At 70.7% G+C, this 56,904-nt stretch carries 50 protein-coding genes and 1 pseudogene (1 of these 51 cut by a window edge); 29 read left to right on the forward strand and 22 right to left on the reverse strand.

Going from position 1 to position 56,904, the window contains the following annotated elements:
* The 3 genes from PGH47_RS08945 to PGH47_RS08955 form a co-directional block, all read left to right on the forward strand.
* Nucleotides 1-824, forward strand: the 3' portion of a protein-coding gene (locus PGH47_RS08945) for a tetratricopeptide repeat protein (RefSeq protein ID WP_271662968.1). Its footprint begins 730 nt before the window's first position; the window shows 824 of its 1,554 coding nt (coding positions 731-1,554); its start codon lies beyond the left edge, outside the window; it ends in the stop codon at nucleotides 822-824.
* A complete protein-coding gene (locus tag PGH47_RS08950; RefSeq protein WP_271662969.1) occupies nucleotides 821-2,497 on the forward strand; it encodes a nickel transporter in 1,677 nt (558 codons plus the stop codon). Before PGH47_RS08945 ends, PGH47_RS08950 begins: the two co-directional genes overlap by 4 nt.
* Nucleotides 2,498-2,560: 63 nt before the next feature.
* Entirely contained in the window at nucleotides 2,561-4,174 is a 1,614-nt protein-coding gene (locus tag PGH47_RS08955) for a serine/threonine-protein kinase (RefSeq protein ID WP_271662970.1), read from the forward strand.
* 21 nt (nucleotides 4,175-4,195) lie between these two features.
* On the opposite strand, the gene PGH47_RS08960 is transcribed toward PGH47_RS08955, so the two are convergent.
* Nucleotides 4,196-5,005, reverse strand: a complete 810-nt coding sequence (locus tag PGH47_RS08960; protein WP_271662971.1) for an SGNH/GDSL hydrolase family protein — start codon at nucleotides 5,003-5,005, stop codon at nucleotides 4,196-4,198.
* A gap of 312 nt (nucleotides 5,006-5,317) precedes the next feature.
* Here PGH47_RS08960 and PGH47_RS08965 point away from each other — a divergent pair, with 312 nt between their 5' ends.
* The 7 genes from PGH47_RS08965 (at nucleotide 5,318) to PGH47_RS08995 (ending at nucleotide 15,069) form a co-directional block, all read left to right on the forward strand.
* Nucleotides 5,318-6,526, forward strand: a complete 1,209-nt coding sequence (locus tag PGH47_RS08965; protein WP_271662972.1) for a S8 family peptidase — start codon at nucleotides 5,318-5,320, stop codon at nucleotides 6,524-6,526.
* Nucleotides 6,527-6,701: 175 nt separating this feature from the next.
* The gene (locus PGH47_RS08970) at nucleotides 6,702-7,139 is read left to right on the forward strand and encodes a hypothetical protein (RefSeq protein WP_271662973.1); all 438 of its coding nucleotides are present in this window, start codon (nucleotides 6,702-6,704) and stop codon (nucleotides 7,137-7,139) included.
* A gap of 1 nt (nucleotide 7,140) precedes the next feature.
* Nucleotides 7,141-8,238 carry a GNAT family N-acetyltransferase gene (locus PGH47_RS08975; RefSeq protein WP_271662974.1) on the forward strand — a complete coding sequence of 366 codons (1,098 nt, stop codon included), beginning with the start codon at nucleotides 7,141-7,143 and terminating at the stop codon, nucleotides 8,236-8,238.
* Between the two features lie 373 nt (nucleotides 8,239-8,611).
* Nucleotides 8,612-9,457, forward strand: a complete 846-nt coding sequence (locus PGH47_RS08980; RefSeq protein WP_271662975.1) for a glycosyltransferase family 2 protein — start codon at nucleotides 8,612-8,614, stop codon at nucleotides 9,455-9,457.
* Nucleotides 9,454-10,458, forward strand: coding sequence for a glycosyltransferase (locus PGH47_RS08985; protein WP_093745456.1), 1,005 nt, complete (start codon nucleotides 9,454-9,456; stop codon nucleotides 10,456-10,458). Before PGH47_RS08980 ends, PGH47_RS08985 begins: the two co-directional genes overlap by 4 nt.
* Nucleotides 10,455-11,255, forward strand: a complete 801-nt coding sequence (locus tag PGH47_RS08990) for a polysaccharide deacetylase family protein (protein ID WP_271662976.1) — start codon at nucleotides 10,455-10,457, stop codon at nucleotides 11,253-11,255. Before PGH47_RS08985 ends, PGH47_RS08990 begins: the two co-directional genes overlap by 4 nt.
* Complete coding sequence (locus PGH47_RS08995) at nucleotides 11,248-15,069, forward strand: lipopolysaccharide biosynthesis protein (protein ID WP_271662977.1); 3,822 nt, start codon at nucleotides 11,248-11,250, stop codon at nucleotides 15,067-15,069. Before PGH47_RS08990 ends, PGH47_RS08995 begins: the two co-directional genes overlap by 8 nt.
* A 21-nt stretch (nucleotides 15,070-15,090) precedes the next feature.
* Here PGH47_RS08995 and PGH47_RS09000 read toward each other — a convergent pair whose 3' ends face one another.
* Nucleotides 15,091-16,503 (reverse strand): GH39 family glycosyl hydrolase, encoded by a 1,413-nt coding sequence (locus tag PGH47_RS09000; RefSeq protein WP_271662978.1) that lies wholly within the window; start codon nucleotides 16,501-16,503, stop codon nucleotides 15,091-15,093.
* A gap of 221 nt (nucleotides 16,504-16,724) precedes the next feature.
* On the opposite strand from PGH47_RS09000, the gene PGH47_RS09005 reads away from it, so the two are divergent.
* On the forward strand, nucleotides 16,725-17,819 hold the full coding sequence (locus tag PGH47_RS09005) for a DUF5925 domain-containing protein (RefSeq protein ID WP_214335113.1): 1,095 nt from the start codon (nucleotides 16,725-16,727) through the stop codon (nucleotides 17,817-17,819).
* Between the two features lie 15 nt (nucleotides 17,820-17,834).
* Nucleotides 17,835-18,608 (forward strand): DUF72 domain-containing protein, encoded by a 774-nt coding sequence (locus PGH47_RS09010; protein WP_271662979.1) that lies wholly within the window; start codon nucleotides 17,835-17,837, stop codon nucleotides 18,606-18,608.
* An 8-nt stretch (nucleotides 18,609-18,616) separates the two neighbouring features.
* Here the strand turns inward: PGH47_RS09010 and PGH47_RS09015 are convergent, their stop codons facing one another.
* On the reverse strand, nucleotides 18,617-18,985 hold the full coding sequence (locus PGH47_RS09015; protein ID WP_125527481.1) for a GntR family transcriptional regulator: 369 nt from the start codon (nucleotides 18,983-18,985) through the stop codon (nucleotides 18,617-18,619).
* Between the two features lie 72 nt (nucleotides 18,986-19,057).
* Between PGH47_RS09015 and PGH47_RS09020 the strand changes: the two genes are divergently transcribed.
* Nucleotides 19,058-19,987, forward strand: coding sequence for a GNAT family N-acetyltransferase (locus PGH47_RS09020; RefSeq protein ID WP_125527480.1), 930 nt, complete (start codon nucleotides 19,058-19,060; stop codon nucleotides 19,985-19,987).
* On the forward strand, nucleotides 19,968-20,471 hold the full coding sequence (locus tag PGH47_RS09025) for a DUF402 domain-containing protein (RefSeq protein ID WP_271662980.1): 504 nt from the start codon (nucleotides 19,968-19,970) through the stop codon (nucleotides 20,469-20,471). Before PGH47_RS09020 ends, PGH47_RS09025 begins: the two co-directional genes overlap by 20 nt.
* 167 nt (nucleotides 20,472-20,638) lie before the next feature.
* Here PGH47_RS09025 and PGH47_RS09030 read toward each other — a convergent pair whose 3' ends face one another.
* Nucleotides 20,639-21,262 (reverse strand): class I SAM-dependent methyltransferase, encoded by a 624-nt coding sequence (locus PGH47_RS09030; RefSeq protein ID WP_271662981.1) that lies wholly within the window; start codon nucleotides 21,260-21,262, stop codon nucleotides 20,639-20,641.
* Between the two features lie 141 nt (nucleotides 21,263-21,403).
* Here PGH47_RS09030 and PGH47_RS09035 point away from each other — a divergent pair, with 141 nt between their 5' ends.
* Nucleotides 21,404-21,544, forward strand: coding sequence for a hypothetical protein (locus PGH47_RS09035; RefSeq protein WP_271662982.1), 141 nt, complete (start codon nucleotides 21,404-21,406; stop codon nucleotides 21,542-21,544).
* Nucleotides 21,545-21,571: 27 nt separating this feature from the next.
* On the opposite strand, the gene PGH47_RS09040 is transcribed toward PGH47_RS09035, so the two are convergent.
* A complete protein-coding gene (locus PGH47_RS09040) occupies nucleotides 21,572-22,021 on the reverse strand; it encodes a GNAT family N-acetyltransferase (RefSeq protein WP_271662983.1) in 450 nt (149 codons plus the stop codon).
* Nucleotides 22,022-22,278: 257 nt separating this feature from the next.
* On the opposite strand from PGH47_RS09040, the gene PGH47_RS09045 reads away from it, so the two are divergent.
* Entirely contained in the window at nucleotides 22,279-23,106 is an 828-nt protein-coding gene (locus PGH47_RS09045; RefSeq protein ID WP_271662984.1) for a DUF4436 family protein, read from the forward strand.
* A gap of 614 nt (nucleotides 23,107-23,720) precedes the next feature.
* Nucleotides 23,721-24,458, forward strand: a complete 738-nt coding sequence (locus tag PGH47_RS09050) for a hypothetical protein (RefSeq protein WP_271662985.1) — start codon at nucleotides 23,721-23,723, stop codon at nucleotides 24,456-24,458.
* Nucleotides 24,459-24,508: 50 nt separating this feature from the next.
* Here PGH47_RS09050 and PGH47_RS09055 read toward each other — a convergent pair whose 3' ends face one another.
* Complete coding sequence (locus PGH47_RS09055; RefSeq protein ID WP_271662986.1) at nucleotides 24,509-24,838, reverse strand: hypothetical protein; 330 nt, start codon at nucleotides 24,836-24,838, stop codon at nucleotides 24,509-24,511.
* Between the two features lie 254 nt (nucleotides 24,839-25,092).
* On the opposite strand from PGH47_RS09055, the gene PGH47_RS09060 reads away from it, so the two are divergent.
* The 4 genes from PGH47_RS09060 (at nucleotide 25,093) to PGH47_RS09075 (ending at nucleotide 28,285) form a co-directional block, all read left to right on the forward strand.
* On the forward strand, nucleotides 25,093-25,329 hold the full coding sequence (locus tag PGH47_RS09060) for a hypothetical protein (RefSeq protein WP_271662987.1): 237 nt from the start codon (nucleotides 25,093-25,095) through the stop codon (nucleotides 25,327-25,329).
* A 142-nt stretch (nucleotides 25,330-25,471) separates the two neighbouring features.
* Complete coding sequence (locus tag PGH47_RS09065; RefSeq protein ID WP_271662988.1) at nucleotides 25,472-25,945, forward strand: hypothetical protein; 474 nt, start codon at nucleotides 25,472-25,474, stop codon at nucleotides 25,943-25,945.
* Nucleotides 25,942-26,553, forward strand: a complete 612-nt coding sequence (locus PGH47_RS09070; protein WP_271662989.1) for a hypothetical protein — start codon at nucleotides 25,942-25,944, stop codon at nucleotides 26,551-26,553. Before PGH47_RS09065 ends, PGH47_RS09070 begins: the two co-directional genes overlap by 4 nt.
* A 673-nt stretch (nucleotides 26,554-27,226) precedes the next feature.
* A complete protein-coding gene (locus PGH47_RS09075) occupies nucleotides 27,227-28,285 on the forward strand; it encodes a lytic polysaccharide monooxygenase auxiliary activity family 9 protein (protein ID WP_271662990.1) in 1,059 nt (352 codons plus the stop codon).
* Between the two features lie 79 nt (nucleotides 28,286-28,364).
* Here PGH47_RS09075 and PGH47_RS09080 read toward each other — a convergent pair whose 3' ends face one another.
* Complete coding sequence (locus PGH47_RS09080; RefSeq protein WP_271662991.1) at nucleotides 28,365-29,237, reverse strand: esterase/lipase family protein; 873 nt, start codon at nucleotides 29,235-29,237, stop codon at nucleotides 28,365-28,367.
* Nucleotides 29,238-29,410: 173 nt separating this feature from the next.
* A complete protein-coding gene (locus PGH47_RS09085) occupies nucleotides 29,411-29,857 on the reverse strand; it encodes a MarR family winged helix-turn-helix transcriptional regulator (RefSeq protein WP_271662992.1) in 447 nt (148 codons plus the stop codon).
* A 130-nt stretch (nucleotides 29,858-29,987) separates the two neighbouring features.
* Here PGH47_RS09085 and PGH47_RS09090 point away from each other — a divergent pair, with 130 nt between their 5' ends.
* A complete protein-coding gene (locus PGH47_RS09090) occupies nucleotides 29,988-30,362 on the forward strand; it encodes a cupin domain-containing protein (RefSeq protein ID WP_271662993.1) in 375 nt (124 codons plus the stop codon).
* A 16-nt stretch (nucleotides 30,363-30,378) separates the two neighbouring features.
* Here PGH47_RS09090 and PGH47_RS09095 read toward each other — a convergent pair whose 3' ends face one another.
* Nucleotides 30,379-31,347, reverse strand: coding sequence for a DNA polymerase Y family protein (locus tag PGH47_RS09095; RefSeq protein WP_271662994.1), 969 nt, complete (start codon nucleotides 31,345-31,347; stop codon nucleotides 30,379-30,381).
* Nucleotides 31,344-34,790 carry a DNA polymerase III subunit alpha gene (locus PGH47_RS09100; protein ID WP_271662995.1) on the reverse strand — a complete coding sequence of 1,149 codons (3,447 nt, stop codon included), beginning with the start codon at nucleotides 34,788-34,790 and terminating at the stop codon, nucleotides 31,344-31,346. The genes PGH47_RS09095 and PGH47_RS09100 overlap by 4 nt, the downstream gene beginning before the upstream one ends.
* Before the next feature lie 164 nt (nucleotides 34,791-34,954).
* Between PGH47_RS09100 and PGH47_RS09105 the strand changes: the two genes are divergently transcribed.
* Nucleotides 34,955-36,034, forward strand: a complete 1,080-nt coding sequence (locus PGH47_RS09105) for an ABC transporter permease (protein ID WP_271662996.1) — start codon at nucleotides 34,955-34,957, stop codon at nucleotides 36,032-36,034.
* 368 nt (nucleotides 36,035-36,402) lie between these two features.
* On the opposite strand, the gene PGH47_RS09110 is transcribed toward PGH47_RS09105, so the two are convergent.
* From PGH47_RS09110 to PGH47_RS09125, 4 genes are all read right to left on the reverse strand, one after another.
* Nucleotides 36,403-37,485: a S1 family peptidase gene (locus PGH47_RS09110; RefSeq protein ID WP_271662997.1), complete on the reverse strand. Its 1,083-nt coding sequence runs from the start codon at nucleotides 37,483-37,485 to the stop codon at nucleotides 36,403-36,405.
* A gap of 278 nt (nucleotides 37,486-37,763) precedes the next feature.
* A complete protein-coding gene (locus PGH47_RS09115; RefSeq protein WP_271662998.1) occupies nucleotides 37,764-38,663 on the reverse strand; it encodes a slipin family protein in 900 nt (299 codons plus the stop codon).
* A gap of 165 nt (nucleotides 38,664-38,828) precedes the next feature.
* Complete coding sequence (locus tag PGH47_RS09120; RefSeq protein ID WP_271662999.1) at nucleotides 38,829-39,734, reverse strand: S1 family peptidase; 906 nt, start codon at nucleotides 39,732-39,734, stop codon at nucleotides 38,829-38,831.
* A 408-nt stretch (nucleotides 39,735-40,142) separates the two neighbouring features.
* A complete protein-coding gene (locus PGH47_RS09125; protein WP_271663000.1) occupies nucleotides 40,143-41,429 on the reverse strand; it encodes a DUF5685 family protein in 1,287 nt (428 codons plus the stop codon).
* Nucleotides 41,430-41,751: 322 nt separating this feature from the next.
* Between PGH47_RS09125 and PGH47_RS09130 the strand changes: the two genes are divergently transcribed.
* The gene (locus tag PGH47_RS09130) at nucleotides 41,752-42,189 is read left to right on the forward strand and encodes a cell division protein SepF (RefSeq protein ID WP_030954768.1); all 438 of its coding nucleotides are present in this window, start codon (nucleotides 41,752-41,754) and stop codon (nucleotides 42,187-42,189) included.
* A 35-nt stretch (nucleotides 42,190-42,224) separates the two neighbouring features.
* Here PGH47_RS09130 and PGH47_RS09135 read toward each other — a convergent pair whose 3' ends face one another.
* Both PGH47_RS09135 and PGH47_RS09140 read right to left on the reverse strand, forming a co-directional pair.
* Nucleotides 42,225-43,415 (reverse strand): acyl-CoA dehydrogenase family protein, encoded by a 1,191-nt coding sequence (locus PGH47_RS09135; protein WP_271663001.1) that lies wholly within the window; start codon nucleotides 43,413-43,415, stop codon nucleotides 42,225-42,227.
* 123 nt (nucleotides 43,416-43,538) lie between these two features.
* Entirely contained in the window at nucleotides 43,539-45,140 is a 1,602-nt protein-coding gene (locus tag PGH47_RS09140) for an MFS transporter (protein ID WP_271663002.1), read from the reverse strand.
* Nucleotides 45,141-45,574: 434 nt separating this feature from the next.
* Between PGH47_RS09140 and PGH47_RS09145 the strand changes: the two genes are divergently transcribed.
* Nucleotides 45,575-46,603, forward strand: coding sequence for a phosphatase PAP2 family protein (locus tag PGH47_RS09145; protein WP_271663003.1), 1,029 nt, complete (start codon nucleotides 45,575-45,577; stop codon nucleotides 46,601-46,603).
* Nucleotides 46,604-46,693: 90 nt separating this feature from the next.
* Here PGH47_RS09145 and PGH47_RS09150 read toward each other — a convergent pair whose 3' ends face one another.
* Nucleotides 46,694-46,909, reverse strand: a complete 216-nt coding sequence (locus PGH47_RS09150) for an I78 family peptidase inhibitor (protein ID WP_030967768.1) — start codon at nucleotides 46,907-46,909, stop codon at nucleotides 46,694-46,696.
* A 459-nt stretch (nucleotides 46,910-47,368) separates the two neighbouring features.
* Here PGH47_RS09150 and ctaD point away from each other — a divergent pair.
* Nucleotides 47,369-48,943 (forward strand): annotated as a pseudogene (ctaD, locus tag PGH47_RS09155) (aa3-type cytochrome oxidase subunit I); the annotation flags it as partial.
* Here ctaD and PGH47_RS09160 read toward each other — a convergent pair.
* From PGH47_RS09160 to PGH47_RS09175, 4 genes are all read right to left on the reverse strand, one after another.
* A complete protein-coding gene (locus PGH47_RS09160) occupies nucleotides 48,942-49,982 on the reverse strand; it encodes a helix-turn-helix transcriptional regulator (protein WP_333937995.1) in 1,041 nt (346 codons plus the stop codon). The pseudogene ctaD and the gene PGH47_RS09160 overlap by 2 nt on opposite strands.
* Nucleotides 49,983-49,989: 7 nt before the next feature.
* Nucleotides 49,990-50,436 carry a hypothetical protein gene (locus tag PGH47_RS43105; protein WP_333937996.1) on the reverse strand — a complete coding sequence of 149 codons (447 nt, stop codon included), beginning with the start codon at nucleotides 50,434-50,436 and terminating at the stop codon, nucleotides 49,990-49,992.
* Between the two features lie 73 nt (nucleotides 50,437-50,509).
* Nucleotides 50,510-51,805 carry an ABC transporter substrate-binding protein gene (locus tag PGH47_RS09170; RefSeq protein ID WP_271663005.1) on the reverse strand — a complete coding sequence of 432 codons (1,296 nt, stop codon included), beginning with the start codon at nucleotides 51,803-51,805 and terminating at the stop codon, nucleotides 50,510-50,512.
* The gene (locus PGH47_RS09175; RefSeq protein ID WP_271663006.1) at nucleotides 51,780-52,331 is read right to left on the reverse strand and encodes a hypothetical protein; all 552 of its coding nucleotides are present in this window, start codon (nucleotides 52,329-52,331) and stop codon (nucleotides 51,780-51,782) included. Before PGH47_RS09175 ends, PGH47_RS09170 begins: the two co-directional genes overlap by 26 nt.
* Before the next feature lie 156 nt (nucleotides 52,332-52,487).
* Here PGH47_RS09175 and PGH47_RS09180 point away from each other — a divergent pair, with 156 nt between their 5' ends.
* Genes PGH47_RS09180 through PGH47_RS09190 form a run of 3 tightly spaced genes read left to right on the forward strand, consistent with a single transcriptional unit; the run spans nucleotide 52,488 to nucleotide 56,334 of the window.
* On the forward strand, nucleotides 52,488-52,964 hold the full coding sequence (locus PGH47_RS09180) for a hypothetical protein (RefSeq protein WP_271663007.1): 477 nt from the start codon (nucleotides 52,488-52,490) through the stop codon (nucleotides 52,962-52,964).
* On the forward strand, nucleotides 52,964-55,660 hold the full coding sequence (locus PGH47_RS09185) for an ABC transporter permease subunit (RefSeq protein ID WP_271663008.1): 2,697 nt from the start codon (nucleotides 52,964-52,966) through the stop codon (nucleotides 55,658-55,660). Before PGH47_RS09180 ends, PGH47_RS09185 begins: the two co-directional genes overlap by 1 nt.
* The gene (locus PGH47_RS09190; protein ID WP_271663009.1) at nucleotides 55,657-56,334 is read left to right on the forward strand and encodes an ATP-binding cassette domain-containing protein; all 678 of its coding nucleotides are present in this window, start codon (nucleotides 55,657-55,659) and stop codon (nucleotides 56,332-56,334) included. Before PGH47_RS09185 ends, PGH47_RS09190 begins: the two co-directional genes overlap by 4 nt.
* Here PGH47_RS09190 and PGH47_RS09195 read toward each other — a convergent pair.
* A complete protein-coding gene (locus PGH47_RS09195) occupies nucleotides 56,267-56,827 on the reverse strand; it encodes a transglycosylase family protein (protein ID WP_271663010.1) in 561 nt (186 codons plus the stop codon). The genes PGH47_RS09190 and PGH47_RS09195 overlap by 68 nt on opposite strands.
* Nucleotides 56,828-56,904: the final 77 nt, after the last annotated feature.

Raw genomic sequence — 56,904 nt, forward strand, 5'->3', positions numbered from 1 at the left:
AGGCCGCCGACACCGCCGACGACCGCCGCCCCGGCATCCCGGTCTTCACCCGCTACGCGTACGTGCGCGAGCTGCGCGGTGACGTCCGCACGGCCGAGCGCGTACTGCGACAGGCACTCTCCTCCGCGATCTCCCCCGGCGACCTCGCGTACGTCGCGACCCAGCTCGGCCAACTCGCCTGGAACCAGGGCGACTACGACACCGCGCTCACGCACTACGCCCGAGCCCTCGCCGCCGACGAGAACTACCTCCCCGCCCTGGAGGGCCGCGCCCGCGCCCAGGCCGCCAGCGGCGACCGGGCCGGCGCGCTCAAGGGCCTCAAGGACGTCGTCGCCCGCTACCCCCTCCCCGGCCCGCTGGTGGAACTCGGCGAGCTGTACGAGTCGGCCGGCGACAAGGTGAAGGCGGACGACCAGTACGCCCTCGTCGACGCCTGGACGGCCCTCGCCCGCGCCAACGGCGTCAACGCCGACCTCGACACCGCCCTCGCGGCGGCCGACCACGGCGACAGGAAGTCGGCGCTGCGCGCCGCACGGGCAGAGTGGGACCGTCGGCGGACCGTGCACACCGCGGACGCCCTCGCCTGGGCGCTGCACGTCAACGGCAAGGACGAAGAGGCCCTCCCGTACGCCCGCAAGGCCACGGCCACCGGCTACCGCAATGCCGTGTTCCTCTACCACCGAGGCGTCATCGAGCACGCCACGGGCAATGCGAAGGACGCCCGCGAGCACCTGTCGGCCGCGCTGAAGCTGAACCCCGGCTTCTCCCCGCTGGGCGCCCGTCAGGCCCGTACGGCACTCAAGGACCTGGAGGCGGCCAAGTGACTCCCCGTCGTCTGTTCGCCTCCGGCGCCGCCGCTCTCACGGCGGCCTGCGCGCTCGCGCTGTTCGCCTCCCCTCCCGCGAGCGCGCACCCCCTCGGCAACTTCACCGTCAACCGCTACGACGGCCTGGTCGTCGCCCCCGGCGAACTGCGCGTCCACCACGTCGAGGACCTCGCCGAGATCCCGGCGACACAGGCGAAGCCCGACATCGAGAAGGTGGGCATAACGGCGTGGGCCCGGCAGCGCTGCGAGAGTGCCGCGCGGGGCAGCGAGGTCACGGTCGACGGGCGTACGGTCGAACTGACGCTGAAGAGCAGCCGGGCGCGCGTGCGCCCCGGCCAGGCGGGCCTCGACACGCTCCGGGTGGAGTGCCGGCTCTCGGCACCGGTCTCCGAGGGCGCGACCGTCGACCTCGGTTTCCGCAGCGCGGGAGTGGACTCCGGCCCGGGCTGGCGGGAGGTCACGGCGCGCGGCGACCGTATGACGCTCACCGCGTCGGACGTACCGAAGACCTCGGTCTCCGGCGAACTGACCAAATATCCGGAGGAGTTGCTCTCCTCCCCGGCGGACACCACGACCGCCTCGCTGCGCGTGCGCCCCGGCGGTCCAGCGCTCGCCGAGTCCGAGCAGGACGCCCCCGCCGCCTCGGTCCTGCCGCGCGGTGCCGACCGCTGGACGCGGGCCCTGGACGACCTGGTCTCCCGGCACGAACTCACCTTCGGCTTCGGCGCGCTCGCCCTGGTGATCGCGGTCTTCCTGGGCGCGATGCACGCGCTCGCACCCGGCCACGGCAAGACCATCATGGCCGCGGTCGCGACGGCCCGCGGCGGCCGGGCACGCCTGAAGGACGTCATGCCGCTCGCCGCCTCGGTGACGGTCACCCACACCCTGGGCGTGGTCACCCTCGGCCTGCTGATCACGGCCGGTTCGGCCGCGGCGCCCTCGGTCATCACCTGGCTGGGCATGGCGAGCGGCGCCCTCGTGCTCGCGGCCGGCGCGACCCTCGTACGCCGCGCCTGGCACATCCGAAAACACGGATACGGGCACGGACACGGGCACTCCCACGACCATCCGCACGACCACGGCGACCACTCCCACGAGCACACCCACGAGACCGACCACGCCCACAACCACGACCGAGAACCGGTCCTGGTCGCCGCCCACACGCATTCCCCCACCGAAACCCCCACAGCAGCCCAAACCCTCACCCACACGCACGCCCCCGCACATCCGCATCCCCACCCGCACCCGCACCCCCACAACCCCACCCCCAAGCGCGGTCTGCTCACCCACACCCACGGCGGTTTCACCCACACCCACTCCACCGCCCCCACCCTCCGCGGCACGATCCTGCTCGGCTTCGCCGGTGGGCTGGTCCCCAGTCCTTCCGCGGTCGTCGTGCTCGTCGGCGCGGCGGCGCTCGGCAAGGCGTGGTTCGGGCTGCTGCTCGTCGTGGCGTACGGCGTCGGGCTCGCCCTGACCCTGACGGCGGCCGGGTTCGCCGTCGTGAAGCTGGGTACCGGTGTCACCCGGGTACTGGACAGGCGCCCGCGCTGGACCGCGCACCCGGTCACGACGTTCCTGCGCAGGACGGCCCCGCTGGCGTCCGCGCTCCTCGTCGTGCTGCTCGGGGCCGGATTGGTGTTCAAGGGGGCGGCATCAGTACTCGGCTGAGCTACTTTTGGGAAGAAGTCGCACGGAGTGGAGATTTCGCACGGATGCGAATGGGGGACGCCCGTGTCCGAAGAACACGGCAGTGAACGGGTGATCGCGGGCCGCTACCGCCTCCTGTCCCCGCTCGGTGAGGGCGGCATGGGCACCGTGTGGCGGGCCCGCGACGAGGTGCTGCACCGCGAGGTGGCCGTCAAGGAGGTGCGGGCGCCGGCCGGTCTTGCGACGTCGGAGGTCGAGCGGATGTACGCCCGGCTGGAGCGCGAGGCGTGGGCGGCGGCGCGGGTCGCCAACCGCAATGTCGTCACGGTGTACGACGTGGCCACGCAGGACGGCCGGCCCTGGATCGTGATGGAGCTGGTCCGCGGCATCTCGCTCGCCGAGCTGCTCGACGCCGAGGGCCCGTTGAGTCCGCAGCGGGCCGCGCACATCGGTGCCGAGGTGCTGTCCGCGCTGCGGGCCGCGCACGACGCCGGGGTGCTGCACCGGGACGTGAAACCGGCCAACGTGCTGATGTCGAACGACGGCCGGGTCGTGCTGACCGACTTCGGTATCGCGATGGTCGAGGGCAGCTCGGCGCTGACGATGACCGGCGAGGTCATCGGCTCCCCCGAGTTCCTCGCCCCGGAGCGGGCGCTGGGTCGCACGCCGGGCCCGGAGTCGGACCTGTGGTCCCTCGGGGTGCTGCTGTACGCGGCGGTGGAGGGCAACTCCCCGTTCCGTCAGAACACCCCGCTGAACACCCTGCGCGCGATCGTCGACGACGAGCTGCCCCCGCCGCACCGGGCCGGTCCGCTGGCCCCCGTCATCGAGGGGCTGCTGCGCAAGGACCCGGCCGAGCGGCTGTCGGCCGGGCAGGCGGAGCAGGATCTGCGGATCGTCGGCGCGGGAGGCACGCCGAGCGCGGGTACCGTACGGGCGACCCCGTACGCCCCGACCGTCGCGGCGTTCCCGGCGCCGTCGCAGACCGCCCCGACGGCCCCGGTACCCGCGCCCGGACCGACCCGGCCCGTGACTCCCGGCCCGGCGACGGCCCCCGTCCGGCCCGACCGCAACCGGCGTGCCGCGCTCACCCTGATCGCGGGCATCGCCGTCCTCGCGCTGGCCGTGGCGGGGCTGACGTACGCCCTCCTCAACCGTGGGGGCGGCGACGGGAACGCGGGCGACGACGGCACCACGAGCCAGGCGGGCGGCGGGACCTCGCAGAAGGAGACCGAGGACGAGGGCGGCTCGAGCGAGGAGGAGAGTCCGTCGCCGAGTCCGAGCGAGAGCCGTACCAGCGCGCCGGCGCCGCAGACGGTGCAGGTGGCGCTGACGGGCGCGAACCTGGAGTACTCGGGGGCGTGTCCGCCGCCGAGCGGTGAGGCTCCCGCCTTCACGGCTTCGTTCACGGTGGGGCGGCTCCCGGCCGAGGTCACCTATCGCTGGGTGTCCGAGGACGGCAAGGTGATGGACCAGGGCTGGAAGACCCTGTCGTTCCCGGAGGGCGGCGGGCGGACGAAGCAGGACCGGGCGTTCGTGACGACGTACGACGACGGGACCTTCGAGAATCAGATCAGCGTCGAGGTCCGCGACCCGGTGAAGACGAAGTCCAACTCGGTGCCTTTCTCGGTGACATGTGAGACGGAGACCCCGACGGGCGGGGTCTCGCAGACGCCGAGCGGGTCACCGGAGTCGTAGGGAACCGGCTCGGCGGGGGTCTCAGGCCGCGCTGTTCAGAACCGGGAGATAGCCACCCGACTGGCCCGCGGCCGTCGGGTGGTACGACTCGGGGATGTTGAGCCAGTTCACGGAGTGCATCCACGAGCTGCCGGAGCAGAGTTCGTGCCCGGTGAAGGTGGTCCGTACGTCACCGAAGGCGAACCCGTGGTTCAGGGCACGCTTCTCGGTGGCCGCGTCGATGTAGTCGGCGGCTCCGTTGAGCGCCTTGCGCTTGGTCTCGGACAGGCCGAGGCACCCGGTCGCGCCCAGCTTGTAGAAGCGCGGGTAGCCCAGCACGACCACATGGGCGGTGGGGGCCTTGGCCCGGATGGCCGAGTACACGGTGTCGAGCCGGCCGGGCAGCGTGGAGTCGACGAACGCCTTTGCGGTGTTGATGCGCGAGACGCAGGCGCTGTCGGACTGGAGCACACAGGTCGTCATGATGTCCGCGAAACCGGCGTCGTTGCCGCCGATCGAGATGGACACCAGTGCGGTGGCGGAGGTGAGCGGACCGAGTTGACTTGCGGTCACATCACCCGTTTGAGCGCCCGAGCAGGCAGTGAAGTCGAACGACGAGGGTGAGTTGGCGGCGGCCCACAGGTAGGGGTACGCCTTCGTGCTGCGCTTGCAGTCGCCGCTGGAGCTGATGTAGCTGCCCGAGCCGAGGCCCGAGGAGTAGGAGTCGCCGAGGGCCACGTACCCGCCGATCGCGGCGGAATCGGCGGCCTGCGCGGTGGCTGCCCCGGTGAGGGCGGTGCCGACGGCGAGGAGGAGTGAGGCGACGTATACGGAAAGTCGGGAACGTCTCATGGAACCTCCCTATAGCAGGATCTCTGCCATAACCGTCGTACCAACTACGCGTGTTGACGGGAAGTGTCCATGCCAAGACTTTTCCGGGCATCGCGGCCCTCAACCCATGAGTAGCTTATGAGTTTGATTTCGCGTTCATGACAAGCCTGTTGACAGGTCGTCAACTCTCTTGTTCGTCACCCGCGGACCACAGATCCTTTACCTCGGCTTGGAACGGGAACGCGACGTTCCGGGCTGTGCGTGCGCCCCCGCACGCACCCCCCACATGTGCGCCCACCACATGCGCACCGCCTGGAGGAGGACTCCCTCGCAATGGCACAACTGCGTAGCAAGAACTTCCGGTTCGCCGCGATAACCAGCCTGGCGACCGCCGCCCTCGTCGGCGGACTCACCGCCCTCCCCGCCCAGGCCGCTCCGGCCGAGGGCAAGGTCCTGGCCGCCGGCTCCCCCACTGCCGTCAAGGACAGCTACATCGTCACGCTCAGGAAGAGCGTGGGCCTCAAGGCCTCCTCGGCCGCCGGCAAGGACCTGGTCGCGGAGTACGGCGGCACGGTGAAGAAGACGTTCACCAAGGCGTTGAACGGCTATTCCGCCACCCTCTCCGCGACCGAGGCCAGACGGCTCGCCGCCGACCCGGCCGTCGCCTCCGTCGAGCAGAACCAGCGCGTCCGGCTGGCCGACACCACGCAGACCAGCGCCCCCTGGGGCCTGGACCGCATCGACCAGGCCGCGCTTCCGCTCTCCGGCACCTACACCTACCCGGACAGCGCGGGCAGCGGCGTGACGGCGTACGTCATCGACACCGGTGTGCGCATCACCCACCAGCAGATCAGCGGTCGGGCCTCCTACGGCTACGACGCCGTCGACGGCGACACCACCGCCTCCGACGGCAACGGCCACGGCACCCATGTGGCCACCACGATCGCGGGCAGCACCTACGGCGTCGCCAAGAAGGCGAAGATCGTGGCGGTGCGCGTGCTCGACAACTCGGGCTCCGGCACCACCGCGGGCGTGATCGCGGGCATCGACTGGGTGACCAACAACCACTCCGGTCCCTCGGTCGCCAACCTGTCGCTCGGCGGCGGCGCCTCCACCACGCTGGACACGGCCGTGCGCAACTCCATCGCCAGCGGCGTGACCTACGCCGTCGCGGCCGGCAACAGCAGTGCCAGCGCCTCCTCGTACTCCCCGGCCCGGGTCACCGAGGCGATCACCGTCGGCGCCACCACCAGCTCGGACGCTCGGGCCAGCTACTCGAACTACGGCTCGGTCCTGGACATCTTCGCCCCCGGCTCCTCGATCACGGCGGGCTGGTACACCAGCGACACAGCGACGAACACCATCTCCGGTACGTCGATGGCCACCCCGCACGTCGCGGGCGCGGCCGCGGTCTACCTGGCGAGCCACACCTCGGCCACCCCGGCCGCGGTGGCCTCCGCGCTCACCGGCGGCGCCACGGCCAACGTGGTCACGAGCCCCGGCAGCGGCTCCCCGAACCGGCTGCTGAAGCTCGTTCCGTGACACACCTGAGCACCACCTGAACCACCGGTCCCCGCAGGCCCCACTCCTGCGGGGACCGTTCGCGCGGGAGTGCGCCTCGAACACCCGTCAAGAGGTCGTTCGCATCTTGACGACCGCTGCGGCACTGAGCCACATTGAAGCCCGGCATCCGGCGCTTCGGGGGGCAAAGTCGCCAATGCAGACCTTACGTATCAAGGCACGTATCAAGACAGACTCGGCCGAGGACGCCGAGCGTGCGCGACCAGGTCCGGGGAGGGACCTGACGGCGCTGCTCGCGGGCGCCGCGACGGCCGTGGGGGTGATCGGCGCGGTCCTCGCGCTGGTCGACTCCGACTCGCCGCTGCGCGGACCCTTCACCCTGTTCTTCCTGCTCGCGGCACCGGCCGGGGCCATCGCCGCCGCGCTGCGCGGGCTGGAACCGTTCGGCCGGACCGTGGCCTCGGTTGCGGGCGCGGTCGTGGTCAACATGCTGGTGACCCAGGGCATGCTCGCCGTGCACCGGTGGTCGGTACGCGGCGGAATCGTGGCCGTGACCGCGATCAGCGCCCTGATTCTCCTGCTGGTTCTGCTGCGGCGGCTGAGCGGCCGTACGACCCGAAGGCGGACTGACTGACGTGGACATCAGCGTGTACCGTCCCGGGGAGCTCAGCTCCGCCGACCGGGCGGCGTGGACATCGATGCAGTCCAAGGCCCATCTCCAGGGCTCGCCCGAGCTCGCCAACCCCTTCCTGTCGCCCGAGTTCACGCTCGCCGTCGGCCGCTGCCGGCGCGGGGTGCGCATCGCGGTGGTGCGGGAGGGCGGCGAGCCGGCCGCGTTCTTCCCGTTCCAGCGGACCGCGTCCGGCGTGGGCCGGGCCATCGGGCTCGGCGTCTCGGACGCCCAGGGCGTGGTGCACCGGCCCGGGTTCACCTGGGAGACCCGGGAGCTGCTGAAGGCGTGCGGGCTCGCCGTATGGGAGTTCGACCATCTGGTTCAGGGCCAGGCGGCGTTCGCGGCGGAGGCCTCCGGCACGTTCCCGTCCCCGGTCATGGACGTCGACCAGGGGTACGAGGCGTATCTGGCCCAACTCCGGGAGCGGTCGCCGAAGTTCACGCGGACGACGCTCGCCAAGGAGCGCAAGCTCGGCCGGGACCACGACGGCGTGCGGTACGTGCACGACGAGCGGGACCCGGCGGCGCTGCGCACGCTGATGGCCTGGAAGTCGGCGCAGTACCGCAGGACCGGGCGCAGCGACCGCTTCGCGCACGCGTGGATCACGCTCCTGGTGGAGCAGCTGTTCCACACCCGCTCGGAGCCGTTCGCCGGGATCCTGTCGGTGCTGTACGCCGGCGGCAGGCCGATCGCCGCGCACTTCGGACTGCGTACCGAACGGGTGCTGGCCTGCTGGTTCCCGGCGTACGACCCGGTGTTCTCGAAGTATTCGCCGGGTCTGGTCCTGCATCTGCGCATGGCCGAGGCGGCCGCCGCCGACGGGATCGCGTATCTCGATCTCGGCCGGGGCCAGAAGGAGTACAAGGACTCCCTGAAGACACGCGAGCTGACGGTGTCGGAGGGGTGGGTGACCAGGCATCACCCGGTCGCGTTCGGACACCGGGCACGCCGTGCCCCGGTCCGGGCGCTGCGCAACACCGTGCAGACCCGGCCGGAGCTGTTCGAACCGGCGGACCGGCTCCTCAAACGTATGGGGAAGATCCGGTCCGGAAATAGCTAACTCCGGTCAAACCAACAAAAACGTGAGGGCTCGTTCCAGCTCTTGCCATACTGGCTCAATCGTCAATACCGTCGTATATCTCACTCGCATCGGACGGTCGGTCGCGGCTCTAGGGGAGGGCTCAAGGACCGCGACGGTCCCGGCGCGGGGCGCGGTAGGGGGGTGCTCGGTGAAGGTGTCCGCACTTGAGTCCGAGTCGTGCCGCGCGACCGGCTGCCGCTTTTCGGGTGGCCGGCCAGAAATGCCAGCTCACCACACGCGTACGGGGATTCGTTCTGCCGTGCCGTGAGTGAGAAACCCCCCTTTCGAACCGGACACACAGCCGGGCCGCCCAGGGGCGGGCGGTCCACCGGACGAGAGGGACACCTGACTCATGAGTTCTTTTCTGCGCCCGGCGGTCGCGGACCAAGATCCGTCACCGGTCGGCAAGTACCGGCCCATCTCCTCTCACCTGGCCATCGCGCCGCCGGTGAGCGTGGTGATCCCAGCCATGAACGAGGCGGAGAACCTGCCGTACGTCTTCAAGACCCTTCCGGACTGGATCCATGAAGTGGTCCTGGTGGACGGCAACTCCACCGACGACACCGTCGAAGTGGCCCGTGAGCTATGGCCCGAGGTGAAGGTCGTCCGGCAGCACGGCAGGGGCAAGGGGGATGCCCTGATCACCGGGTTCGCGGCGGCCACCGGCGACATCATCGTGATGGTGGACGCCGACGGCTCGGCGGACGGCCAGGAGATCGTCAGTTACGTCTCCGCCCTGGTCTCCGGCGCCGACTTCGCCAAGGGGTCCCGCTTCGCCAACGGCGGGGGCACCGACGACATGACACCGATCCGCAAGCTCGGCAACTGGGCCCTGTGCACGGCCGTCAACCGCAAGTTCGGCGCCCGCTACACCGATCTCTGCTACGGATACAACGCGTTCTGGCGGCACTGCCTGGACAAGATCGAACTCGACTGCACCGGCTTCGAGGTGGAGACCCTGATGAACATCCGGGTCGTCAAGGCGGGCCTGAAGGTGCAGGAGATACCCAGCCACGAGTACCTCCGCATCCACGGCACGAGCAATCTGCGGGCCGTGCGGGACGGGCTGCGGGTGCTCAAGGTGATCCTGAAGGAGCGCTCCAACCGGCGTGCCCTGCGCCGCCGCACCGCCGCGGCGCACTCCCCTGTGCTCGACTCGGTCCAGCCGGGTCACTCGGTCCGGGGAGAGGCGTCTTGAGCGGTCCCGACATCTCCGTCGTGATCTGCGTGTACACCGAGGACCGCTGGGAGGACATCCTCGCGGCGGTCTCCTCGGTACGGGCGCAGGCGTATCCGGCCCTGGAGACGCTGCTGGTCGTCGACCACAACGAGGCGCTCCTGGACCGGCTGACCAAGGAGTACAAGGAAGCGGCCGACGTACGGGTGCTCGCCAACGCGGGCCCCCGCGGTCTGTCCGCAGGACGCAACACCGGCATCGCCGCCTCCTACGGCGAGGTCGTCGCGTTCCTCGACGACGACGCCGTGGCCGAGCGCGACTGGCTGCGGTACTTCGCGGCGGGGTACGCCGACCCGCGCGTGATGGCCGTCGGTGGGCGCACCGAGCCGATCTGGGCGTCGGGGAGGCGGCCGGACTGGTTCCCGGAGGAGTTCGACTGGGTCGTCGGCTGCACCTACCGGGGCCTGCCGGACGGGCGGGTCGAGGTACGCAACGTCCTCGGCGGCAACGCCTCCTTCCGGCGCACCGCGTTCGACTTCGCGGGCGGCTTCGCCACCGGCATCGGGCGCGACGGCGACCGGCTGCCGCTGGGCTGCGAGGAGACGGAGCTGTGCATCCGGCTCACCCGGGCCAGGCCCGACACGGTGCTCCTGATCGACGACCGCGCGGTGATCCACCACCGGGTGCCCGAACCGCGCGAGCACTTCAGGTACTTCCGCACGCGTACCTACGCCGAGGGCCTGTCCAAGGCGCTCGTGGCCCGGAGTGTCGGCGCCGGCAAGGGCCTTGAGTCCGAGCGCCGGTACACCACCCGGGTCCTGCCGGCGGGGGTGGCTCGCGGGCTGCGGGACGCCGTACTGGCCCGGCGGGGCGGCGCGGGCCGGGCGGGCGCGATCGTCGCGGGGGTGCTGACGGCGGCCGGTGGGTACGTCGTGGGGAGTGTCCGGGTGCGCCGAGGGGGCGTCACGTACTCGGTGGCGGGCATCGAGGGGGAACCGCGCCGCGAGGGGGGAAGCAGATGACCGACGGGCGCGTGCCCATTCTCATGTACCACGCCGTCTCCACCTCGCCGAACGACGCCACCCGCGAACTGTCGGTGGCGCCGGAGGCGTTCGCGGAGCAGATGGCGCTGCTCGGCGACCTCGGCCTCACCCCCGTGCGGACGGCCGACCTGGCGGAGCGCTGGCGCTCCGGCAAACCGCTGCCCGAGCGGCCGGTGCTGATCACCTTCGACGACGGCTACGAGGGCGTGCACCGGCATGCGCTGCCCGTGCTCGCCGAGCACGGCTTCGCGGCCACGGTGTTCGTCTCCACGGGCTGGCTGAGGGGCCCGCACGACACCGGCGGCGGCCTGGACACCATGCTCGACTGGGACCAGGTGCGCGAACTCGCCGCCGCGGACGTCGAGATCGGCGGCCACAGCCACACCCATCCGCAGCTCGACCAGCTCCCGGACGACAGGCTGCGCTCCGAGCTGATCCTGTGCAAGGAGATCGTCTCGGACCTGCTCGGCACCGTCCCGGCCTCGTTCGCCTATCCGTACGGCTACTCCAGCCGCCGGGTGCGCGAGGCGGTGCGCGAGACCGGGTACGCCCAGGCGCTCGCCGTCAACAACGGGCTCGCGCGGCGCCGGCAGGGGCCGTACGCGCTCACCCGCCTCACCGTGCGCCGCGCCACCGGTATCGAGGAGTTCCGGCGGATGGTCGAGGGCCGTGCGATCGCCCGCACCTTCGCCAGGGACCGCGCCCTCACCAAGGGGTACGCAGTGGTCCGCAGAGCCCGACAGGTCCGCCGGAAGGCCATCCGTTCCCGTGTCTGACACGACGACCACGACCGAGCCCGCATCGACCGACGCGAAGGCGCCCGAGCAGTCGGGGCGCCGCCTTCGCCTGCCCGGCCTGGGCAGGTCCTCCGGGGGCAGCCAGCTGTTCCGCAACGCCTACGCCCTGATGATCAACACCGGCGTCTCCGCCGTGCTGGGGCTGGGTTTCTGGCTGGCCGCCGCCCGCTACTACTCCGAGTCCGCGGTCGGCCAGGGGTCCGCCGCGATCGCCGCGATGAAGTTCCTCGCGGGGCTCACCGCGGTGACCCTGACGGGTGCGCTGGCCCGCTTCATCCCGGTCGCGGGACGCCGGAGCGGCCGGCTGATCTTCCGTACGTACGCGGGCAGTTGTGTGATCGTGGCGCTGGCCGCGGGCGTCTTCCTGGTGACGCTGGACCTGTGGGGGCCGTCGTACCGGTTCCTGAACGGGCCGCTGAACGGGCTCTTCTTCGTCGTGGCCGTCGTCGCCTGGAACCTGCTCACGCTCCAGGACGGGGTGCTGACCGGGCTGCGCAGCGCGCTGTGGGTGCCGGTCGGCAACACCGTGTTCTCCGCGGTGAAGCTGGGTCTGCTGGTGGCGTTCGCGGTGGCGATCCCCACCGCCGGTGTCTTCGTCTCGTGGGTCGCGGCCATCGCGGTGTCGGTGCTGCCGCTGGGCTGGCTGGTGTTCCGGCGGCTGGTGCCACGCCATGCCGCGGCGACCGAGGAACACGCCCGTCAGCCGTCCCTGAAGGAGATCGGGCGGTTCCTGGCGGGCGACTACACCGGCTCGCTGTTCTCGCTGGCCGTGGTCTATCTCATCCCCGTGATCGTGGCCGCGCAGGTCTCCTCCGAGGACAACGCCTACTTCTACATCACGGCCACCATCGGCGGCACCGTCAATCTGCTCGCCATCAACATGGGCGCCTCCCTCACGGTCGAGGGCGCGCACGATCCGGGCCGGCTGGCGGCCAACACCCGTGCGGCGCTCAGGCGCATGGCACGGATCATGATTCCGGTCGCCGCGATCCTGTTCTTCGGGGCGCCCTGGATCCTGGGCGTGTTCGGCCCGGGCTACGCGGACGCGGCGACCCCGCTGCTGCGCTGGTTCGCGGTCGGCGGGCTGCTGCGGGTCGTCATGGAGACGTACTTCGCGGTGCTGCGCGCCCAGAGCCGGACCGCCGGACTGGCGTGGCTCCAGGGGCTGTTGTGCGCCCTGGTGCTCGGTCTGACGCTGGTGCTGCTGCCGCGCATGGGCCTGACCGGCGCCGGTGTCGCCGAGATCGCGTCCCTGTCGGTGATCGTCGCGATCGCCGCGCCCAGGCTGTACCGGACCGTGCGGGCCTCCCAGGGCGAGGTGCCCGAGGACGCCGCTCCCGACGGCGACCTCGCCGACCTGGGGGCGCGCGAGGCGTCGGAGGGGGCGCGCAAGCGCGGGCCCGCCTGGTCGCTGGACAACGACACCCTCGCGCTCGGCATCCACGTCGACTTCGACCACCTGGAACGCCGGCCCGACGTCCGCCCCGGCCCTGGGACGCCGCCCACGGGCACACCGCGGATCCGGCCCGAGCACCGGCCGACCTGGGCCCGCACCTCGGAGTTCGGTCTGCCGGTGCAGGAGCGCCGGGCGTCGGCCGAGCCGACCGAGGTGGACGCCCCGTTCGAGGACGAGTTCGACGCCGGCAAGGGCGAGGCGGCCGAACCGGAGGAACGCGAGGAGACGCTCGTACGGGAGGAGACCGCCGTACCGGAAGAGCCGCCCATGCACGAGAAGCCCGTGCCGCCGGCCGAGGTGCCCGCGCCGGGCGGGCGGGAGCGGCTGCTGCCGACCCGGCTCGGAGTGATCCTCGGCTGTCTGCTGACCGCCGCGCTGCTGCTGTACTGGGTGCCCGCGCTGCGGCTCGGCGAGAGCGACCTGGACGGCATGGGCGGGCTCGGGCTGATCTCGGTGCTGCCGTCGCCGACGCTGCTCGGGGCCGCGCTGCTGGCGGTGACGTTCGCGTCGCTGCTGTGGCTGGGCCGTGAGCACCGGGCGCTGCTGCTGATCACCCTGCTCGCGACGGTCGTGTCGCTGCACGCCCTGCCCGCCCTGATCGAGACCGAGCCGCGGTTCGCGACGGCCTGGCAGCACCTGGGCTTCCTCGACTACATCGACCGCACCGGGTCGGCCGTGCCCGACCTGGACGCGCGCTGGAGCTGGCCGGGCTTCTTCGCGGTGGCCGCGTTCGCCGCGAAGGCGTGCGGGGTCAGCGACCCGGCGGAGCTCATCCGCTGGTGGCCGCTGACCATGCAGCTGCTCTACCTGGTCCCGATGTTCCTGCTGGTGCGCCACATGAGGGCGAGCTGGCGGGCCAAGTGGACCGGCATCTGGGTGTTCGTGCTCGGCGGCTGGGTGGGCCAGGACTACTTCTCGCCGCAGGGCTTCACCTATCTGCTGTACCTGGTGTTCGCGGCGGTCCTGCTGGTCTGGTTCCGCGCGCCGAGGGTGATCTGGACGAAGCGGCGGCCCGGCGAGCTGGAGGTCGAGCCGACGGACCGGCGGCAACGGGCCGTGCTGCTGATGGTGGTCATCGGGCTGTTCGCGGCGAGCGTCCCGGCGCACCAGCTCACGCCGTTCGTGATGCTGGGCGTGCTGACGGCGCTGGTCCTGGTCGGCAGGTCCGAACTGCGCGGCCTGCCCATCCTGTTCGGCGTCATGGTGACGGTGTGGATCGGCTTCCTGGCCGAACCGTACTGGTCGGGCCACTTCGACGAGCTCTTCGGCGGGGTCGGCGGCGTCGGCTCGAACGTGTCGTCGTCGGTGTCCGGCCGTATCGAGGGCGGCAGTTCGACCCACAAGCTGGTGCTGTACGTCCGTGTCCTGCTGGCCGGCGGTGTGATGGCGTTCGCCTGCTGGGGCTGGTGGCGCAGGCGCTTCCACCACTACCGGGAGCGTTCGCTGCTCGTCCTGACCTTCGTGCCGTTCCTGGGCTTCGGGATGCAGTCGTACGGCGGTGAGATGGCCCTGCGGGTGTTCATGTTCGCCCTGCCCGGCGCGGCGCTGCTCACGGGTCTCGCGTTCTTCCCGCGCACCGGAGTCACCGCCAAGGAACGCGACAAGGACCGGGTGAGCCTCGCCCCGTTGGCCGCGCTGATGGCGGGCCTGGTGCTGATGGGCGGCTTCCTGGTGGCCCGCTGGGGCAACGAGCCGTTCGAGCGCGTCAAACCCGGCGAAGTCGCCGCCATGGAGTACGTGTACGCCCATGACGATCCGAGCCTCAGGCTGCTGTGGCTGAGCAGCGACCCGGTCGACGACGTGACACCGGCGATGCCGTGGGGCTCGCGGGACATGGAGAAGGTCTCCTACCTGCCGACGCAGGCGCCGGTCGACCCGGTGCTGGTGTCGGGCCTGGTGAAGGCGCTGAAGGACGCCGGCCCGAACTCGTATCTGATGATCAACCGGGGTCAGGTCACCTATCTCCGGCTGGACGTGGGCTATTCGGCGAGCTGGGAGACGCGGCTGCTGCTGAACCTGGACAAGCGCCAGGAGCTGAAGCGGGTCTTCGCGAATTCCGACGTGACGATGTACGCGTTGCGCAAGCAGCCGGCGGGTGCGGTGCCGAAGGCCGATCCCGGGCCCATCGGGCCGCAGGTGACGTGGACGCCGTGGTCGGTGGTCGGCGGGCTCGCGGCGGCGGCGCTCATCGTGCTGCTGATGGCCCGCGAGATCGTCCGGGTGGCGGCGCCGAGCGTGCGGCAGCTGCGTTGGCTCCAGAGCAGCTTCTGGTTCTCGCTGCCGCTGCTGGCGGTGCTGCTGGCGTCGTTGGTGCAGCGGTTCCTGACGATCAAGTGAGGACCGTAGGGGTCAAGTGGCTCAGCGCTCCAGCCACTTGACCTCGTATGCCTGGAGCTGGACCTTCTTGCCGTCGATCTTCACGGTGGTCTGCCGGTCGAGGGTGTTCACGGCCAGGATCACCTCGTCCGTGGCCAGGACCCGTACATCGGACCCGGCCACGGACACCGGCCTGTACTCGGCCCCCGGCCGGAACTCCGTGCCGAACCGCGAGACCAGGTCGTACATGGGCAGCTTGGCGCCGCCGTCCGCGGTGTCGGTCGGCGTCCACAGACAGCCGGCGCACTCGGTGCCCTTCTCCTTCTCCGGGTTCCAGTAGAAGGCGGAGGTGGTGCCGCCCTTGGCGAGCGCGATCATGCCGGCGGCCTGGACGGCGCCTCGGCGGGCCTCGGACCAGCCCTTGCGTTCGTCGTTGCCGTCGGCGGGCTCGACGTAGTACTCGGCCCACCACAGCGGGAGATCACCGGTCTGCTTCCGCACCCACCGGCTCACGTCCGTGAACTTGTCGGTGGCCGTGAACTCGTCGGGCAGGAGTTCGTCGTCGCGGGTGTAGCTGGAGCCGTCGACGACGACGAAGTCGGCGCCCGCCTTGTGTTCGTTCCAGTACCCGAAGGCGTCGACGGTGCGACGGTCGAGGGCTCCCCAGGGCCCGGTGAGGGCCTTCGACGCCTCCTCGGCGCGCGGGTCGACGCTGTCCATCACTAGGTACGGCCCGCCGACCATGATGTCCGGGTTGACCTTCTTGAGCGCCCGGTACACGAGGTTGTACAGCTTCGTGTAGCCCTCGTAGTCCCAGCGAGCCTCGGCGTCGTTCCAGAAGCCCTTGAACTCGTTCCAGACGATGAAGTGGCGTACGTCCGGGTAGCGCCTCGCGACGGTCACGGCGAGATCGGCGTAGTCCTCGAAGTGCTCGGGGTCGGGCGCCGTCTCCAGGGCGGCCTGGCTCCAGTCGGTGTTGTCGACGCCGGCCTCGCCGCCCTTCATCCAGTCGGGGGCGCAGCACAGGGTGACGACCGGGGTGCTGCCGGAGGCACGGACGAAGTCGATGCGGCGGTCCATCGCCTCGAAGTCGTAACGCCCCCTGACCGGCTCGGGGTTGTCGGCGCCCCAGCCCATGACGTGCTGGATCTGCGGCAGCCCGCCGGCGGCCGCGAGCCGTCCCTCGACGCGCTTCACGGCGGCGGAGTCGCCCTCGTCGGCGCTGTGCTGGGTGTGCGTGAAGCCCCAGCCCACCTGCGGATCCGTCGCGTCCGGCGTGGCCGTCGGGTTGCCGTGCGGCTTGTCGCCGTCGCGTGTGGTGCCGTCGGTGTCCACGCCGTTGCCCGGAAGCGTGTTGAGGAGGGTCACGAGCAGGGCCAGTGCCGCGGCGCCCACGCCGAGCAGCGCGGTGAGCCGCCACCGCCGTGCCCCCGAATTCCACCCATGACGTCCCATCAAGGACAACGGTAACGGGGGTGTCGGCCGCTCGGGCAGGTTTCGTCCCCACACGGTCCTGTAACAGGGCGCGGAGGCGCACGGGGATGCGATCGGGATGTGGGAAGGGGAGGCCACGGAGGCGCCGGGGGAATGCGACGCACGCACCGGACGTGCACCGTTGGCGGGATGTGGCACGGAAACCGGGTGCACGGGGCCGTCGCGTGCCGGATCATGGCCGCATGTCTGCGAACCCACACGACGCTCTGCCGATCCGGCTCAACGTCGACGACAGCGACTCGCCGTCCGACGTCGTCGACGCGCTGTTCCTCGGCCGCTTCGCGACGGGCGAGCAGCCGTACTCGCACGCGGCGAACATCGACCGCGTACGGTCCGGGGCGACGCTCCTGCCGCCGGGCGCCCGTGTGCTGCGCACCGCCCGTGACGACGACCGCAGCGCGACGCTGGCGGAGGGCGACGGCTGGACCCTGCTGATCTCCCGCTGGAACCGCGGTGCCGACGTCACCGTGACCGCGACCAGCGAGGAACTGGCCGAGCGGGTGCTGGGCGAGGCGACGGACGGCGCGGCCGACGAGCCCGAACCGCAGCCGGAGAACGTGACCATGGGCTTCTGGTACGTCTCCCCAAGGCGCGGCCCGCATCGCACGACCCGGCAGATCTCGGCGGGCACCTGGGACGAGGTGCGGGCCAACTACACCGCGCCGGTCGCGGACGCGATGGACCGCCTGATGAAGACGACCCCGGAGGACATCGCCGGCCGGCTGCTCCTGCTGCACGGCCCGCCCGGGACCGGCAAGACGTCGGCGCTGCGGACCCTGGCGCGCTCCTGGCGGGACTGGTGCCAGGTGGACTGCGTGCTGGACCCGGAGCGGCTCTTCTCCGACGTCGGCTATCTGATGGACATCGCGATCGGCGAGGAGGACTCGACGGGCAAGGGCCGCTGGCGGCTGCTCCTGCTGGAGGACTGCGACGAGCTGATCAGGGGCGAGGCGAAGCACACGGCGGGGCAGGCCCTGTCGCGGCTGCTCAACCTGACGGACGGCCTGCTGGGCCAGGGCCGCAACGTCCTGGTCGGGGTGACGACCAACGAGGACCTGGAGCGCCTGCATCCGGCCGTCGTCCGCCCCGGCCGCTGCCTGGCCCGCATCGAGGTGGGTCCGCTGACCCGGCGCGAGGCGGTGGGCTGGCTGGGCGCGGAGGAGGGCATCGGCCGCGAGGGCGCCACACTGGCGGAGCTGTACGCGCTGAAGCGGGGCACTTCGCCGACGGCAGTGCCGGATCCGCGGGACGGGGCCGACGCGGGGCTGTATCTGTAGTGCTTTGATGGGGGTATGACCCTGTTCGTCGGCACGTCGGGGTGGCAGTACAAGGACTGGCGGGACGTCCTGTACCCGGCCGACGTACCGGTGCGCCTCTGGCTGGAGGAGTACGCCGCGCACTTCGCCACCGTCGAGATCAACAACGCCTTCTACCGGCTGCCGACGCGGGAGAACTTCGAGGCGTGGCGGGACCGGGTGCCGGAGGACTTCGTGGTCGCGGTGAAGGCGAGCCGCTATCTGACCCACATCAAGCGGCTGCGGGATCCCGAGGAGCCGGTGCACCGGCTGATGTCCCATGCGCAGGGGTTGGGCGCCCGGCTGGGCCCGGTGCTGCTGCAACTGCCACCCACGCTGCGAGCGGACGCCGGCCTGCTGGACGCGTGCCTGGCGTGCTTCCCGTCCTCGACGCGGGTCGCGGTGGAGCCACGGCACGACAGCTGGTGGACACATCAGGTGCGCGAGGTGCTGGAGTCCCGGGGCGCGGCCCTGTGCTGGGCCGACGTCGAGTCCCGCCCGGTGACACCGCTGTGGCGCACCACCGACTGGGGATACGTCCGATTCCATGTGGGCCGCGCACATGTGTGGCCGCACTATGGCCGACAGGCACTGGCGACATGGGTGGAGCGCATCACCGACATGTGGTCGGACACCGAGGACGTGTACGCGTACTTCAACAACGACCCGACGGGGGCGGCGGTGCAGGACGCGATGACGTTCGCGAGGGCGGCGACGGCGGCGGGCCTGGAGCCGACGCGCACGCCGCGGCGCCTTCCGTCGCCGGCCTAGCGACTTGCCTACTCCCCGTAGGCCGCCCGCAGCGCATCCCGTACGGCGCCCAGCGCGTCCGCTTCCGTCAGCCCCAGCCGACGGGCACGATCGACGTACGTCTGGGCAGCCGACGCGAGCTCCCGTTCCGCGGCCGAGCCTGCGGCGGCCACGAACGTGCCGTTGCGCCCCCGCGTCTCGATCACCCCGTCGCTCTCCAGCGCCCGGTACGCCTTGGCGACCGTATTGGCGGCCAGCCCCAGGGACTCCGCCAGCCCGCGCACGGTCGGCAGCCGGTAGCCCACCGGCAGCGCCCCCGATCGCGCCTGCTCCGAGATCTGCGCCCGCACCTGCTCGTACGGTGCGGCACTGTCGTCGATGTGGATCTTCAAGGTCACAGGGCCGATTGTCCCGTACCCGCCGGAAAATGAGAGGCATCCGCGCACATCCCCCACGTAGCGTGCGCCTTCATGACCGTGACCGTGCGCGACCTCCGCCCCGAAGTGCCCGCCGACGTCGAGCGTTTCGCCCACAGCCGCCACCTCGCCCTGCCGTACATCCTGTGGACCCCGGAGGCCATCACCCACCGCCAGGCCCACACCCATCCCGACGCCCACTACCGCTCCCTCGTCGCGGAGGAGGACGGCGAGACGATCGGCACGGCCCAGGTCGGCATGGCGTACGACAGCCCGGAGCCCGGCCAGGGTTACCTCAACGTCTATGTGCGGCCGGACCGCACCCGCCGCGGTGCCGGCGAGCTGCTGGTCCGCGCCGCCGAGGAGCACCTGCGCTCGCTCGGGGCGACCAAGCTGTTCTCGTGGGTCCTCGACGAGCCGGGCAACCGCGCGTTCGCCGAGCGGCACGGCTATCGCGCGAGCCGCTCCGCCCACTTCCTGCGCCTGGACCTGGCGGGCGGCACCCTGCCGCCGCTCCAGGACCTCCCGCCCGGCGTCGAGCTGCGCACCGCCGCCGACTTCGCGGACGACCCGCGCCCGCTGTTCCTGCTCGACGCGGAGACGACGTCGGACGAACCGAGCGACGTGGGCGCCGAGTTCACCGACTACGAGGCATGGCTGGCGGAGACCTGGAAGCATCCACTCCTCGATCTGGACCTGACGTCGGTCGCCGTCGTCGACGGCCGTCCCGCCGCCTTCAGCTCCGCCTTCACGGACCGTGCCACCCGCTACGCCACGGCGATGACCGGCACCGCCCGCGCCCACCGCGGCCGGGGCCTGGCCAAGCTCGCCAAGAACGCCTCCCTGCACCGCGCCCGCGCCGCCGGCTACCGGGAGGCGTTCACCGGCAATGACACCGACAACGAGCCCATGTTGGCGATCAACTTCTGGTTCGGCTATCAGATCTGTGCGACGGAGGTCCGCCATGTCCGCGAACTCGGCTGAGCGGCCGCGCTCCCTGGACGTGGTCCTCGTCAAGGGCGGCCGTACGAAGATCCGTTACGCGGCCGAGCTGGTCGCCGACGACGGCACCCGGATCGCCGTGCGCGCCCCCTGGTCCGGTGACGGTGTCCGCGACTTCGGCTTCGTGCGGTTCGAGCCGGGCGACGTCTTCACCGAGTACTACTGGCGCGACCGCTGGTACGCCGTGAAGGAGGTCCGCGATGCCGCGGGCACCCTGAAGGGCTGGTACTGCGACATCACCCGACCGGCCACGCTGTCGGGCACGGAGCTGGTCGTCGAGGACCTCGACCTGGATCTGTGGCGCTCCGCCGACGGCACGGACGTGCTGCGTCTGGACGAGGACGAGTTCGCCGAGAGCGGTCTGGAGCGCTCGGACCCGGAGGCCGCCGCCGCGGCCGTGGCGGCTCTCGACGAGCTGGAGGTGTTCGCCACGGTCGAGGGCGGCCTGGAGTCACTGCTGGCCTAGGGCGCGTGGGGTGGGCGCCGGTCGCCGTTGCCGGTGAGGCCGCCGCCACCAGGGTGTGCTGCGCGTCGGGCCGTCGCCACAGTCGGCCGGGTTGCCGGGGGCGTCGCCGGGGACCTGCCCGAGGAGCGTGTGGCGCGGGCGATCTTCTCGATTGGGCACACCGCTCGTCAGGCCGTCGCCACCACGGCGTACCGCTCGTCGGTCACGGCCCTGCCCCACAGTGGCTCGTCGTCCGACAGGTGCTCCACCCGTACCCGGCCGGCGAGCGGCGCGAGGAGGTCGGTGAGACGGGCCGCCGGTATGCCGGCCGGGCCGGCACCGGCCACGGTGTCCCACACGCCCTCGACCAGCACGAACCGTCCTCCCGGGCGCAGCAGCCCGCGCCAGTGCCGCAGGACCCGGCCCGGGTCGGGCAGCGCCCACAGGACGTGCCGTACGAGCACCACGTCGAACCGCTCCTCCCCCACCGGAGGCGCCGCCGCGTCACCGACGAGGAACACCGCGTCACGCCCGGCGAGCTTGGCGCGGGCGAGATCGACCATCGCCGGGGACCGGTCCACCCCGGTGACGCGATGCCCCTGCTCGGCCGCGAGGAGCGACAGGCTGCCGGTGCCGCAGCCCAGGTCGAGGACGTCCGAGGCGCGGTCGGGCAGCCAGGACCGCAGCCGGGAGGCCCATGCGCGGCGGACCTCCGGGTCGCGCAGGCCGTGGTCCGGCTCGTCGTCGAAGGTGGCGGCGGCCGAGTCCCAGTCCAGGTCCGCCCCTGTGATGGCGTGTTCACCGTTCGTCATGCGGCCAAGAGTGACACCCGCCACTGACAGTCGAATCGTGACTGCCGCCACTGACAGAGCCTGGACCGATGAGTAACTCTCCCCCAACGGGTCTACCCCGGTGAGAACGCGGAACTCGGTGGGCCCCTGAAGGAGGCAGCCATGCGCCGTGCAACCGTGCAGAAGCCCCTGACGAGGCAGTCCAGCACCCGTCGCCGGGTCCAGGAGGAGGCCGAGGAGAGCCCCTCGGGACGACCCGAGGTCCGCAAGGACATCGCACGAACCTGGTGGCCGGACAGCTGAGAAACCCGGCCGGCCGTATGAGACGCGTCAGGTCAGCCGCTTGCGGTAGTGGAACCGGTCGTACGGGCCCACCGCCCGGCGCTCGACGAGCTCATAGCCGTACTTCGGGTAGATCTTCTGGTTCTCCCACATCAGGGCGTTCGTGTAGAGCCTGACCTCGGGCAGGCCGAGCGCACGCGCGCGTGCGTCCACGAAGTGCAGCAGCCGTCTCCCCACGCCCTTGCCATGGGCGTCGGGGTGCACGGCGATGCTGTCGAGGAACAGATGGTCCTCGTGCGCCTCGATCACCACGAGCCCCAGCACGGGATTCCCCGTCACGAACACCTTCCCCGCGGCCACGTCCGCCGCGTGGTCCGCCGTCATGGGCACGGGCGTCACCCCGATGCGTTCGATGTACGGCGTGTACGCGGCATCCGTCACGGCCTTCACCGCCGGCACGTCGGCGGCCGTCGCGGGCCGGATCTCCTCGGTCGTCATGGCCCGAACGCTACCCAGGCCGTTTCGGCGTGCCTATCCACAGCTCGGCGCTCGTCCCGTCCACCCCGCCTCGTCCGCATGCACGTCCTCGGACCGCCCCGTAGCGTGGATCACGTGCGTTCCGTCAACACCGCCTCGGTGGTGCCCGGGAGTCCCCTCCAAGTGCCGGGCAACCGGACCGAGTGATGCGTCCGGGCCGTCCGGCCGCACCTGCCGACTCGCCTCGCCCACGACGCTCCAGGCGGTCCGTCCCGCGTGTGCTCGTCCTCATCGCGATCCTGATCGTGGTGGCGGTGGCCGTCGGCTCGTGGCTGCAGTTCAGCGAGCGGCAGACGGCCGACACCGTGCACACCGTCGGATCCTCGGCCGCCGACCGGGTGGATGTGGAGGCCGCGGTGCAGAACGTCGACGCCGCGGGCAGAGAGCTCTTACTGAGGGTCTGGGTGACCCCGCGCGGGAGCCTCGGCGAGAAGGGCGGGGCGGCCCCGGTGGCCGACCTCAGCCTCCAGACCTCGGGGGCGACCCTCGGCGACCTGGAGTTCGCGGCGCACGAGCGGCTCGCGACGAGAGACGTGCAGGTTGCCCTCACGGGCGGATCGATCAGTGACTACCCGTTCGACACCTACGAGACCGACATCGCGTTCCGTGCGCGGATGGGCGGCGAGCAGGTGCCGGTACGGATGCTGTTCTCCAACAACGACACGCTCTTCTCGGTCTCCGCGGAGCCTGTGCCCGCCCGGCAGGAGGCCGTGGTGGCGCTGGGGCTGGCGCGATCGGGAAGCCTGCTCGTCTTCGCGGTCTTCATGATGGTGGCGATGTGGGCGCTGGCGGCGTCCGTGCTCATCGGGGCCTGGTACCTGACGACCGGCAGCGAGGGCCTGGTCTGGCCCGGCCTCGCCTGGATGGCCGCCACCCTGTTCGCCCTCGCCGCGTTCCGCAACACCGCGCCCGGCACACCCCCGATCGGCTGCGTCCTGGACTGGTTCGCCTTCCTGTGGGCCGAGTCGGTCATCGCCCTCTGCCTCGTCACCGTGGTCATCACCGGCGTCAACAAGTCCCTCCGCCAGGAAACGCGACCCACGTAGCGGCTCCGCCGCGAACCACGCCGCCCAGCGGGCTATCGACGGTCGCTCCCGATCAGCATTCGCCACGCCAGGTGAGACTCTTCAGCTCAACTCCCGTCGGAAAGGAGAGCTTGTACTCGCCCGGTCCCGGGTTGAAGTGCAGGCACCTGTCCCAGGTGCGGCCTTCGAAGACCCAGGTGGCCTGGATGTGATCGGCACCGGGGCTGGAAAGCCGTTGTTCATGATGAAGCCCACCCGCAGCGACCCGGACCAGTTGCCTTCCGTCTTCAGGATCGTCGGACCGTGGTAGCCGGAGGAGCTCCACGCGCAGACGTTTCCCGTGGGGCAGTTGAACATGATGATCTCCCCAGGACGTGACGCATGGACAGGTTCCGACCTCAGGCGCAGCAGTGGACAGAAGGCCCTCGGAGTCAGTGCCTCGAACAGTAGGCCCAGTAGGCCGCACCAGATACTTCGCATCCCTGTCAGTTGTCAGGGTCACGATGCGTGGTAGACGGTGCCGGTCTCTGCGGGGGGCCGTTGGGCCGACAGGGCGTGATCCCGGCGGTCTGTTCCAGTCCAAGCCATAAGAACTGCGTCGCTCCGTCTGTGGTCGGTGCGCTATAAACGGGCCGGTGACCTTGACTGTTGAGCGAACAGACGCACGCGCATGGCCTGATGAGCAGATGCAGGTGCTCTTCAGCGAGGGCTTCCCGGAGTTCATCACAGCCGATCGGCTGGCCAAGCAGTACATCGGCAGGATCAGGGAGTGGTTCGCCGACCTCAACCTCACGCTGGTGGACGACCACGGCATGCCTGTCGCGACCGGCTGGGGTATACCGATCCGGTGGGATGGGCGAACGGAGACACTCCCCACCGGCTACACCGAGGCCATGATCCGCGCCGTGGAGGGCCGAGAACAAGGCGTCGAACCCGACACCCTGGTGATCTGCGGAGCAATCGTCACCCCGTCTCTCAAAGGACAAGGCCTGGCCGGGGAGACACTCAAAGCACTGCGCCAACTCGCCGAGGATGCAGGATGGCCTCGCGTCATCGCACCGGTCCGCCCGACCCTGAAAGCCCGCTACCCGCTGACGTCCATCGAGGCTTTCATGAGGTGGACCCGTGAGGACGGCATGGCCCTGGATCCATGGATCCGGACGCACCAGCGTCTGGGCGCCCGCATTCTCGCAGCGGCTCCCGAGTCGCAAACCATGACCGGCACGATCGCCGAATGGGAGGGGTGGACCGGCATGGCTTTCCCCGAAACGGGTGACTACGTCATCCCTGAAGGGCTGAGCTTGCTACGGCTCGACCACTCCGCTGATCAGGGCACCTACGTAGAGCCCAACATCTGGATGCAGCACATCTGAGCTGACTGTCGTCGGCTGACGTATAGGCACCGGCACTTCGCCAGCTCTGTTCAGTGCGAGGGCGCGAAGCCGGCGGACTGGTCGAGGTGGAACGCGGGGCCCGGAGCCGTCGGAGTCCAACCCTCGCGCAGGGCAAGCCGAACAGCCGAGGCAACACCGGACGGCAGCACTGGCTCAGCCTCACGGCCGATCCAGTTACTCGGGTGCGGCTGGTCGGTGGTGACCACAAGCGTCATGCCCGGGGTGTCCGCATGCTCGACCGCGAACGTGCACGGCGACCAGGCAAGCCCCTGGAAGTACGTCGGCCTGCCTCGCAACCGCCAGCGGTAGGCCGTGCCGTCGACAACGACCCGTCGTGATCCCTTGCGGACCAACGCCATGGCTCCCCCCTCAACAGCGAAGATGCTAGCGAGCCCGGGCCCCGCAGTCCGTCTCAGTTTCCGTCTCATTCAGCGCCGTTCACGGCCGTTCAGGCGGGACCGAAGCCGGTAGTAGCTCTCGTTCCCGACCGCCCACGAACCAAGGTGAACGTCCCTGTCCGAGGGTCCCGAGGCCACCACCACAGTTGGAAAGCGTGTTGGTCACGGAAGCCAGAGCCCAGCACACCGTCAGTCGCGGCAGCCAGGTTGAGGGCGTGGACGAGGAAGCGATCACCATCAGGCTCACGCGCGATCAAGCCTTCGTGCTGTCGGACTGGCTCTACCAAGTCATGTTCCAGTCCGACGATCTTGAGGGGATCGTTTCATGCCCGACTACGGCCTACGCCTTGAAGCCGCCAAGGAGCGTCTCCGCGCTGATCTGTAAGGCGGAGTCGGCGAGTCGACGGCACCAGGCCAAGCCGCGACCGACGCACCACAAGCGCACCAGATAGAGCGGGGAACAGCGGGGAACCACGGCGCCACTAAGAGGCCGTGGTGGAGTGGTTCGGGATTCGTGGATTGGCCTATATAGAACACCAGTTCGTCTCAAGGGTGCCTGTCAGAGCAGACTCCGACATGATGTGCTCAGCAACCATGAAGAGGATCACCGCGATAGCGACGACCGCCCTGACCACAGCGGCCCTGCTGTCCGGAGCTGCGCCCAGTGCGTCGGCCCTGCATCCGGCCCAGCCGAACCCTTGGGACCACCGAGCCAAATGCAACCAGACCGACGCTGACGGACGCAAAATTCCCACGCGGTACGGCAATTCGGACTTCGGCTGGAACCACTTCACCCACCGCCACAACATCAAGACCTGTCGGATCGTCAACGCCGCCATGGAAGGCAACCCCGACCGCGACGACCACCACGGGCGCCTGGAATACGATGGCGACGCCATCAGGACCGGCCCCAATCCCGCGCACGTCAAGTACGTCGTCATCGTCCAGTACTCGCGCAAGACCAAGGACGGGAAATACGACGCGGGCAGGGGACAGAAGATCGGCGTCATCAACGCGTTCTGCCGTAACCAACCACACAACAAGTGCCCCGCATGGATGAACCAGTGACAGACCCCGAGGACCGCGAGCAGCAGGCGGCCGTCTGCCGCCTGCTGCTGTACTACCTGAACGCACCCATGGCTGAAGGCTGCCGCCTGCGGGGCGTCTTGCCCGCCCCCAGTGCCGTACGGATCGCCATCCACGCCGGAGACGACGCGACCGGCCGGACCTTCCTGTACGAAATCCCCAACGACAGGGTGGCCCCCGCCTACGTCCCCGGCATGCTGCGCACCGTCCTGGCCGGAACCCAGTACTACAGCAACAACGACATCAGCGACGCCATGGGGATGACCGTCATCCGCCTCCGCCCGGAGGAGATCGCCCTGGACCCGGAGCCCGAACAGGGCCAAGCGCTCACCGTCCTGCGCGCCCTGTCCGACCCGGGCGACGACGAGAACCCGTTCTTGATCGGCTTCTTGATGCATGGCGACAACCTGATGCGCCTCTATGTACAGCGCTCCGACCGCCCCGGCATCATCGGCGCCGACATCCGCCTGGCCCAAGCGTCCACCGCGTTGATCGCTTCGCTCTCCACCCTCATCGAGGAAGTGCAGTACCAGCTTCCGGCCCCGGAGGACCCGCACTGCGATCTCCTCGTAGACCTGACCGACTGGTAGGGCTGTCGCTGGGCCCAGTACTTTCGCCAGTCGGTCTGGGCACCCCCGATTCGCGACGGATCGGCAGCGCACTTCACCGCGACCACTCAGCCATCGCCGAGCTGCTCGTTGCGGCGCACCCTTGATCGCATGGCTGAGGCCGATGGGGGTGCAGGTGACACGCGCGGCTGCTCGGTCGGCCGGGCTGAGTCATGACTGACTGACTGTCTTCGGCTGAGCTTCAGACTGGTTGCAGCGATGGTGCCGGCCGTCTGCCGAACACGCCGAAGTTGGGCCGTCTCTGGGCCGTCCGAGTCGCTCATCGGTGGCCAATGACGACCAACGATGACCGCCAGGCCGACGACCCTATCGGCCCTGAGCAGCGAATACGCAAGTCATCAGGATCCCCGACAACACCCAGGGCAGGGAGACGCTGGGAGCCAGTCCGGGAGCCAACTGAGGCGTTCGACGGCGGACGGACACGGACGGTCGCGTACAGGTGGAGGCGCTCGGAAGCAGGTCAGAGGAGGGCTTGCCCTCCCTCTTCCTGAGCCCCTGGTTAGCCGTACCTTAAGGCGACCCTAAAGATCGCCATCACCCGTCTCCAGCAGGCGAATTCGAGGGTCTCTCGGGCTAGTTTCTGATCGCCCCCACGGGATTCACCCCATGCATCAGGCCCTCGAGGAGACCTTCCATGTCCGCACGCCGCAAGGCCGCCGCCGTCACCGCTCTCGGCCTGACCCCGCTCGCGCTGACCGCCCTCGCCGCCGCGCCCGCCTCGGCGCACGGCTCGATGGGCGACCCGGTCAGCCGGGTCTCGCAGTGCTACGCGGAGGGCCCCGAGAGCCCGAAGTCCGACGCGTGCAAGGCGGCGGTCGCGGCGGGCGGCACGCAGGCTCTCTACGACTGGAACGGCATACGGATCGGCGACGCCGCCGGCCGGCACCAGGAGCTGATCCCGGACGGCAAGCTGTGCAGCGCGAACAGCGAGGAGTTCAAGGGCCTGGACCTGGCCCGCGCCGACTGGCCGGCGACGAGCGTGAGCAGCGGGTCGTACACCTTCAAGTACCGCGTGACCGCCCCGCACAAGGGCACCTTCAAGGTGTACATCACCAAGGCGGGCTACGACCCCGCGAAGCCGCTGGCCTGGGGCGACCTGGATCTGTCGAACCCGGTGGCGACGGTCACCGACCCGGCGGCGTCGGGCGGCTTCTACACGTTCTCCGGCACCCTGCCGCAGCGCTCCGGCAAGCAGCTGCTGTACGCGGTCTGGCAGCGCTCGGACAGCCCGGAGGCGTTCTACTCCTGCTCGGACGTCACCTTCGGCGGCGCGAGCGGCGGGGGCACCGGCAACTCCGACAGCACCGGCGACTCCGACAGCACCGGCGACTCCGACAGCACCGGCAGTGGCGACTCCGACACCGACGCGTCCGCCGCCCCCAGCGCCTCCGCGCCCTCCGAGGAGCAGATCGAGGCCGGTGCCGACCAGTCGACGATCGAGCACCACGGCCACGGCGACCAGGACGCCAGTACATCGGCGGAGCCGGCCGCGGCGGCCGAGGACGACGCGTCCACCGCCCCGGCCAACCGGCCGAAGGCGGCCGGCGCCACCGAGAACCTGGCCGAGACCGGCGGGGACAGCAGCACGGCGTATCTCGCGATGGGTGGTGCGGCGACGCTGGCGCTGGGTTCGGCGGTGCTGTTCGCCTCGGTGCGCCGGCGGGCGGCGGCCGGCGGGCGGCACGGCCGCTGACGACAAGGACTCCGGGGCCTGAACGGCGGCTCAGGCCGGTCAGGCCCCGGCGGTGTGTCCCGGTCCAGCGCTCAGTCGCTCAACTGAACACGGACGCGCAGGTGGTGGGGCGGGCGTGGGCGGGGTCGAGCGCGTTGGCCACCTCGTGGAAGGCGATCCGGTCGGTGATGCCGATGAGCGCGTGCTCGGAGATGTCGACGGCGCACAGGTCCTGGATCAGGACGTTCTTCACGTCGGGCCCGGTCAGGAACTGGGTCCGCCACGGCGTGACCACCTCGTCGTACTTGGTGGCGATGACCGTGTAGCGCACACCGGGGACGGTGTCGCCGCCCGCGTTGAGCTTGGTCATGAAGTCGGATCCGACGACCTGCTGGGCGAGGGCGGGGGTCGCGGCGCTGAGCAGGTCCTCCGCGCCGGGGAAGTACGGCAGCAGGTTGGCGAGCCCCGACAGGGTGGTGCCGTGGTTGTTGGGCGCGATGCCGACAAGTGCGTTCACCTTGCCGGCACCGCCGAGGAACTTGAGGTAGTAGCGGGGCATCATGCCGCCCTGCGAGTGGCCGACGAGGTCGGCCTCGGCGGCACCGGTCGCGGCGAGCACCTTGTCGACATAGGCGGACAGTTGCTCCGCCGACTTGTCGATGGGCCCGAGGGCGTGGAAGAACGGCACGCCCGGCAGCTGGCCGTAGTCGAGGGAGAAGACGCAGTAGCCGCGGTCCTTCAAGTAGGGCGCGAGCCCCAGCCAGTTGTCTACGGAGTTGGCGAAGGTTCCGTGGACGAGGACGACGGGGCGGGGGTGGGCGGCGGACGGCTTGCAGGAGTAGTCGTTCCAGCCGCTGCTGGGGGCCGCTGCCGTTTCAGCGGCCTGGGCGGTGGTGGCGGCGGGAACGACGGCGACCGCGGCAGTCAGGAGCAGTGCGGCCAGCGGTCTGAGCACTCGTTTCCAGGGCAGCATCGTGTGATCTCCTTGCGGCTCAAGGGAGGTGCGACGGCCTTACGCCCTGTGATCCGGATCACGAGGATGCTGTTCACTCGTCAAGTTACGGGCGAGTAGCAGACGTGTGAAGTTACGCGTCAGTAAAAACTTCCAGTGATAGTCAGAGGTGCACTGCATCTACTGATGAACCGTCACCAGGCAGGCCTGATAGGGCCATTGGGCGCGATGCTCGCCAATTGCCCCAACAGCGCCCGCACCTGCGCCTCGCCCAGCACATCGGCCCACCCCCGGACGGCATCGGCGGCCGCCTCCTCGGCGGCACGGGTGCAGGCCCAGCCCCGCTCGGTCAGCACGACCAGGCGGGCCCGCGCGTCATCGGGGTGCGGCCGGCGCTCGGCGTACCCCTTGCGCACGATCTCGTCCACGAGCTGACTCGCGGCCTGCTTGGTCACACCGAGATGGACGGCGAGGTCGGTGGCGGTGGCCCCGGCCGGGGCGAGCCGGGCGAAGGCGAAACCGTGCGCGGGCCTGACCCCCTCGAAGCCCCGGGCGACCACGCCGTCATTGATGCGCTGCGTGAGTTCGCCGGCGACGGCGAGCAGGGCGGCGGACAGGGCCATGGCTTCGGAGTTCTGCACGCAGGCATTGAAACACCCTTGACGGATCGGTCAAGCAGCTTGACCATAGGCTCATATAGTCAAGCAGCTTGACCACTTTCCCGAGTTCGACCATCCTCCCGAGTTCGACCACCTTCCCGAGGAGACACCCATGCCCGTGATCCGAGCGTCCGAGGCCGTCACCCACGAGATCCACGGCGCCCGTTTCGTCTCGTACGCCGCCCCCGGCACCGGCAGCAAGGAGCTCTGCGCCTGGCGCGGCGAGATACCGGCCGGGACCAAGGCGCCCGCCCACACCGTCAACCGGGAGGAGATCCTGCACCTTCTCGACGGCGAGCTGCTGGTCACGCTCGACGACCGCACCGATCGGATCACCGCGGGCGACACCCTGATCATCAACCCGGGCGCGACCCTGACCGTCGAGAACCCGACCGGGCGGACCGCCGTCACCTGGGTCACCACGTCCATCGGCCTGACCGCGGAGCTGGCCGACGGCACGCTCATCACGCCGCCGTGGGCCAACTGACCCGCGCGCGAGGGGACTACGCGGCGAGCGACCCCGGCATCACCGCATGCGGCCCGAACTTCGCCCGCGCGCGGTCCGCGACCTCCTCGATACGGCGGGCCTTCTCGTCGAGCGGGTCGAAGGTGAGCTGGTAGGAGGCCTGCTCGGCGGGGTCGAGGCCCTCGGCGCGCAGGGCGAGGGCCCGGACGCGGGCGCGCTGGAGACCGAGGGCCTCGTACATGCCGTACGCCGCCCTGGTCAGCGCCGCCGAGTGGGCCGTCGGTTCCTTCAGGGTGCGGCTGCGGGTCGTCGAGGAGCGGTCGGCGTAGCGGACGGTGAGGGTCAGGGTGCGGCAGACCTTGTCCAGGGCGCGCAGCCGGGCGCCCAGCTCCTCGGCGGCCGACAGCAGGGCGCGGCGGTGCCGGTCGGGGTCCAGCTCGTCGCGGGTGAAGGGGCGCTCGGTGGCCAGCGACCGCGACACGCCGTCCGGGACGACCCGGCCCCGGTCGATTCCGCTCGCCTTCTCGCGCAGCTCGCGGCCGGCCTTCGCGCCGATCAGCCGCTGGAGCGTGGACAGCGGGGCGGTGGCGACCAGGCCGAGGGTGTCGAGGCCGTACTCGCACAGGGTGCGGGCGGTCGCTGCACCGACGCCGGGCAGCGCGGCGACGGGCTTGTCGGCGAGGAACTCCGTGGCGGCGTCCTCGGGAACCGCACACGTCACTCCGGGCCGCGCCTCCCCCAGCGCCACGCGGGCCAGCATCGGCCCCGGCCCGGCGCCGATCGCGCAGTCGACCCCGTGATGGGCGAGGGCGCGCACCCGGATCACCGACGCGAGCTCGACCGCGTCCCGCCCGAAGTACCGCTCGGCCCCCCGCAGATCGGCCAGCGCCGCATCCGGTGGCAACGCCTGGACGACCGGCGTGAAGTCCTCCAGCAGCCCGAGCAGCCCCGGCAGGGCCGCCTCGTGCGCAGGCGGCAGCTGGAAACGTACGCAGAGGATGGTCATCCCGCACTCCCCGGACTCTGGTGCCACAACTTCCGTACCTGTGAAGGCTCTTGACCCGCCGGTCGTAGATCGGCCCACGGGTTCAGTTCGTATCCTGTGGGCATTTGGATTCGCCGGCCGCGTGCCGGATCCCCGTCGTCCCCCTCCGGCGCCGCCACCGGCTCCGCCAGCCGGGCTGCCACCACGTCCAGGCCGCCCTCGGCACGCAGCTCGATCAGCTCGGCGAGGTTCCAGGCGGCGGATCCCACCACGCTCAGACTGCGCGGCCCGCGCCGCTGCACCACGCCCCGCACCAGCAGCAGCCAGGAGTGGAAGACGGTGTGGGCACACGCATCGTGCGAGTCGTCGAAGAAGGCGAGGTCCACCAGCCCCGTCCCGTCGTCCAGGGTGCTGAAGATGACCCGCTTGCCGGACCGGATCGGCGGCGTCTGGGTGGCCGCCTTGGCGCCCGCGACCAGCACGCTCTCGCCGTGCCCGGCATCGCGCAGCCGTCGCGCCGACACGACGCCCAGCTCGTCGAGGAACGCCCGGTGGTCGTCCATCAGATTGCGTGAGGCGTCCATGGACAGCACTCCCAGCTCGGCACTGAGCCGCTCCGCCGAGGTGAGGTCGGGCAGCCCGGCCGCGGCGGTCTTCCGTCCGCCGGCCAGCGGGAGCTGCCCGCCGCCACCGCTGCGGGCGCCCCGGTGCAGTTCGGTCAGATGCAGTTGCAGATCACGCCGGTTGGCCCCGAAGGCGTCCAGCGCGCCGACCTGCGCGAGCCGCTGGGCCAGCGGACGGCTGGGCCGCGCCCGCTCCCAGAAGTCGAGCAGCGAGGCGTACGGCTGCCCGTCCGCGACCCGTGCCGCCTCGGCCTCACTGATCCCGTGCACGTCGGAGAGGGCGAGCCGCAGTCCCCACACCTTTCGCGAGCTCTTCGACTCCCCGGATTCAGACACCAGTTCGATACGGTGTGCGACTCCCGACGCGTTCACGTCCAACGGCAGGATCGGCACCCCACGCCGCCGCGCGTCCGCCAGCAGCAGCCGCTTCGGATACATCCCGGGGTCGTGCGTGAGCAGCCCCGCGTAGAAGGCGGCCGGATGATGGGCCTTCAGCCAGGCCGACTGATAGGTCGGCACGGCGAAGGCGACCGCGTGCGCCTTGCAGAAGCCGTACGACCCGAAGGCCTCGACGATCTCCCAGGTCCGCCCGATGGTCTCCGCGTCGTACCCCTTGGCCGCCGCGTGCTGCGCGAACCACACCCGGATCCGCCCCTGCGACTCGGGATCGGACAGCCCGCGCCGCACCCGGTCGGCCTCGTCCCGCCCGCAGCCGGTCATGATGTGCACGATGTCGATGATCTGCTCGTGGAAGACGACGACCCCGTACGTCTCCCGCAGCGGCCCCTGAAGATCCTTGTGCGGATAGCGCACGGGCGCCCGCCCGTGCCGCGCCTCGATGAACGGCCGCACCATGTCGGCGGCGACCGGCCCGGGCCGGAAGAGCGAGATGTCGACGACGAGGTCGTGGAAGGTGGCCGGCTGGAGCCGCCCCACCAGATCCCGTTGCCCCGGCGACTCGATCTGGAAGCAGCCCAGCGTCTCGGCGGACCGGACCAGCCGGTACGTGGCGGGATCCCCGTCCGCCACCCCGTCCAGGTCGACCCGCTCCCCCGTGGCCCGCTCCACCTCCGCGACCGCGTGCGCCATCGCCGACTGCATCCGTACGCCCAGCACGTCGAGCTTGAGCAGCCCGAGGTCCTCGACGTCGTCCTTGTCGAACTGCGACATGGGGAAGCCCTCGCCGCTGGTCGGCATGACCGGCGTACGGGAGAGCAGGGAGGCGTCCGACAGCAGCACCCCGCACGGATGCATGGCGATACCGCGCGGCAGGGCGTCCAGCGCCTCGACCAGCTCCCACAGCTTGCCGTACCGCTCCCGCTCCCCGGCCAGTTGCCGCAGCTCGGGCAGTTCCTCCAGCGCGGCGCGGGCGTCGCGGGCCCGGATGTGCGGGAAGGACTTGGCGATCCGGTCGATGTCGGCGGGGTCCATGGACAGAGCCGCACCCACGTCCCGTACCGCGTGCCGCACCCGATAGGTCTCCGGCATGGAGACGGTCGCGACCCGCTCGGTCCCGAACCGGTCGATGATCGCCCGGTAGACCTCCAGCCGCCGAGCGGACTCCACATCGATGTCGATGTCGGGCAGCACCGGCCGGCGCTTGGACAGGAAGCGCTCCATCAGCAGCCCGTGCTCCACGGGATCGGCGTGCGCGATGCCGAGCAGATGGTTGACGAGCGACCCCGCACCGGACCCACGGGCGGCCACCCGAATCCCCATCCCCCTCACGTCATCCACGACTTGGGCGACCGTCAGGAAGTAGGAGGCGAACCCGTGGTGGGCGATGATGTCCAGCTCCTGATGCACCCGCTCCCAGTACGCCCGCCGCCCGTCGTAGCCGCGCAGCACCATGCCCGCCACCGCCCGCGAGGCGAGCGCCCGCTGCGCGCTGCGCCGCCCGGCGCCGACGAGATGCGGTTCGGGGAAGTGGACGGTGCCGATGCCGAGGTCGTCCTCGGGATCGACGAGACACTCGGCAGCCGTCGCCCCGGTCTGCTCCAGCAGCCGGTACCCGGTGTCACGCCGGAACCCCGCGGCCTCGACGACCCGCTCGGCGACCCGCGCCATGTCCCCGGCACCTTTGAGCCAGGCCTCACCGGAGTCCAGTTCCTTGGTGGAGTCGATGGGCACGAGCCGGCGCGCGGCGTCCAGCACATCGGCGACCGGCCCGAGGCCCGGGTCGGCATAGCGGACGGCATTGCTCAGCACGGGCCGCAGCTGCTGCTCGGCGGCGAAGCCGACGGTACGGGCGGCCAGCCGCAGCGACCCCGGACCGGTGCCCTTGCGCCCGTGCCACACGGCCTCCAGGCGCAGGGAGTCGCCGTAGATCTCCCGCCAGGGCACGAGCAGCCGGGCCGCGCGATCGGGCCGGCCGGCGGCGAGCGCGCGTCCGACGTCGGAGTCGGGCCCGAGCAGGACGATCAGGCCGTCCCCCCGGTTGTCCTCCCGGGGCAGCATCGGCGGCCCCTCCCCACCATGCGCCGCCGAAACGATTCGGCACAGATCGCCCCACCCCCGGGCCCCGTCCCGCCCGAGAAAGGTGACCCGAGGAGTCGACTCATCGACAAAGGCCCCACCTCGCACCGGAGCCCGCCGCCGCCCCGCACCCTCCCCCGAGAGCCCGAACCCCTCCACGGCCAGCTCCACACCGAACAGCGGCCGCACGCCCGCCGCCGCACACGCCTTGGCGAACCGAACCGCGCCCCCGAGCGAGTCCCGATCGGTGAGCGCCAGCGCATCCATCCCCCGCTCGGAGGCACGCTCGGCCAGCCGCTCCGGGTGCGAGGCGCCGTACCTCAGGGAGAACCCGGAGGCGGTGTGCAGATGCGCGAAGCCCGACACACGCACCTCCCGCGCCAGCGAGTCCGAGCCATCACTCGAACATCAGTTCCCAACTCTCCCACCTCCACCATAGACCATTCCGGGACCGTTATCGAACACTCGTACGACATCCGTTCGGCCGCCTCCCACCTGCGCAAACACTCGTCGACCCGGACGGTGGGGGCATGACGCAGACCCCCGGCGCCGACACTCCCCACCCTTCCTTCCTGGCCGAGGTGAAGGACGCCGTCACGCCCCGGGCCACGATCCTGGTGACCGGCACGGTGGTCCTCGCCCTGCTCTTCATCGCCTCCTATGTGGGCGCCCTCCACGACCCGAAACCCAAGAACGTGCCCTTGGGAGTAGTGGCCCCCGAGGTGGCCGCCCAGCAGACGGTGGACCGACTGGAGAACCTGCCCGGCAACCCGCTGGACCCCCGCGCCCTGCCCGACGTGGAGACGGCCCGCGACCAGATCCTGGACCGGGAGATCGACGGCGCCCTGGTGATCGACCCGACCACCACCACGGACACCCTCCTGGTGGCCACCGGAGGCGGCAGAGCACTGGCCGCCACCCTGGAGTCCCTGGTAACCGCCTTGGAAAGATCCGAGGCCCGCACCCTCCGCATTGTCGACGTGGCCCCTGCCGACCGCCATGACGCCAACGGCCTGACCTCCTTCTACGTGACCGTGGGCTGGTGCGTCGGCGGCTACCTCTGCGCGTCGATCATCACGATCAGCTCGGGCGCCCGCCGCCCCACCCTGAGACGCTCGGTGATCCGCCTCATCGTCATGGCCCTGGTGGCCGCCGTAGCCGGCCTGGGCGGCGCCCTGATCGTCGGCCCCATCCTGGGTGCACTGCCCGGCAGCATCGCCGCCCTCTGGGGCGTGGGCACCCTGATCGTCTTCGCCGTGGGCGCGACCACCTTCGCCTTTCAGGCCGTCTTCGGCATGGCCGGAATCGGCTTGGTGATCCTGATCGTGGTGATCCTGGGCAACCCGAGCGCGGGCGGAGCCCTGCCACCCCCACTGCTCCCCCCGTTCTGGCACGACATCGGCCCGGCCCTACCCCCCGGCGCGGGCACCTGGACAACCCGCTCGGTCGCCTACTTCAAGGGCAACGACACGACCGGCTCCCTACTGGTCCTCTCGGCCTGGGCAGTCGCAGGAGCGGCGATCACCCTCCTGGCGGCGGCGCTGCGCGGCAAGGACCGAACGCCGAAGGAACCTGCCACACCGGGTCCGACGGCGACTGCGGGCCCGTAGCGGCTGATCGCGCAGTTCCCCGCGCCCCTAAAGGCAGGGGGTTGCCATCGCCCCGCGCCGAGACGTGACCGCAAGCGTCACAACCGTTCGCGCAGTTCCCCGCGCCCCTACGGAGCCGCAGTCGCCCACGGCGGCAAGGGGACGTGCCGGGGGGTGTCCGCCCGCAGCGGCGGGCGTCAACAAACAGCACCCCCCTGACGCCGGCAACCGCCCGACCGAGGACGGACACCCCCCGGCACGGCCCCGACCCACCCCCACCCGCAGGCGCTACCCGCACCCCCACTCGGCGCAACGGGCCGCCGCAGGCATCACGAACGCGAAAGCCCCGCCCCCACAACCAGGGACGGGACTCCGCAAAGCTACGTACGTCAGCCGATCTCAGTACCCGTGGCAGACAGCGCCTCGGTCACCGGCTGGAAGAACGTCTCCCCACCGGAGGTGCAGTCACCACTGCCCCCGGAGGTGAGCCCGATCGCCTTGTCACCGGAGAACAGCGAACCACCACTGTCACCCGGCTCGGCGCACACGTCGGTCTGGATCAGCCCGTTGACGATGTCACCGTTGCCATAGTTCACGGTGGCGTCGAGCCCGGTCACCTTGCCGTCGTGCACCTGCGTGGTCGACCCGCTACGAGTGACCTCCATACCGACAGTGGCCTCCGCGGCCCCGCTGATCGCCTGAGCGGACCCGTTGTAGAGGTTCACCTCACTCGGGTGCTCGACCTCGGCCGTGTACTTGACCAGCCCGTAGTCGTTGTCCGGGAAGCTGGACGACTCGTTCGACCCGATCTGCGTCCCGTTGGAGTCCGACCAGTCCTTGATGCTCTCGGTGCAGTGCCCGGCGGTCAGGAAGAACGGCTCGCCGCCCTTGACCACGTTGAAGCCGAGCGAGCAACGCCCGCTGCCACCGGTGATCGCGTCACCACCCGCGACGAAGGGCTTGTACTCCCCCTTCGACCGCTTCAGTTCCGCCTTGGCGCCCAGCCCGTCGACGACCTTGCCGAGCTTGGCCCACTCGGCCTCGGACACCGTCCGGTCGGCGGTGACGACGACTCTGTTCGTCGCCGGGTCCGTCACCCACGCGGTGCCGGGAATGGTCGCGTCCTGCTTCAGCGTCGTACGCGCGCTCTTCAACTCGGCCAGCGAGTTCTCGACGACCCGGGCCTTGGCGCCGGCCGCCTCGACGGCGTCCGCGGCGGCCTCGTCGAGCACGTTCACCACAAGGCTCTTGGCCTGCGCGTCGTAGTACGAGCCCGCGGCATCGCCGCCCAGGTCCTTGACCAGCGTCGAGGCGAGCTTTCCGGCCGCGGAGACCGACAGGGTCTTCGGCGCGGAAGTCTCGGGCGTCTCGCTGGCGTTCGCAGTCTGCAAGGTCACGCCCGCGGCAACCAGCGCGGCGATACCCGCACCTGCCACGGCTGCCCGTCGCTTGGGTATGCGTCGGTGCTTCAACTCACGTCCTCCTGTGGGGGGTCGGCCGGAGAGGTTGTGGGGACCTCGCCGAACCGGAAGGCGTACGGCCACGGGGACGGCTCACAACAAAAGCCGCGTCCGCGCCGGTTGAACAAGGTTCACTATTCCTAGGTTCGAAGGGCGCACACAAGGTCGACTTCAGGACGCGCGTAGAACACGTTTGCACACCCCTAACCGCCTTGACCGTGCACAGTCACGCACGCCCTCTTCGCTGAGCAAACACTGCAAGCGAGCGAAACATAAGCAGCGTGTGAGGTCTACTCCTGTCTCAAAATCGACACATCCGGGTCCGGATCCAAACGAGTTTCACCAGAGGGAAGTTCGTCCTGAACGGTCCGGGATTCAACAGGCGCAGCCCGCTGCGAGTCAGACCCCGCCCCCTGCCCGGAGACCGCAACCTGCGAACCCTTCTCCAGAAATCGCAGCAATTCCACCGGAATCGGCAGCACCAGCGTGGAGTTCTTCTCGGCCGCCACAGCCATCACCGTCTGAAGCAGCCGCAACTGAAGGGCCGCCGGCGCGTCGGACATCTGATGCGCGGCCTCCGCGAGCTTCTTCGAGGCCTGGAGCTCGGCGTCGGCGTTGATGACCCGCGCCCGCCGCTCCCGGTCGGCCTCGGCCTGCCGCGCCATCGACCGCTTCATGGTCTCGGGCAGGGAGACGTCCTTGATCTCCACCCGGTCGATCGTCACGCCCCACTCGACGGCCGGGCTGTCGATCATCAACTCCAGCCCCTGATTGAGCCTTTCGCGGCTGGACAGCAGATCGTCCAGCTCGCTCTTGCCGATGATGGACCGCAGCGAGGTCTGCGCCATCTGCGAGACCGCGAACCGGTAGTCCTCCACCCGTACGACCGCCTCGGCCGGCGCGGTCACCTTGAAGTAGACGACGGCGTCGACCCGCACGGTCACATTGTCCCGGGTGATGCCCTCTTGTGCGGGAATCGGCATCGTCACGATCTGCATGTTCACTTTGCGCAGCTTGTCGACGCCCGGCACGATCATCGTGAACCCGGGCCCGCGCACTTCGGGCCGGAGCTTCCCGAGGCGGAAGACCACGCCCCGTTCGTACTGCTTGACGACCCGCGCGGCCGCAGCGACATAGACCACTCCGGCGGACGCGAGCGTCACTCCCGCCGCCACCAGCTCCTCGACCATCACCGACCCCCAGGGTCCGACGTGGGCGCATTACAGCGGAGTACTGCCTGAACGTCGACGGTAACCCCGTCACCGGAGCAAGGGCGAGCCCCCGCACGCCAGTTGCGTACGGGGGCTCACCTGCTGCCGGCTGCCGATGGGGCCGAACAGTTCCGGACCGAGAGGTCAGTAGACGCTGACGCCGTACGCGCTCAGGGCCTCGGTGACCGGCTGGAAGAAGGTCGTACCGCCGGAGGTGCAGTTGCCGCTGCCGCCGGAGGTCAGACCGTACGCGGTGCCGTTGCTGCCGTAGAGCGAACCGCCGGAGTCGCCGGGCTCGGCGCAGACCGTGGTCTGGATCAGGCCGGAGACGATGTCGCCGCCGCCGTAGTTGACGGTGGCGTTCAGGGCGGTGACCCGGCCGCTGTGCGTGCCGGTGGTGGAGCCGTCACGGATGACGGTGGTGCCCACGCTGGGCGTGGCCGCGCGGGTGATGTCCACGCCGTTCGCGGTACCGGGCCGGCTGACGGAACCGGAGTAGCGCACGATGCCGTAGTCGTTGCCCGGGAAGCTGGAGCCGGCGGTCGAGCCGATGACCGTCGTGCGGCCGGAGTTGGAGTACCAGGTGCCCGCACCGTCGGTGCAGTGGCCGGCCGTCAGGAAGTACTGGTTGCCGCTGCTGTCCTGGACGTTGAAGCCGAGCGAGCAGCGCCAGCTACTCGCATAGATGGCGTCGCCGCCCTGGATGAACTTGCTGAACTTGCCGGGGACGCTCTTGATGGTGAGCGCGTCGGCGTTCGCCCCGGCCTGTTCCTTGATCTTCGCGATCTCCGCCTGGGAGACCGTGCTGTCCACGGTCACCGTGACGCGGTTGGTCTTGCTGTCGACGGACCAGGCGGTGCCCGGGACGTCGGCCTTCAGCACGGAGCCGCTCGCGCTCTTGAGCTGGGCGGCGCTGAAGGTGGCGGGAGTCTCCGCGGCGGTCGCGTTGGGGATCGCGATCGCGGCCGCGGCAACGAGGCCGGTGGAAACGGCGATCAGCCGGGTCCGTCTCGTAATGCCGCTGCGGGGGGTGGTGCGCTTGATCCTCACGTTTCGTTCCCTCCAAGGGAAGTCGGGGGCCCGCGTGGGGTCGGGGCCCGGTGAGGCGCAGTCAGTAGGGCCGCTGTCCGGATTCCGAACATGCCGTGCCCCTGACAAGCGCTGAGGGGAGTATTCGGTCGAACGACCGGTCGGCACAAGGGCGCCTTTCGGCCGTCAACTTTTGAACCATCTGTGCGAGTTGGCCGCTCCTGCCCCGGTCAGAGCCGGTCGGCACCACTCGGCGCAGCTTGCGCCCACCTGGCCGACAACGAGGTCGGACGTGTTGCCAGGTGGCGCAAAGGAACGCACGGATTGGTCGGCGGAGGCAGGGAGCGGCAACATGACGCGGTTGAGCCCGTACGGCACGGTCCCCGTATCAGGGATGTCCGGAAGTAGCCGCCATCTACGCGCGTGCGTTCAGCAACCGTCGCAGGGGCAGCAGCAGTCGCACCCGTCGCAGTCGCAGTCACGGCAGCAGCCCTCGCGCTTCTTGCGGGACCACGGACCCTCGTACTCCTTGGCGCAGCACAGCTTGCAGGTGCAGCACAGCAGCCAGAACATCCCGCAGCCGGCCCAGAAACCACGCCGCTTCGGCGGCTGTGGGGCCGACCCACCGCCGAACCCGCCGAACCCGCCGAAGTCACCGCCACCGCCGCCGCTTCCACCGGCGCCACCGCCGGGCGCGCCTCCGCCCCCGGCATACGGGTTCCCGCCGGCGTACGGATTCCCGCCCCCGGCGTACGGATTCTGCGGCGCGCCGTACGGCCCGGGCTGCTGCGGCGGCTGCCCATAGGGCCCGGGCTGACCAGGCTGCCCCGGCTGATGCGAGGCATGGGACCCACAGGTCGGCACCGTGCCGAACGCCCGGTCCACCGAGCGCCGCAGCTCGTGCACCAGCAGCAGGTGGGCGAGTCCCGGATCCGTGAACTCCACCTCGCGCAGCGCCAGCCGTACCCCGTGCACGGCGTCGTCGGCGAGCCGGCGCGCTTCGGCGAGCGAGGTCCCGGTCGCGGTGAGGGGGTTCCACGCACCCGCCTCGGCGTCGGCCGCCCGGTCCTCCACGGCGTCCAGGAGGTGGGCCAGCCGTCCGAACATGCGCCCGGCCTCGGCGAGCGGCTCGGCGTTGCCGGGCCGTCCGGCCAGGATCGCGGTGTGCGCGAAGGCCGCGGCGGTCGCCGTCTCGGTCGGCTCGGTCACGGTGAGCACCGAGGTGCCGAGCCCGGCCAGCGTCTCGATGCCGACCTGCCGGTCCACGGCGTCGACGAGTACGGCGGTGTCGAACCCGACGGCCGAGCCGCCACGGGCACCCGCCGCACCCCAGCCGGCGGCCACCCGGCGCGCGGCGAGCGCCACCGGCTTACGGGCCAGCAGCCCGTCCCCGTCCGTGACATGGTCACGGACCTTGGCCGAGGCGAGCACCAGCGAGACGGCGGCGGCGAGCCGGGCGCCCTCACCCTGTGCGACGGACGCGGTTCGCATCCCGCGCAGCGGGCAGGGTCCTGCTGTACGCCGCAGTCCGTCGGCCTTCTCCGACTGAGCTTCCGTCAGGACGGAGATGAGAAGCCCGTCGTAATTGGTGACGATCCGAGCGAACTGACCGTGGTCCCCGCGCAACGAGAGGCACAATCCGCACAAATGCGCCATCCACTGGCCCGCGAGGTTCTCTCCGAGCCGATGACGACAGGGCCTGACGATTCCGAACACGACGCTCCCCCGAGGTTCTTACGACGCATCTACGACGCTGAGCTGCCGCATCGTACCGGCCGCCGTGCCGTTCGCCACGGACGGCTCGTTCACCCGTACGCACCCCGCCTCACCCATACGCCGCGAAGAATCATATTTCACTCACAGTCAGCAGCCGTACGTGGCATGCCCCTTGGGGGACACGGGCTCTCGACGTATTCGCTGTGCACCAGTACCGTCACAAACCCCCCGCGCGGCGTCTATCCACTTGGCGCGACGTCCGCATCATGGATGACCATAGGGATGCGGAAGGCAACAGAGACCGCTGTGAGAGGAGGCGTCCATGGGATCGGTACGCAAGGCGAGCGCCTGGCTGGGCCTCGTCGACGACAACGATGACGAGCGTTACTACGACGACGACTACTCCGAAGGGACCGAGCCCGGGGAGGCCTGGGTCACCGACCCGCGGGTCAAGGTGGCCACGGACGTGGCGGAGGAGAAGGGCCGCCGGATCGGCACGGTCACTCCGGACAGCTTCCGGGACGCCCGCGCCATCGGCGAGCTGTTCCGGGACGGGGTCCCGGTCATCATGAACCTCACGGCCATGGAGCCGGCCGACGCCAAGCGCGTCGTCGACTTCGCGGCGGGGCTCATCTTCGGTCTGCGCGGTTCGATCGACCGGGTGTCCAACCGGGTGTTCCTGCTGACGCCGGCCGACACGGAGATCATCAGCGGCGAGCGCGCGGCTCACCGCGAGGACGGCTTCTACAACCAGAGCTGAGGCAGGGCCGTTCACCGGCCCTGCCCCCTGGTGGGTCAGCGGAAGGCGTCGAGCCCGGTGAGCGCCTTGCCCAGCACGAGCTGGTGCATCTCGACGGTGCCCTCATAGGTGAGCACCGATTCGAGGTTGGTCGCGTGCCGCATCACGGGGTATTCGAGCGAGATCCCGTTGGCACCGAGAATCGTCCGTGACGTACGGCAGATGTCGATGGCCTCGCGGACGTTGTTCAGCTTTCCGAAGCTGACCTGTTCCGGACGCAGTCGACCCGCGTCCATCCGCCGCCCCAGATGGTGGGCGAGCAGGATCCCCTTGTGCAGTTCGAGCGCCATGTCGGCGAGCTTGGCCTGGGTGAGCTGGAAGCCCCCGATCGGCCGGCCGAACTGCTCCCGCGTCTTCGAGTAGTCCACGGCGGCCTCGAAACAGGACCGCGCCGCGCCCATGGCGCCCCACACGATCCCGTACCGGGCGTGCGAGAGACAGCTGAGCGGCCCCTTGAGCCCGACGACCCCGGGCAGCACCGCGTCGGCCGGCAGCCGTACGTCGTCCATCACGAGCTCACTGGTGACGGAGGCCCGCAGCGACAGCTTGTGCTTGATCTCCGGCGCGGAGAACCCGGCGCTGTCGGCAGGGACGACGAATCCGCGGATGCCCTCGTCGGTCTGCGCCCACACGACGGCGACGCCGGAGACGGACCCATTGGTGATCCACATCTTCCGCCCGTTGAGGACCCAGTCGGAGCCGTCGCGCTTGGCGTACGTCCGCATGGAGCCCGGGTCGGAGCCGTGGTCGGGCTCGGTCAGCCCGAAGCAGCCGATGACCTCACCGGAGGCCATCCGGGGCAGCCACGCCTGCTTCTGCTCCTCGCTGCCGAAGCGGTGAATGGCGTACATGGCGAGGGATCCCTGCACGGACACCAGGGACCGGATCCCGGAGTCGGCGGCCTCCAGCTCCAGACAGGCGAGCCCGTACTGCACGGCGGAGGCACCGGCGCATCCGTACCCCTCCAGCGACATCCCGAGGGCACCGATCTCCCCGAGCTCCCGCGCGAGCTCACGGATCCCCGGCAGCTCGCCCTTCTCGTACCACTCGGCGACATACGGCAGGACCCGATCCGCCGCCCACGCCCGCACGGTGCCCCGCACGGCCAGATCCTCGGGCTCCAGGAGATCGTCGACACCGAGCGGATCAGCGGGGTCGAACGGGGGCAACTTCGAGGACGCGGACATGGAAGACCCTCCGGCAACGAATTAAACTAGCGCCGCTAGTCACGACTGTGAGCCAGACGCTACGACGCAGTGTCCCGCACGTCCAGTGCGTGACGATGCGCCGGTCGGCGGGAGAAGGCTTCGTCAGGCGGAGACGCGGGTCTCCGCGACTTCCCTGGGCTTCGGCAGCTCCACGCTCTCCGCCTCGCACTGCATGCTCCGCGGCAACCGCAACGCCATCGCCGCCCCGAGCAGCAACAACCCCGCACTGACGAGCAACGTCACATGCAGCCCGTGCACGAACGCGTTCCGCGCCGCGTGCTGAAGCGCCGCCCCCGCCGACCCACCAAGCTGCCCGGCAACCTCGTACGCCTCCCCCAACGAGTGCGAGGCAGCCGTGGAGGCCGAATCCGGCACACCCGACACCGCCGACAGCCCGGGGGCGTACGCCGCGTTCATCACGCTGCCCAGCAACGCGATACCGATACCGGCGCCCAGCTGGTACGACGTCTCCCCGATCGCCGCCGCCCCACCGGCCTGCTCCTGCGGAGCCTCGCTCAGCATCGACTCGTACGCCCCGAAGAGCGTCGTCTCAAGCCCGAAGCCCAGCAGGACAAACCCGACAAGCAGCAGCCCGGGGTTGTCCTCGCCGCCCATGGCGGTCAGCACGACCACCGCGAGCGCCGTGAGGCAGAACCCGGCGCACACCATCCGCCGCGGCCCGAACCGCCGCAGCATCCGCGCCCCCGCGAGCCCGGACGCCATCGCCGCGAAGGTCAGCGGCAGCAGCCGCAGCCCGGTCTCCAGCGGCGACAGCCCCAGCACGAGCTGCAGATACTGCGCCGCGATCAGCTCCAGGCCGACGAGCGCGAGCATCGCCAGCACGATGCACCCGACGGACGTGCTGAACGCGGGGCGCGCGAACATCTTCAGGTCCACCAGCGGATACGTCCGCCGCCGCTGCCGCCGTACGAAGAGGATCAGCATCGCCGCGCCGACCACCAGCGGCACCAGGGTGAACAGGCTGGCCACCGGCTCCCCGCCGCCGAGCCGCTTCACGCCGAGGACGACGCCGAACAGACCGGCCGCCGCGAGCAGCGCGCCGATCACGTCCCAGGGGCCCTTGGGGTCGCCCTTCGACTCGGGCAGCAGCAGCCGGCCCACCGGGAGGCTGACCAGCATCAGCGGGATGTTGACGAGGAAGACCGAGCCCCACCAGAAGTGTTCGAGGAGGAAGCCGCCGAGGAGCGGCCCGGCCGCCGCGCCGACCGCGGCCACCGCGCTCCAGATGCCGATGGCGAGGGCCCGCTCGCGCCGGTCGGGGAAGACCTGGCGCAGGATCGACAGGGTCGCGGGCATGATCATCGCGCCGCCGACCCCGAGCAGGGCGCGGGCCAGGATCAGTACCTGTGGGTCGTGCGCGAGGGCCGCGAGGCCGGAGGCCAGGCCGAAGAGGCCGTATCCGAGGAGCAGGACGCGTCTGCGGCCGACCCGGTCACCGAGCGTGCCGAAGAGGATCAGCAGCGAGGCGCAGACGAGCGGGTAGATGTCGACGATCCAGAGCAGTTCTATCGCGCCGGGGCGAAGGTCCTCGGTGACGGCCGGCACAGCCACGTGCAGCACGGTCGCGTCGACGGCGACGAGCAGCAGGCTGACGCACAGGACGACGAGGACGACCCAGCGGTTGGCACCGGCCCCGGCCGCCCGACGGCGCAGCGCAGCGGCAGCCGTGGTCGTCCCGGACATGTACGTACCTCCCAGATGTTCCCTCGCCCTCGGCGGGCACACGGGGTGGGGACTCCCCGCGACTCGGCCGGAGAGGAGCGGTGGTCTCCGGCCCGCGCAACCAGGGCGAGTGACTCGTCAGGGTACGCGAGTCCAGGTCCGGGCCGAGTGGCGGACCTCTCAGACTCCACACGATCGCGTGTGGCGTACGCCACACGCACCGGCCCACGGCCGGTGAGCCCCAGGAGAATTCCACCCAAGGATTCGGTGAACGAATTCATAAGCGCTGAAAAACGAACCAACAGAATGATCAAAGGAATTGAAGGATGCAGCCGCAGATGATTACGGATTCCTTGGAAATAAACCGCCCCCTGAGAGGAATCCCACATCACATCGTCATCACAAAGCCGTGGAATCGCCCTTGAACTGCGCTCACTCGCTGTAACGTCGATTGGGTGCGTACCGAACGAAAGCTGACCCGTCTGGACCGGGTCTTCGCCAGGCTGGACCGGGAACCGGAACGTCCGGCCCACATCGATGTGCCGCGGATGACCCGGCACAGGATCGTGCTCTTCTCCGCGACCCTGGCCTTCTACGGGGCCATCGTGTGGGCCGTAGTCATCACCTCATGGCTCGTCCGGCTCGACTGGCAGGTCATGTTCTTCCGCCCCTACCAGCAGTGGGCGGAGATCCACGCGTTCGTCGACTACTACGTGGTGCTCGGCCAGCGCGGCCCGACCGCCGTGATGGTCGCGGCCTGGCTGGGCTGGCGCTCGTGGCGGCAGCACACCCTGCGTCCACTGCTCGCGCTCGGCGTCTCGCTGCTGCTGCTGAACATCACCGTCGGTGCCGCCAAGATCGGCATGGGCCGGCTCGGCCCGCACTACGCGACCACCATCGGCGCGAACGAGATGGGCCTCGGCGGCGATATATTTCCCAGCGGCCACACCGCCAACGCCGTGGTGACCTGGGGAATCCTGGCCTATCTGGCCTCGACCCCGAGAGCGCGCCGCTGGCTGTCGGCCCTGTCGGCGGTGACCTCGCTGGGCGTGGGTCTGTCCACCGTCTACCTCGGTACGCACTGGTTGAGCGACGTGCTGCTCGGCTGGGCCGCAGGTCTGCTGATCCTGCTCGCCCTGCCGTGGTTCGAGCCGCTGATCGCCCGCTCCGAGGCCTGGCTCTTCGCCCTGCGCGACCGCTTGCGCGCCCGCCGGGCCGGCGCCCTGCCCGCGACCGCCCCGGTCCCGGTCGAGGCTCCGGTGCTGCTCAAGGCGCGCCCCACGGCCTCCGACGACGAGGCCGCCGCGCGCGAGGCGTCGCCGCCTGCCCGGTCGCCACGGGCGCCGGTGTACCTCGCTCCGGGCCCGCACACGGCCCGTGGGGAGCGCACGCCGGTCACCCCGGCCGGCAGCCGCCGCCCGCCGCACACGGACCGCGTCGGCCGCGGCGGGGCCCAAGCGGCCCGCCCGCTCACGGGCGGCTGACCCGCCCTGTACAACGCGGTCCGGTACGCACGACCGACCGCACGGCGACGGCCCCGGTTCCTGAGCAGGAACCGGGGCCGTCGCCGTCCGTCAGCCCTTCCAGGCCCGCGTCACCTGGCCGTCCTTCACCTCGAAGTTCAGCCGTCCCACGCGGTACTCCATGGTGATGATCGCCCCCGGCGGCAGCGAACGCACCGTGCTCCAACCGCGTTCGCGGGCGAGCCGCTCGGCCCCGTCGGCGTCGAGTCCGACATACGCATCCGGGTTGTCCTGGGGATCTGCGGGGGGTTTCGGAATGGGTGCCATGGGGCCAACGCTAGGGCCTCGCCGAGGGATCGGGCCAGTGCGGAGGGTGAACCTTTGTAGCGGCCATCCGAGGTCACACGTCCCTCCGGGGTCACGCTTTTGTCACAGAATCACGACACGCGTTTCGGTCACTCCGACATCGACGGACTGTCACACGGACGGGGGATTCTCTGGGCCTTCCGCAGGCATTCGATCGTAATTCCCGCGTGTCGTGCGGACGGGTCCGACAGCCCGGCGGAAAAGTGCCCGAAGAACTGTCCGCGGACTCCTTTTTCCCCGATTCCGCGCGGGCCACGGGAGCCGGCACCGCACAGAAAGTACATGGTTCCACCACAGGACCTCCGTACGCCCCCTGTCGGAGCGCTGTCGACGCGAGCATCATGTCGTGAGCTCGCGTCGGCGCGTGCGACGCGGGCTTCAGCGGGCCCGGGACGCGACGAGCGAAGGGGCGAGCGAGCGATGGGGACGCAGACCGCAGAGGCGACGGCACGACCCGTGCGGAGCAGGCCGCCGGGCGGCCGCGTGGTGGTCGACTGGCTGACCACGACGGACCACAAGAAGATCGGTCACCTCTACCTGATCACGTCTTTCGTGTTCTTCCTGTCCGGCGGTGCCATGGCCCTGGTGATGCGGGCCGAGCTCGCCCGCCCCGGGATGCAGATCGTCAGCAACGAGCAGTTCAACCAGCTGTTCACCATGCACGGCACGATCATGCTGCTGCTCTTCGCGACCCCGACCTTCGCGGGCTTCGCCAACGAGCTGATGCCGCTCCAGATCGGCTCCCCGGACGTCGCCTTCCCGCGGCTGAACATGCTCTCGTACTGGCTGTTCCTGTTCGGCGGCCTGATCGTGATGGGCTCGCTGATCGTGCCGGACGGGCCCGCCTCCTACGGCTGGTTCGCCTACGCGCCCCTCAACAGCCTGGAGCGCTCCCCCGGCATCGGCCCCGACCTGTGGATCATGGGCCTGGCGCTGGCCGGCTTCGGCACGATCCTCGGCGCGGTCAACTTCATCACCACCATCATCGGGATGCGCGCGCCAGGCATGACGATGTTCCGGATGCCGATCTTCGTGTGGAACACCCTGTTCACGTCGATCCTGATCCTGATGGCGTTCCCGGTCCTGGCGGCGTCCCTGCTCGTGCTGGAGGCCGACCGCCGGTTCGGCTCGGTGGTGTTCGAGGCGGCCAACGGCGGGGCGCTGCTGTGGCAGCACCTGTTCTGGTTCTTCGGGCATCCCGAGGTGTACATCATCGCGCTGCCGTTCTTCGGCATCATCACGGAGATCATCCCGGTCTTCAGCCGTAAGCCGATCTTCGGCTATCTGACGCTGGTCGGGGCGACGATGGCGATCACCGGTCTGTCGATCGTGGTGTGGGCGCACCACATGTTCGTCACCGGCGCGGTGCTGCTGCCGTACTTCTCCTTCATGAGTTTCCTGATCGCCGTCCCCACGGGCGTGAAGTTCTTCAACTGGTCCGGGACCATGATCAAGGGCTCGCTGTCCTTCGAGACACCGATGCTGTGGGCGACGGGCTTCCTGGTGACGTTCCTCTTCGGCGGTCTGACCGGGGTGATCCTGGCGTCGCCGCCGATGGACTTCCACGTCTCCGACTCGTACTTCGTGGTCGCCCACTTCCACTACGTCGTCTTCGGCACGGTCGTCTTCGCGATCTTCGCCGGGTTCCACTTCTGGTGGCCGAAGTTCACCGGGAAGATGCTCGACGAGCGGCTCGGCAAGATGCACTTCTGGACGCTGTTCGTCGGCTTCCACACCACGTTCCTGGTGCAGCACTGGCTGGGCGCGGAGGGCATGCCGCGCCGGTACGCGGACTATCTCGCGGCCGACGGCTTCACCACGCTGAACACCGTCTCCACGATCGGCGCGTTCCTGCTGGGCCTGTCGACGCTGCCGTTCCTCTACAACGTCTGGCGGACCGCCAAGTACGGCAAGAAGGTCGAGGTCGACGACCCCTGGGGCTACGGCCGCTCCCTGGAGTGGGCGACCTCCTGCCCGCCCCCGCGGCACAACTTCACGACGCTGCCGAAGGTCCGCTCGGAGTCCCCGGCGTTCGATCTGCACCATCCGCAGCACGCGCTGGAGGCTCCGCAGCCCGAGCCAAAGAGCGAGCAAGCCGGCCCTGAGCCGTCCTGATCGTCTCGACCAGTTCGACCGGCTCCAGAACCTCGAACTCGAAGCCCATCAGCATCACATGGATGACCATCACGTCGAGGCTCCCGGCACCGGTGCGCAGCAGGCAGCTGTCCGGCCCCTCCGCCTCCAGCTGCCCCGCCGTGGGCGAGACCCGCTCGGCCGCCTCCGCCAGGGGCACCAGCAGCCGGACGACGGCCTGCGAGGCGTACGCGCGCGTGGAGACGCCCCTGGAGACGTACGCGGCGAGGTCCTCGGCGGGCGGTGTGCGCGGGGCGAAGCGGGGGCCGTGCGGTGGCTTCGGGATGACGCGGTCGACGCGGAACGTACGCCAGTCCTCGCGGTCGAGGTCCCAGGCGACCAGGTACCAGCGGCGCTCGCTGCACACCAGGCGGTGCGGTTCGACGCTGCGGCGGCTGGCGGCGCCCTCGTGGTCGCGGTACTCGAACCTGAGGCGTTCGGAGTCCCGGCAGAGGTTGGCGAGTTCGGTGAGGACGGCCGGGTCGACGGCGGAGGGCTGGGGACCGCGCAGCATCGGCACGGTGAAGGCGTTCAGGGCGCCCACGCGGCGGCGCAGCCGGTTCGGCAGGACCTGTTCCAGCTTGGCGAGGGCGCGCACCGACGTCTCGCCGATGCCCTCGATGCCCTGTCCTGCGGCGGTGCGCAGTCCGACGGCGACGGCGACCGCCTCGTCGTCGTCCAGCAGCAGGGGCGGGAGCTCGGCGCCGGCGCCGAGTTGGTAGCCGCCTCCCGTGCCGGGGCTGGCGTTGACGGGGTAGCCCAGTTCGCGCAGCCGGTCGACGTCGCGGCGGACGGTGCGCGGGGTGACGCCGAGGCGGCCGGCGAGTTCGGCGCCGGACCAGTCGCGATGGGCCTGGAGCAGGGAGAGCAGCCGCAGGAGTCGTGCGGATGTGTCCAGCATGTAGCGCCTAACAGCTCGGAAGTGCGGATCTCGCGGGCGAGTGCGGATCCATGGTGGCTGATCGCGCAGTTACCCGCGCCCCCGAGGGGGATGCCGGTAATCGGCACTCGACGCTCAGGTTCCCCTGCCGGGTCTCGTAGGGGACCCGGGAGGCGTGCGGGTGCACGTCCATGGCGCCCGACGCCACCCGGTGGTCCGAGTCCTCCTCCGTCACGCTGGCATAGGCGTCCCAGTGGCCCTCCAGCAGAGACACGCTGCTGGGCAGTGCTGCCCGCAGGCGGCCCTTCGTCGCCGGAGCGAGGGGCAGGGTGACCTCCTCGGGGCCCTCGCGGTGGCGCAGGACGAGATGGGCCGTGTCGGCCGCCCCGGTCGCGCTGACGTCGAAGGTCAGCCCGCCGGCCGAGTCCGCTATGCAGTCGGCGCGCAGGGGTACGGCATGCGACACGGGGGTCATGCGCTGGGGTTCCTCCTCGGTGGTCTCTCCGCTTCGTGGGTTGGACCGGCGAACCGGCTGTTCGGTTGCCCCGTCAGGGCCGGTACGGCAGCTGCGGGACCTCGAAGCACGTGTCGTTCATGTCTCCCTGGGACACCCAGCCCCTGCCGTCCGTCCAGCGGGCCACCGACAGACAGGTCCGGCGGCTCTTCGGCGGCTCGGGCAGCCGCTCGAACCGGACCGGGATCAGCAGGCCGCCGGCGGTGTAGCCCTGGCTGTGGTTCATCCGGTCGTCGACGCACGCGCGCGTGACGCCCTTCGGCGCGCACGCCTTCGCCGCGTCCGTGAACCACTTCGCCGCCGCCCAGCCCTCCAGCTGCCACTGGGAGTGGCTGTCCAGGCTCTCGGTGGCGTCCCGGAACTCGCGTACGGCGTCCTGGCCGGTGTCCTCGAAGTTGCGGGACGACCCGGTCGCCCACAGGGCGTTGCGGCAGCGCGGTGCGTCCTTGTAGTCCTCGGCGACGGTGGACGTCCAGTTCTGTACGTTCGTCACCTTGGCGGTGACGTCGGCGCCGACCTCGTCCATCGCCTCGCACAGCTGGGCGTTGCCGTGCGTGTCGATGGCGTCGAAGACGAGGTCGGCGCCCTGCTCCTTCAGATCGGCGGCCACCGCGCGGAAGTTGGGCAGCGCGAAGTCGACCTGTTCGGTGACGACCTTGTAGCCCTCGGCCCTCAGTCCCCGTTCGACGAGCCGGGCGTAGGCGGCCGACGCGGGCTGGTTGTAGGAGACGACGGCGGCCGTCCGGGCGCCGTGCTCGCGTTTGAAATAGCGGTAGACCTCCGTTCCGCCGTACTGCTCGCCGTCCCAGCCGGTGGTGCCGTCACGGGGCGCGAGGCTGCCGTAGACGCCGTACAGGTGCGGCCAGGTGTCGTAGGCGGCCCCGATGGGCTGGCCGCCGATGTCGGGCACGCGCGCGTGCGAGACGCGCGAGGCGCCCGCGTAGTCGAGGGCGGTGGTGGCGACGAGGGCGACGACCTTGTCCTCGTCGATCAGCCGGTGCACGCACTCGTTGTTGCCGATGCCGCTGCCGCCGTCGTCGCACAGGCGCACCTCGACGCGGCGGCCGTCGATGCCGCCGCGCGCGTTGAGACGGTCGAAGAAGGCCTTGGCGCCGTCGCGCGGGCCGGTGAAGGCGTTGCCGCCGACGGGGCTGGTGGCGCTGGTGATGACGCCGACGCGGATCGGGGCGCGGTCCCGGGCCGGCTCCGAGGGGCTGCCACGGTCCCGGTGTTCGAAGTCGCTCTCGGGCAACCGGCTGCCGCACGCCGTACCCAGTGTCAGCAGCAGCACGGCGATCGCCGCCTCAGCAGCCCGGGATCGGTGACCCATTGCCGCTCAACTGGACCAGCGCGCACAGGGTCTTGGCGGACACCTTCCAGGTGCCGTCCTGTTCGACCGCGGTTCCGGAGGCGTTCGGCAGGGCGGTGGCGCCCTTGAGGGTCAGGTCGTAGGTCACGTCCGCCTCGGTGGGCGAGGTGAACTCGATCTTGGAGACCTGCGCCTCGACCTGTCCGCCGCGCTCGTCGCCGCTGAACGCCTGGAGGACCGGTGCCATCCGCGCGCCGTTCTCCAGGACGGTCTGCTTGTCCTCGAGGGAGGTCTTGGGGTCGAAGAACTTCTGCCAGTTCTGCTTGATCTCGGTCTCGGCCGCCCCAGCGTCGGCGGGCGCCGTCGCGGCCGGTGACTGCTGGGTCTGCTCCACGGTCGGAGTCGGCGGTGTCTCGCTGCTCCCGCCGCCCTCGTCGTCGCTGCACGCCGCGAGGGCAGGGCCGAGGGAGAGGAGCAGGGCGGCCGCCAGTGCCGTCCCCCGCCGCCTGCGTGTTTCGTGTCGCCTGAGGTCGCTCCCGAGAACCATCTGGCTCACCACCGGGTGTCGATCCGGGCCGTGTGCGCCCGGTGCTTTCAGGGTCAGCTTGCAGGAGGCATAGTGCAAGCCATTGGCTGACATGGACAGGCACATGCGCAGAAACCCCGTGTGCACGCACACAAACCCGACGTGTGGGAGCCAGCGATGCGGACAGCCCGACTGCGGACCGTGCACCCCGTCCTGTGGGCCGGCTGGGCCGCGCTCGCGGCCGGCGCGGTGCTGTGCGTCATCGGCTGGTACGGCGTCTCCGGCGAGCGGTTCGCCGAGCGTCAGCTGCCGTACCTGGCGTCCTGCACGGTGCCCGGCGCCGCGCTGATCGTCGCCGGGGCGGTCCTGCTGGCCCATGGCCGGGGCGCCCTCGCCGCCGCGCGCGTGGAGGAACTGTACGGCCTTCTGGTGGCCGCGGAGCCCGCCGACGCCGAGGAGTCCGGGCGGGACGCCGCGGCGCCTCTGGCGGTCAGCGGGCACCTGCTGATGGTGCCCGGCGGCACGCTCTGGCACCGGGCGGACTGCCCGCTGGTCGCCGGGAAGGCGGAGGCGGTCCCCGTCGATGCCAAGCTGGTGAGGAGCGGAGAACTGGGCCCGTGCCCGATCTGTGAGCCCGCCGAAGCGGATGACTGATGTCCTCGCTGACGTACGACCTCACGCTGGCCGGTCTCTCGGTCGGCAGCGCCGCCGCGCTCACCGGGATCGGCCTGGTCGTGACGTACCGCTCGACGGGCGTGCTGAACTTCGCGCACGGGGCGATCGCGATGGTGTGCGCCTATGTGCTGCGCCAGTTCGTGGTGGAGTGGGGCTGGCCGCTGTGGGCGGGCGCGACGGTGACGCTGCTGGTCCTGGCGCCCGGTATCGGGATGCTGCTGGAACGGTTCGTCTTCCGGCCGCTGGCCGTCCTGGGCAGTGACCCGGCGCAGACCCTGGTCGCGTCCATCGGGGTGTTCGTGCTGCTCGTGGGCGGTGCGGCGCTGCTGTGGGGGCAGGGGGCGCGGGACGACGCGCCGGAGCTGGTGTCGGCGGACCCCTGGGGGCAGCTCGCGGTGGCGCTGGTGCTGGCGGCCGCGGTCGGCGCGGTGATCCGCTGGACCCGCTTCGGCCGGGAACTGCGGGCCGTGGTCGACGACCGGCAGCTGGCCGTCCTCGGAGGCATCGACGCCGACCGTGTCGCGGCCGCGGGCTGGGCGTTCGGCTCGTTCACGGCGGGCCTGACGGGCGTCCTGCTCGCCCCGTACGTGCGTCTGGACCCGTACGGCCTGCCGCTGCTGGTGATGGAGGTCGTCGCGGTCGCGGTGGTCGCGCGGATGCGCAGTCTGCCGGTCGCGGTGGTGACGGCGCTGGCGATCGGCATCGCGCAGAGCCAGCTGACCCGGCTGCATCCGTCGGGCTGGGGCGCGCCGCTGATCCAGGCCGTCGGCACGAATCTGTTCGTGGTGGCCCTGCTGATCGCGGCCCTGGTCATGCCGAGCGTGGGCACGCGCGACGCGCTCCCGCGCACGGCCGGCGCGCGCGTGCCGACCCCTCCGGGCGCCTGGATCGTGGCGATCGTCCTCTTCCTGCTCCCGCTCGGCTTCGCGGGCTCGGACCTGCACACGTCGGTGCAGGTGCCGGCGCTGGGCGTGGTGCTGCTGTCCCTGGTCGTCGTCACGGGCCGCGGCGGCCAGATCTCCCTCGGGCAGGCGGCCTACGCGGGCCTGGGCGCCCTGTTCACGGCCCTGCTGGCGGCCGGCCGCTTCCCGGGCCTGCCCCGCCTGCCGGAGCTCGCCGCACTGGCCCTGGCGGTCGTCCTGGTGGCCCCGCTGGGCCTGCTGACGGGCTGGCCGGCGATCAGCCGCCGCGGCCTCGCGCTGGCCCTGGCCACCTTCGCGGTCGGCGTCGGCGTGAGCCGCTTCGTGTTCGCCCAGCCGTACGCGATCGCGGGCCTTTCCCTCGGCCGTCCGGCGGGCTTCGAGGGCGACCGCGCGTACTACGTCCTGGAACTCGCCCTCCTCGCGGCGGCCCTGCTGGCGACCTGGCTGCTGCGCCGGGGCCGCACGGGCCGGGCCCTGGCGGCGATGCGGGACCACGAGTCCGGGGCGTCGGCGGCGGGCGTCCAGGTGCCCTCCCTCAAGCTCCTGGCCTTCGTGTCGGGCGCCGCGCTGGCCGCCCTCGGCGGCGGCATGCTCGGCATGGGCCTGCGTGCCTTCGACCCCGGCGCCTACGACCCGGTCCGCGGCCTGCTCTGGTTCGCCGCGGTGGTGGTCCTGGGCGCCGACAGCACGCTGGGCGCCCTGGCCGCCGCGGCCCTCCTGGTCGGACTGGACGCGGGCGCCCGCGGCGGCGTGGCGGCAGCACTCATCGGCGTACTGGCGATCCTGGTGGGCCGCTTCCCCGGAGGCCCGTACGAGGCCCTCCGCTCCGCAACGACCCGCCTGCGCCCGGGCCGAGGAGCCCGGCTGACGGAACAGGGGGCACGGGTACGGCGTCTGCTGCACCCTGCGGGGCCGGAACCCGCTCCGAGCCCGACTTTGACGGGCCTGACCGCCTCGACCGCACACCGAACGCCACGAGCACCCGAGGCCGCCGCCGACGCTCAACCCCCGCAGGAGCCACCCGCACCCGGCATCGGAACCCACGCCCCCGCCCTCACCACCCACAACCTCCAGGCCCGCTACGACGGATTCACCGCCCTCGACGACATCACCCTCACCGTCCCGCCCGCCCACATCACCGCCGTCGTCGGTCCCAACGGCGCCGGAAAGAGCACCCTGTTCCACTGCCTCGCCGGCACCCACCGCCCCGCACACGGCCAAGTCCGCCTCGGCGCCCGCGACATCACCCACCTGCCCGCCCACGCCCGCACCCGCCTCGGCATCGCCCGCACCTTCCAGCAACTGGCCGTCTTCCCCTCCCTGACCGTCGCCGAGAACGTGCGCGTGGGAGCCGAACAGGGCAGGCTCCAGGACCCGTCGGCCGTGGAGAGATCCCTCAGGCTTCTCGGCCTGGACGGCCCCGTACGCTCCCTGCCCGCCGCGGACCTCCCCACCGGCACCCTCAGACGCGTCGAGTTGGCCCGCGCCCTCGCCGGCGCCCCCCGCGTCCTGCTGCTCGACGAACCCGCCGCCGGCCTGGACACGGCGGAAGTCACCGCGCTCGCCCGCATCCTGAAGGCCCTCGCCGCGGACGGCATGGCCCTGCTGGTCGTGGAACACGACCTCGACCTGGTCGCCGACCTCGCCGACACCGTGCACGTCATGACGGCGGGCCGCATCGTCGCCTCCGGCCCACCCGACCGCGTACTCGACGTGCTCGACGCGGCAGGCACCCGGGAGGCCCCGGCATGACGACCATCTCGCTGCGCCACGCGCGCGTGCGCTACGGCCCCCTGGAAGCCCTGCACGGCGTCACGGTCGCCGCCGCGGGCCCCGGCCTCACCGTCCTGCTGGGACGCAACGGATCAGGGCGTACGACGGCGTTGCGGGCACTGGCCGGAACGGTGCGGCTGTCCGCGGGCGCGGTGGTGTGGGACGGCGTCGACGTGACCCGGACGCCCGCCCACGAGCGGGCCCGCCGCGGACTGTGCCTGGTCCCCGAGCGGCAGGCGGTCTTCGGCTCCCTCACCGTGCGCGAGAACCTCGAACTGGCGTCCCGGTCGTACGGCATCGCCCTGGACGCCTACCCGCCGCTGGAACCCCTCCTCGGGCGCCGCGCGGGGACGCTGTCGGGCGGCGAGCAGCGCATGCTGGCGCTCTCCCGCGCCCTGCTGGCACGCGCGCGTGTGGTCCTCGTGGACGAGCCGGCGCAGGGCATGTCGCCCCCGGTCGCCGCCCGTACGTACGAGTTGCTGAGCGGCCTCGACGCGTGCGTGGTCGTCGCCGAGCAACGACTGCCGCCGGGCCTGCGGGGCCGGGCGGCAGTCGTTCACGAACTGCGGCGGGGCGCTGTCGTGTTCAGCGGAGAGGCGGGCGAGTACGAGAGCCGGGCAGCGCGGCGTTCAGCCTCGCGCCCCTCGGCATGATCAGCAGGCTGGGCGCGAGGCGGTTCTTGGTGACTTCGGGCGCGAGGCGGTTCTTGGTGACTTCGGCCTGGGGCTTCTCCAGCTTCATACGGCCCTTGAGCCCGTACCGCCTGGAGCAGTGCGGCCAGGCCCCCCAGCCCTGCACCTCCACGACCTTGCGGGCGATGTGGATCTGCTCGGTGCGGCTGGCGAGGTCCGCGCGCGGGGCGTACTTCAGCCCGCCGAAGCCCTCCCAGGTCGACTGCGAGAACTGAAGCCCGCCGAAGTGGCCGTTGCCGGTGTTGATGTGCCAATCCCCGCCGCTCTCGCACTTGGCGACACAGCCCCAGGGCCAATGACTCTTGGCACAGGCCAGGGACGCGGGTTTGGGAGGAGGACCGGAGGCCGGTAGCGGAGACGCCACCTGGGGCGCGTACGTGGCGTGCGACGCGCCCGGGCTGACGGCGGTCAACAGGACGGTGGCCAGGGCGATCGTGAGCGGTGCGTATTTCATATCAGCACGCTAGGCAGCTTATTGCCGACGACCGGTGCGGCGCGTCCTACGACGACGAGTGCCCCACCCGGTCGGCG

This window comes from Streptomyces sp. HUAS 31, assembly GCF_028198125.1.
Lineage (GTDB): Bacteria > Actinomycetota > Actinomycetes > Streptomycetales > Streptomycetaceae > Streptomyces > Streptomyces chartreusis.

Bases quoted from the DNA above. Each gene is read 5' to 3' on its own strand.
- PGH47_RS09025 (WP_271662980.1), top strand. From the start codon at position 19,968: ATGTCCGCGAACTCGGCTGAGCGGCCGCGCTCCCTGGACGTGGTCCTC.
- PGH47_RS08990 (WP_271662976.1), top strand. From the start codon at position 10,455: ATGACCGACGGGCGCGTGCCCATTCTCATGTACCACGCCGTCTCCACC.
- PGH47_RS09190 (WP_271663009.1), top strand. From the start codon at position 55,657: ATGACGACCATCTCGCTGCGCCACGCGCGCGTGCGCTACGGCCCCCTG.
- PGH47_RS09080 (WP_271662991.1), bottom strand. From the start codon at position 29,237: ATGCTGCCCTGGAAACGAGTGCTCAGACCGCTGGCCGCACTGCTCCTG.
- PGH47_RS09035 (WP_271662982.1), top strand. From the start codon at position 21,404: ATGCGCCGTGCAACCGTGCAGAAGCCCCTGACGAGGCAGTCCAGCACC.
- PGH47_RS09040 (WP_271662983.1), bottom strand. From the start codon at position 22,021: ATGACGACCGAGGAGATCCGGCCCGCGACGGCCGCCGACGTGCCGGCG.
- PGH47_RS09150 (WP_030967768.1), bottom strand. From the start codon at position 46,909: ATGGCACCCATTCCGAAACCCCCCGCAGATCCCCAGGACAACCCGGAT.
- PGH47_RS09135 (WP_271663001.1), bottom strand. From the start codon at position 43,415: ATGTCCGCGTCCTCGAAGTTGCCCCCGTTCGACCCCGCTGATCCGCTC.
- PGH47_RS08970 (WP_271662973.1), top strand. From the start codon at position 6,702: ATGCAGACCTTACGTATCAAGGCACGTATCAAGACAGACTCGGCCGAG.
- PGH47_RS08960 (WP_271662971.1), bottom strand. From the start codon at position 5,005: ATGAGACGTTCCCGACTTTCCGTATACGTCGCCTCACTCCTCCTCGCC.
- PGH47_RS09180 (WP_271663007.1), top strand. From the start codon at position 52,488: ATGCGGACAGCCCGACTGCGGACCGTGCACCCCGTCCTGTGGGCCGGC.
- PGH47_RS08965 (WP_271662972.1), top strand. From the start codon at position 5,318: ATGGCACAACTGCGTAGCAAGAACTTCCGGTTCGCCGCGATAACCAGC.
- PGH47_RS09075 (WP_271662990.1), top strand. From the start codon at position 27,227: ATGTCCGCACGCCGCAAGGCCGCCGCCGTCACCGCTCTCGGCCTGACC.
- PGH47_RS09090 (WP_271662993.1), top strand. From the start codon at position 29,988: ATGCCCGTGATCCGAGCGTCCGAGGCCGTCACCCACGAGATCCACGGC.
- PGH47_RS09105 (WP_271662996.1), top strand. From the start codon at position 34,955: ATGACGCAGACCCCCGGCGCCGACACTCCCCACCCTTCCTTCCTGGCC.
- PGH47_RS09185 (WP_271663008.1), top strand. From the start codon at position 52,964: ATGTCCTCGCTGACGTACGACCTCACGCTGGCCGGTCTCTCGGTCGGC.
- PGH47_RS09140 (WP_271663002.1), bottom strand. From the start codon at position 45,140: ATGTCCGGGACGACCACGGCTGCCGCTGCGCTGCGCCGTCGGGCGGCC.
- PGH47_RS09055 (WP_271662986.1), bottom strand. From the start codon at position 24,838: ATGGCGTTGGTCCGCAAGGGATCACGACGGGTCGTTGTCGACGGCACG.
- PGH47_RS43105 (WP_333937996.1), bottom strand. From the start codon at position 50,436: ATGACCCCCGTGTCGCATGCCGTACCCCTGCGCGCCGACTGCATAGCG.
- PGH47_RS09020 (WP_125527480.1), top strand. From the start codon at position 19,058: ATGACCGTGACCGTGCGCGACCTCCGCCCCGAAGTGCCCGCCGACGTC.
- PGH47_RS09005 (WP_214335113.1), top strand. From the start codon at position 16,725: ATGTCTGCGAACCCACACGACGCTCTGCCGATCCGGCTCAACGTCGAC.
- PGH47_RS09175 (WP_271663006.1), bottom strand. From the start codon at position 52,331: ATGGTTCTCGGGAGCGACCTCAGGCGACACGAAACACGCAGGCGGCGG.
- PGH47_RS09030 (WP_271662981.1), bottom strand. From the start codon at position 21,262: ATGACGAACGGTGAACACGCCATCACAGGGGCGGACCTGGACTGGGAC.
- PGH47_RS09000 (WP_271662978.1), bottom strand. From the start codon at position 16,503: ATGGGACGTCATGGGTGGAATTCGGGGGCACGGCGGTGGCGGCTCACC.
- PGH47_RS09095 (WP_271662994.1), bottom strand. From the start codon at position 31,347: ATGACCATCCTCTGCGTACGTTTCCAGCTGCCGCCTGCGCACGAGGCG.
- PGH47_RS09115 (WP_271662998.1), bottom strand. From the start codon at position 38,663: ATGGTCGAGGAGCTGGTGGCGGCGGGAGTGACGCTCGCGTCCGCCGGA.
- PGH47_RS09065 (WP_271662988.1), top strand. From the start codon at position 25,472: ATGAAGAGGATCACCGCGATAGCGACGACCGCCCTGACCACAGCGGCC.
- PGH47_RS08980 (WP_271662975.1), top strand. From the start codon at position 8,612: ATGAGTTCTTTTCTGCGCCCGGCGGTCGCGGACCAAGATCCGTCACCG.
- PGH47_RS09195 (WP_271663010.1), bottom strand. From the start codon at position 56,827: ATGAAATACGCACCGCTCACGATCGCCCTGGCCACCGTCCTGTTGACC.
- PGH47_RS09130 (WP_030954768.1), top strand. From the start codon at position 41,752: ATGGGATCGGTACGCAAGGCGAGCGCCTGGCTGGGCCTCGTCGACGAC.
- PGH47_RS09170 (WP_271663005.1), bottom strand. From the start codon at position 51,805: ATGGGTCACCGATCCCGGGCTGCTGAGGCGGCGATCGCCGTGCTGCTG.
- PGH47_RS09010 (WP_271662979.1), top strand. From the start codon at position 17,835: ATGACCCTGTTCGTCGGCACGTCGGGGTGGCAGTACAAGGACTGGCGG.
- PGH47_RS09160 (WP_333937995.1), bottom strand. From the start codon at position 49,982: ATGCTGGACACATCCGCACGACTCCTGCGGCTGCTCTCCCTGCTCCAG.